General features: G+C 39.3%; 57 protein-coding genes, 2 riboswitches and 3 other annotated features (2 of these 62 only partly in view). Of the genes, 7 read left to right on the top strand and 50 right to left on the bottom strand.

The window, feature by feature from the left end; all coding sequences use genetic code 11:
• From AC0VYV_RS15675 to zapA, 14 genes are all read right to left on the bottom strand, one after another.
• A protein-coding gene (locus AC0VYV_RS15675; protein ID WP_475365578.1) for a lysylphosphatidylglycerol synthase transmembrane domain-containing protein crosses the window boundary here: on the bottom strand, nt 1–150 show its 5' end (the start). Its footprint begins 795 nt before the window's first position; only the first 150 of its 945 coding nucleotides appear in the window; it begins with the start codon at nt 148–150; its stop codon lies off the left edge, out of view.
• Complete coding sequence (locus tag AC0VYV_RS15680) at nt 123–1,070, bottom strand: NAD-dependent epimerase/dehydratase family protein (RefSeq protein ID WP_475373967.1); 948 nt, start codon at nt 1,068–1,070, stop codon at nt 123–125. Before AC0VYV_RS15680 ends, AC0VYV_RS15675 begins: the two co-directional genes overlap by 28 nt.
• A gap of 87 nt (nt 1,071–1,157) precedes the next feature.
• Nucleotides 1,158–2,354: a hypothetical protein gene (locus AC0VYV_RS15685; protein WP_475373968.1), complete on the bottom strand. Its 1,197-nt coding sequence runs from the start codon at nt 2,352–2,354 to the stop codon at nt 1,158–1,160.
• 146 nt (nt 2,355–2,500) lie between these two features.
• Nucleotides 2,501–2,812, bottom strand: a complete 312-nt coding sequence (trxA, locus tag AC0VYV_RS15690) for a thioredoxin (RefSeq protein ID WP_194219347.1) — start codon at nt 2,810–2,812, stop codon at nt 2,501–2,503.
• A 254-nt stretch (nt 2,813–3,066) separates the two neighbouring features.
• Nucleotides 3,067–4,044 carry an electron transfer flavoprotein subunit alpha/FixB family protein gene (locus tag AC0VYV_RS15695; RefSeq protein ID WP_194219346.1) on the bottom strand — a complete coding sequence of 326 codons (978 nt, stop codon included), beginning with the start codon at nt 4,042–4,044 and terminating at the stop codon, nt 3,067–3,069.
• Between the two features lie 12 nt (nt 4,045–4,056).
• Nucleotides 4,057–4,827: an electron transfer flavoprotein subunit beta/FixA family protein gene (locus AC0VYV_RS15700; RefSeq protein ID WP_194219345.1), complete on the bottom strand. Its 771-nt coding sequence runs from the start codon at nt 4,825–4,827 to the stop codon at nt 4,057–4,059.
• A 29-nt stretch (nt 4,828–4,856) separates the two neighbouring features.
• Nucleotides 4,857–5,630 (bottom strand): enoyl-CoA hydratase, encoded by a 774-nt coding sequence (locus tag AC0VYV_RS15705; protein WP_475373969.1) that lies wholly within the window; start codon nt 5,628–5,630, stop codon nt 4,857–4,859.
• Nucleotides 5,631–5,682: 52 nt separating this feature from the next.
• Nucleotides 5,683–6,276 (bottom strand): TetR/AcrR family transcriptional regulator, encoded by a 594-nt coding sequence (locus tag AC0VYV_RS15710; protein ID WP_430243946.1) that lies wholly within the window; start codon nt 6,274–6,276, stop codon nt 5,683–5,685.
• A 256-nt stretch (nt 6,277–6,532) separates the two neighbouring features.
• Complete coding sequence (locus AC0VYV_RS15715) at nt 6,533–8,227, bottom strand: AMP-binding protein (protein WP_430243944.1); 1,695 nt, start codon at nt 8,225–8,227, stop codon at nt 6,533–6,535.
• A 340-nt stretch (nt 8,228–8,567) separates the two neighbouring features.
• A complete protein-coding gene (locus AC0VYV_RS15720) occupies nt 8,568–8,975 on the bottom strand; it encodes a DUF350 domain-containing protein (protein WP_430243942.1) in 408 nt (135 codons plus the stop codon).
• A gap of 17 nt (nt 8,976–8,992) precedes the next feature.
• Entirely contained in the window at nt 8,993–11,338 is a 2,346-nt protein-coding gene (locus tag AC0VYV_RS15725; protein WP_475373970.1) for an endonuclease MutS2, read from the bottom strand.
• 31 nt (nt 11,339–11,369) lie between these two features.
• Nucleotides 11,370–13,085, bottom strand: coding sequence for a DNA polymerase/3'-5' exonuclease PolX (gene polX / locus AC0VYV_RS15730; protein WP_430243936.1), 1,716 nt, complete (start codon nt 13,083–13,085; stop codon nt 11,370–11,372).
• Nucleotides 13,086–13,260: 175 nt separating this feature from the next.
• On the bottom strand, nt 13,261–13,803 hold the full coding sequence (locus AC0VYV_RS15735) for a CvpA family protein (protein WP_226614603.1): 543 nt from the start codon (nt 13,801–13,803) through the stop codon (nt 13,261–13,263).
• 6 nt (nt 13,804–13,809) lie between these two features.
• A complete protein-coding gene (gene zapA / locus AC0VYV_RS15740; protein WP_194219337.1) occupies nt 13,810–14,070 on the bottom strand; it encodes a cell division protein ZapA in 261 nt (86 codons plus the stop codon).
• A gap of 152 nt (nt 14,071–14,222) precedes the next feature.
• Between zapA and rnhC the strand changes: the two genes are divergently transcribed.
• A complete protein-coding gene (gene rnhC / locus AC0VYV_RS15745) occupies nt 14,223–15,173 on the top strand; it encodes a ribonuclease HIII (RefSeq protein WP_475365585.1) in 951 nt (316 codons plus the stop codon).
• 57 nt (nt 15,174–15,230) lie between these two features.
• On the opposite strand, the gene AC0VYV_RS15750 is transcribed toward rnhC, so the two are convergent.
• Nucleotides 15,231–16,202 carry a nucleoside hydrolase gene (locus tag AC0VYV_RS15750; RefSeq protein ID WP_475367793.1) on the bottom strand — a complete coding sequence of 324 codons (972 nt, stop codon included), beginning with the start codon at nt 16,200–16,202 and terminating at the stop codon, nt 15,231–15,233.
• Nucleotides 16,203–16,299: 97 nt separating this feature from the next.
• Nucleotides 16,300–16,399, bottom strand: a riboswitch (purine riboswitch).
• Nucleotides 16,400–16,539: 140 nt separating this feature from the next.
• Nucleotides 16,540–16,642: riboswitch (purine riboswitch) on the top strand.
• A gap of 144 nt (nt 16,643–16,786) precedes the next feature.
• Here AC0VYV_RS15750 and AC0VYV_RS15755 point away from each other — a divergent pair.
• Nucleotides 16,787–17,977: a NupC/NupG family nucleoside CNT transporter gene (locus AC0VYV_RS15755; protein ID WP_194219334.1), complete on the top strand. Its 1,191-nt coding sequence runs from the start codon at nt 16,787–16,789 to the stop codon at nt 17,975–17,977.
• A gap of 53 nt (nt 17,978–18,030) precedes the next feature.
• Here the strand turns inward: AC0VYV_RS15755 and pheT are convergent, their stop codons facing one another.
• From pheT to AC0VYV_RS15770, 3 genes are all read right to left on the bottom strand, one after another.
• Nucleotides 18,031–20,439, bottom strand: coding sequence for a phenylalanine--tRNA ligase subunit beta (gene pheT / locus AC0VYV_RS15760; RefSeq protein WP_475365587.1), 2,409 nt, complete (start codon nt 20,437–20,439; stop codon nt 18,031–18,033).
• A gap of 27 nt (nt 20,440–20,466) precedes the next feature.
• Nucleotides 20,467–21,501: a phenylalanine--tRNA ligase subunit alpha gene (gene pheS, locus AC0VYV_RS15765; RefSeq protein WP_194219332.1), complete on the bottom strand. Its 1,035-nt coding sequence runs from the start codon at nt 21,499–21,501 to the stop codon at nt 20,467–20,469.
• Between the two features lie 65 nt (nt 21,502–21,566).
• Nucleotides 21,567–21,792: a binding site (T-box leader), on the bottom strand.
• Nucleotides 21,793–21,846: 54 nt separating this feature from the next.
• Nucleotides 21,847–22,599 carry a TrmH family RNA methyltransferase gene (locus AC0VYV_RS15770; protein ID WP_475367501.1) on the bottom strand — a complete coding sequence of 251 codons (753 nt, stop codon included), beginning with the start codon at nt 22,597–22,599 and terminating at the stop codon, nt 21,847–21,849.
• Between the two features lie 138 nt (nt 22,600–22,737).
• Between AC0VYV_RS15770 and sspI the strand changes: the two genes are divergently transcribed.
• On the top strand, nt 22,738–22,944 hold the full coding sequence (gene sspI, locus AC0VYV_RS15775; protein WP_194219331.1) for a small acid-soluble spore protein SspI: 207 nt from the start codon (nt 22,738–22,740) through the stop codon (nt 22,942–22,944).
• Nucleotides 22,945–22,984: 40 nt separating this feature from the next.
• On the opposite strand, the gene AC0VYV_RS15780 is transcribed toward sspI, so the two are convergent.
• Nucleotides 22,985–24,070 (bottom strand): M42 family metallopeptidase, encoded by a 1,086-nt coding sequence (locus AC0VYV_RS15780; RefSeq protein ID WP_283153904.1) that lies wholly within the window; start codon nt 24,068–24,070, stop codon nt 22,985–22,987.
• Between the two features lie 80 nt (nt 24,071–24,150).
• The gene (locus AC0VYV_RS15785; protein WP_475365588.1) at nt 24,151–24,639 is read right to left on the bottom strand and encodes a dUTP diphosphatase; all 489 of its coding nucleotides are present in this window, start codon (nt 24,637–24,639) and stop codon (nt 24,151–24,153) included.
• A gap of 97 nt (nt 24,640–24,736) precedes the next feature.
• Here AC0VYV_RS15785 and AC0VYV_RS15790 point away from each other — a divergent pair, with 97 nt between their 5' ends.
• Nucleotides 24,737–25,132, top strand: a complete 396-nt coding sequence (locus AC0VYV_RS15790; RefSeq protein ID WP_430243921.1) for a sigma-w pathway protein ysdB — start codon at nt 24,737–24,739, stop codon at nt 25,130–25,132.
• A gap of 62 nt (nt 25,133–25,194) precedes the next feature.
• On the opposite strand, the gene AC0VYV_RS15795 is transcribed toward AC0VYV_RS15790, so the two are convergent.
• Nucleotides 25,195–25,767 carry a TVP38/TMEM64 family protein gene (locus AC0VYV_RS15795; protein ID WP_194219327.1) on the bottom strand — a complete coding sequence of 191 codons (573 nt, stop codon included), beginning with the start codon at nt 25,765–25,767 and terminating at the stop codon, nt 25,195–25,197.
• Nucleotides 25,768–25,910: 143 nt separating this feature from the next.
• Between AC0VYV_RS15795 and AC0VYV_RS15800 the strand changes: the two genes are divergently transcribed.
• Together AC0VYV_RS15800 and AC0VYV_RS15805 are read left to right on the top strand one after the other, a co-directional pair.
• The gene (locus AC0VYV_RS15800) at nt 25,911–27,233 is read left to right on the top strand and encodes a cytochrome ubiquinol oxidase subunit I (RefSeq protein WP_475365589.1); all 1,323 of its coding nucleotides are present in this window, start codon (nt 25,911–25,913) and stop codon (nt 27,231–27,233) included.
• A gap of 33 nt (nt 27,234–27,266) precedes the next feature.
• The gene (locus tag AC0VYV_RS15805; protein ID WP_475365590.1) at nt 27,267–28,307 is read left to right on the top strand and encodes a cytochrome d ubiquinol oxidase subunit II; all 1,041 of its coding nucleotides are present in this window, start codon (nt 27,267–27,269) and stop codon (nt 28,305–28,307) included.
• Between the two features lie 75 nt (nt 28,308–28,382).
• On the opposite strand, the gene AC0VYV_RS15810 is transcribed toward AC0VYV_RS15805, so the two are convergent.
• From AC0VYV_RS15810 to AC0VYV_RS15920, 23 genes are all read right to left on the bottom strand, one after another.
• The gene (locus AC0VYV_RS15810) at nt 28,383–28,664 is read right to left on the bottom strand and encodes a DUF1294 domain-containing protein (protein ID WP_475365591.1); all 282 of its coding nucleotides are present in this window, start codon (nt 28,662–28,664) and stop codon (nt 28,383–28,385) included.
• A 163-nt stretch (nt 28,665–28,827) separates the two neighbouring features.
• Entirely contained in the window at nt 28,828–29,184 is a 357-nt protein-coding gene (rplT, locus tag AC0VYV_RS15815; protein WP_098444486.1) for a 50S ribosomal protein L20, read from the bottom strand.
• 45 nt (nt 29,185–29,229) lie between these two features.
• Nucleotides 29,230–29,430, bottom strand: coding sequence for a 50S ribosomal protein L35 (gene rpmI / locus AC0VYV_RS15820; RefSeq protein WP_048312400.1), 201 nt, complete (start codon nt 29,428–29,430; stop codon nt 29,230–29,232).
• Between the two features lie 22 nt (nt 29,431–29,452).
• Complete coding sequence (gene infC / locus AC0VYV_RS15825; RefSeq protein ID WP_194219324.1) at nt 29,453–29,956, bottom strand: translation initiation factor IF-3; 504 nt, start codon at nt 29,954–29,956, stop codon at nt 29,453–29,455.
• Nucleotides 29,957–30,045: 89 nt separating this feature from the next.
• Nucleotides 30,046–30,167, bottom strand: a sequence feature (ribosomal protein L20 leader region).
• A gap of 177 nt (nt 30,168–30,344) precedes the next feature.
• Nucleotides 30,345–32,282: a threonine--tRNA ligase gene (thrS, locus tag AC0VYV_RS15830; RefSeq protein ID WP_194219323.1), complete on the bottom strand. Its 1,938-nt coding sequence runs from the start codon at nt 32,280–32,282 to the stop codon at nt 30,345–30,347.
• A 42-nt stretch (nt 32,283–32,324) separates the two neighbouring features.
• Nucleotides 32,325–32,540, bottom strand: a binding site (T-box leader).
• Nucleotides 32,541–32,596: 56 nt separating this feature from the next.
• Complete coding sequence (locus AC0VYV_RS15835; protein ID WP_475373971.1) at nt 32,597–33,433, bottom strand: putative sporulation protein YtxC; 837 nt, start codon at nt 33,431–33,433, stop codon at nt 32,597–32,599.
• A 100-nt stretch (nt 33,434–33,533) separates the two neighbouring features.
• Nucleotides 33,534–34,466: a primosomal protein DnaI gene (gene dnaI, locus AC0VYV_RS15840; RefSeq protein WP_475365593.1), complete on the bottom strand. Its 933-nt coding sequence runs from the start codon at nt 34,464–34,466 to the stop codon at nt 33,534–33,536.
• Between the two features lie 15 nt (nt 34,467–34,481).
• A complete protein-coding gene (locus AC0VYV_RS15845; protein ID WP_283154270.1) occupies nt 34,482–35,828 on the bottom strand; it encodes a replication initiation and membrane attachment family protein in 1,347 nt (448 codons plus the stop codon).
• A gap of 73 nt (nt 35,829–35,901) precedes the next feature.
• Nucleotides 35,902–36,360 (bottom strand): transcriptional regulator NrdR, encoded by a 459-nt coding sequence (gene nrdR / locus AC0VYV_RS15850; protein ID WP_404681390.1) that lies wholly within the window; start codon nt 36,358–36,360, stop codon nt 35,902–35,904.
• Between the two features lie 73 nt (nt 36,361–36,433).
• A complete protein-coding gene (locus tag AC0VYV_RS15855; protein ID WP_475365594.1) occupies nt 36,434–36,823 on the bottom strand; it encodes a cytosolic protein in 390 nt (129 codons plus the stop codon).
• A 152-nt stretch (nt 36,824–36,975) separates the two neighbouring features.
• Nucleotides 36,976–37,365 carry an adenosylmethionine decarboxylase gene (gene speD / locus AC0VYV_RS15860; RefSeq protein WP_194219317.1) on the bottom strand — a complete coding sequence of 130 codons (390 nt, stop codon included), beginning with the start codon at nt 37,363–37,365 and terminating at the stop codon, nt 36,976–36,978.
• A gap of 506 nt (nt 37,366–37,871) precedes the next feature.
• Nucleotides 37,872–38,900: a glyceraldehyde-3-phosphate dehydrogenase gene (locus AC0VYV_RS15865; RefSeq protein WP_475365595.1), complete on the bottom strand. Its 1,029-nt coding sequence runs from the start codon at nt 38,898–38,900 to the stop codon at nt 37,872–37,874.
• Between the two features lie 171 nt (nt 38,901–39,071).
• A complete protein-coding gene (gene coaE / locus AC0VYV_RS15870) occupies nt 39,072–39,665 on the bottom strand; it encodes a dephospho-CoA kinase (protein ID WP_194219315.1) in 594 nt (197 codons plus the stop codon).
• Between the two features lie 16 nt (nt 39,666–39,681).
• Nucleotides 39,682–40,314 carry a sporulation membrane protein YtaF gene (gene ytaF, locus AC0VYV_RS15875; RefSeq protein WP_194219314.1) on the bottom strand — a complete coding sequence of 211 codons (633 nt, stop codon included), beginning with the start codon at nt 40,312–40,314 and terminating at the stop codon, nt 39,682–39,684.
• A 65-nt stretch (nt 40,315–40,379) separates the two neighbouring features.
• Nucleotides 40,380–41,210 carry a DNA-formamidopyrimidine glycosylase gene (gene mutM, locus AC0VYV_RS15880; protein ID WP_475365596.1) on the bottom strand — a complete coding sequence of 277 codons (831 nt, stop codon included), beginning with the start codon at nt 41,208–41,210 and terminating at the stop codon, nt 40,380–40,382.
• Nucleotides 41,211–41,230: 20 nt separating this feature from the next.
• Nucleotides 41,231–43,858, bottom strand: a complete 2,628-nt coding sequence (polA, locus tag AC0VYV_RS15885; protein WP_475372751.1) for a DNA polymerase I — start codon at nt 43,856–43,858, stop codon at nt 41,231–41,233.
• A gap of 326 nt (nt 43,859–44,184) precedes the next feature.
• Nucleotides 44,185–45,603: a two-component system histidine kinase PnpS gene (gene pnpS / locus AC0VYV_RS15890; protein WP_430241397.1), complete on the bottom strand. Its 1,419-nt coding sequence runs from the start codon at nt 45,601–45,603 to the stop codon at nt 44,185–44,187.
• Nucleotides 45,603–46,319 carry a response regulator transcription factor gene (locus AC0VYV_RS15895; protein WP_283153890.1) on the bottom strand — a complete coding sequence of 239 codons (717 nt, stop codon included), beginning with the start codon at nt 46,317–46,319 and terminating at the stop codon, nt 45,603–45,605. The genes pnpS and AC0VYV_RS15895 overlap by 1 nt, the downstream gene beginning before the upstream one ends.
• A 196-nt stretch (nt 46,320–46,515) precedes the next feature.
• Nucleotides 46,516–46,995, bottom strand: a complete 480-nt coding sequence (locus AC0VYV_RS15900) for a MaoC family dehydratase (RefSeq protein WP_475372752.1) — start codon at nt 46,993–46,995, stop codon at nt 46,516–46,518.
• Nucleotides 46,996–47,081: 86 nt separating this feature from the next.
• Nucleotides 47,082–48,020, bottom strand: a complete 939-nt coding sequence (mdh, locus tag AC0VYV_RS15905; RefSeq protein ID WP_475365599.1) for a malate dehydrogenase — start codon at nt 48,018–48,020, stop codon at nt 47,082–47,084.
• 47 nt (nt 48,021–48,067) lie between these two features.
• Nucleotides 48,068–49,339 (bottom strand): NADP-dependent isocitrate dehydrogenase, encoded by a 1,272-nt coding sequence (icd, locus tag AC0VYV_RS15910; RefSeq protein ID WP_430241403.1) that lies wholly within the window; start codon nt 49,337–49,339, stop codon nt 48,068–48,070.
• 73 nt (nt 49,340–49,412) lie between these two features.
• Complete coding sequence (gene citZ / locus AC0VYV_RS15915; RefSeq protein ID WP_194219306.1) at nt 49,413–50,528, bottom strand: citrate synthase; 1,116 nt, start codon at nt 50,526–50,528, stop codon at nt 49,413–49,415.
• 254 nt (nt 50,529–50,782) lie between these two features.
• Nucleotides 50,783–51,250, bottom strand: a complete 468-nt coding sequence (locus AC0VYV_RS15920; protein ID WP_306558417.1) for a DUF441 domain-containing protein — start codon at nt 51,248–51,250, stop codon at nt 50,783–50,785.
• A gap of 137 nt (nt 51,251–51,387) precedes the next feature.
• Here AC0VYV_RS15920 and ytvI point away from each other — a divergent pair, with 137 nt between their 5' ends.
• The gene (gene ytvI, locus AC0VYV_RS15925; RefSeq protein ID WP_475365600.1) at nt 51,388–52,497 is read left to right on the top strand and encodes a sporulation integral membrane protein YtvI; all 1,110 of its coding nucleotides are present in this window, start codon (nt 51,388–51,390) and stop codon (nt 52,495–52,497) included.
• A gap of 199 nt (nt 52,498–52,696) precedes the next feature.
• On the opposite strand, the gene AC0VYV_RS15930 is transcribed toward ytvI, so the two are convergent.
• From AC0VYV_RS15930 to pfkA, 6 genes are all read right to left on the bottom strand, one after another.
• Nucleotides 52,697–52,993 (bottom strand): putative quinol monooxygenase, encoded by a 297-nt coding sequence (locus tag AC0VYV_RS15930; RefSeq protein ID WP_430241409.1) that lies wholly within the window; start codon nt 52,991–52,993, stop codon nt 52,697–52,699.
• Nucleotides 52,994–53,024: 31 nt separating this feature from the next.
• The gene (locus AC0VYV_RS15935) at nt 53,025–53,660 is read right to left on the bottom strand and encodes a nitroreductase family protein (protein WP_475373972.1); all 636 of its coding nucleotides are present in this window, start codon (nt 53,658–53,660) and stop codon (nt 53,025–53,027) included.
• Between the two features lie 27 nt (nt 53,661–53,687).
• Nucleotides 53,688–54,122 (bottom strand): MarR family winged helix-turn-helix transcriptional regulator, encoded by a 435-nt coding sequence (locus AC0VYV_RS15940; protein WP_430241413.1) that lies wholly within the window; start codon nt 54,120–54,122, stop codon nt 53,688–53,690.
• Between the two features lie 249 nt (nt 54,123–54,371).
• Complete coding sequence (locus AC0VYV_RS15945) at nt 54,372–54,764, bottom strand: FxsA family protein (protein ID WP_194219301.1); 393 nt, start codon at nt 54,762–54,764, stop codon at nt 54,372–54,374.
• A gap of 180 nt (nt 54,765–54,944) precedes the next feature.
• A complete protein-coding gene (pyk, locus tag AC0VYV_RS15950; RefSeq protein ID WP_430241414.1) occupies nt 54,945–56,699 on the bottom strand; it encodes a pyruvate kinase in 1,755 nt (584 codons plus the stop codon).
• A 125-nt stretch (nt 56,700–56,824) separates the two neighbouring features.
• On the bottom strand, nt 56,825–57,671 hold the 3' portion of the coding sequence (pfkA, locus tag AC0VYV_RS15955) for a 6-phosphofructokinase (RefSeq protein WP_226614638.1). Its footprint extends 113 nt past the window's final position; the window shows 847 of its 960 coding nt (coding positions 114–960); the start codon falls outside the window, past its right edge — the gene reads right to left on this strand; its stop codon occupies nt 56,825–56,827.

The raw sequence follows: 57,671 nt of genomic DNA on the forward strand, positions 1-57,671 counted from the left end.
AGCGATTAACCACCATGGTTCACTTAGCAATTCAGAGGTAAGAGCTAAAAGACTCGACAGATTAAACTCTTGAAAAAGAAGAAATCCAAATGAAATGAATAGGCCAATTCCAAATGACCACTTTAATAAGCGTGATATTTTTTTGCCCATTCGATTGTCCTTCTTAATCCTTCCTCAAACTTCACCTTCGGAGTATATCCCAATTCTTCCCTAGCCTTACTAATACCGCTCCAAGTATGCCTTACATCCCCTGGACGAAATGTTCCATCAAGTATTTTCGCATCAGGAAAATAGACACCAAGCGAAGTAATAAGTTCATTAAGCTGAATCGGCGTACCCGAACCGAGATTATAAATCTCTGATATTCCTTTTTGTTCGAATGCTAATGTTATACCTGTAACAATGTCATCAATATACGTAAAGTCCCTAGACTGGTCACGATCATAAACAATGATTTCCTCCCCCTTTATTAACTTATTAATAAATAGAGGAATCGCCATATCGGGACGGCCCCATGGCCCATACACTGTAAAAAATCGTAAAACCGTTAACTTAAAGCCGTAAAGCGATTGATACGCATGGCAAAAAGATTCTGCTCCAGCTTTAGCAGCTGCATACGGAGACTTCACTTTGCCATTTGCCTCATCTTCTAACACCGGGCCATTCTCACGATTACCGTATACTGATGAAGAAGAACCAAATAAAACATGGGTGACTCCCGCATCACCCGCAGCTTTTAATACATTTACCACTACTTTGATATCTTGATCAATATAGTCATGTGGATGTGTTAATGAATATTGAACTCCTGGAAGTGCAGCAAGATGAACCACCTTATCGTAAGAATGCTCTTTGAAGTGAGCATCCGTTTTTTCATGATCTAATAAATCAAAAACGTGAACTTTAATTGACCCAGCTTTTTTCACTTCTTCTAGATGTTCTTCTTTTCGATTAATATCATAATAGGAAGAGAAATGGTCAATGATTGAGACATCGTGACCATCTGTTAAAAGCGACTTTGCAAGGCTACTTCCTATAAAACCTGCCCCGCCAGTAATGAGTATTTTCATCTCAGGCACTCCTATATTTTTCAGTGTTTCAAATTAATCCGTCCTACAAGAGAAATGGCCGCATTTAGCGGCCATTTCAATCTAAAGCTATTCTACTACACTTTCTAGTTCGGTCAAAATGCGATCACTTAGCTTTTGCACTTCATCTGCATTCTCACTAGCAACTGCATAAAACCAGTTTTGTGCGTCTTCATAGACTGCATCCGTTTCCTCTTCACCGATTGCCTCCATTAATGGCATTTCAATCGCTTTTAAGAATACATTGGCTTCCATTGCAGCTTCTTTACCTTCAGAAAGCTTGTCTTCTTTAGCTAGCTCAGCTACTTTCTCGTGATATCCTTTGATTTTTCCTGTAAACGCTTTTGCGAACAAATCGTTTACTTCATCAGCTTTGATTGCCTCTGGATCGTTACTTATATCGAATAATTCACTTAACTTCTCAGCCGCTTCTTCATCGCCGCCTGAGAGTGATCCTTTTATTGCTTGATAAAAACCGAGAGCTTCTGTTTGCATCACTTGTAACTCATCTGTTTCACCAGTCTTTACCGCTTCTTCAATCTTTTCTGCATAGGAATTAGAAGCTAAGTAGTAGCTCTTATAAATGGACTTATCCGTTACTTGCTTCGTCACAGCAAAATCTTCCATATTCCCTTCAGAAAGCGCCTGTTCCTGCGCTGATAGGCCATTGTTAATATTCTCAACAATACTTGAATCTCCATCAAGTTCATAGTAGGAGTCGCGTTTTTCGGCTGTAGGAACAAATACTTTTTCTGCTAGTAACTGTATTTCTTCAAAATGAAGCATAGCCTCATCTTCTTTGTTAGCATCTTTCGCATCAATCACTGCCTGTTGAAGGGATTTTTGCTTTTGATAAAAGTATGACTGTGTCCCTTTATCAATGATCTGACGAGCTACATTCTTATCAAGCTCTCCAGATTTTCCAGCTTGAATTCCAGTAGAGATAAATGTATCAAACTCATTATCAATTTCATTCACAGCGCTCTTTAAGTCACTAGTGTAGGTAGTTTCAACTAACTCCCAATCTACTTCTTGATCTTCCTTCATTTTGTTTAGTTCATTAGTAATCGTCTGATAAGCTTCTACTTGTTTCGTAGTAGCAGCGCTTTCAATTGACATCTCACTAGACTTATCATCAGAATTCGTTTGTTCTTGCTTAGAACTGTTATTTTCTGTGTTTGTAGCATTTTCAGAATCATTACCACAAGCAGCAAGAACCGTAGCTGCAAGCGTAATAGAAGTGAATAGCATAGCCGATTTCTTCAATTATGTAAAACTCCTTTTCGTCAGGTCTTATATCCATGATGATTATATCGAGAACGATTATCAGTGTCAATACCGTTTCATTTGAAGATAACAAAAAAAAAACACCCTGATCCTAAAACAGATCAGGGTGTTTGAAACTTAACTAATTATTGATGCTTAGAAAGCGTCTGTGCAAGTGCTTCTTTTGGTTGGAAGCCGACAACCTGGTCAACTACCTCACCATTTTTGAATACAAGTAGTGTTGGGATACTCATTACCCCAAATTTACTTGCTGTTTCCTGATTTTCGTCAACGTCAAGCTTTACAACTTTTACGTCGCTCATCTCAGAATCAAGCTCTTCTAGTACTGGAGCAATCATTTTACAAGGACCACACCATGGTGCCCAGAAGTCTGCAAGAACGAGACCTTCACTTGTTTCTTGTGCGAAACTTTGATCTGTTGCGTGTACGATAGCCATACTGTATCTTCCTCCTTAAACATTATCACTTGAGTTTACCAGGTTAAGGCCGGTTGCCTCAGTGTGCTCTGCCAATTTGATTTCATATCAATAGGCACAAAATGAGTATATCATTAATACTCTTTCTGATTCCATTCTTTTGACTTAATTTCATTGTTCCCTATCTCTTCATTAATAAAACGAGCCTGAAATAATGAAATAAGATCGTAATAATCTCTATACAAAAAGCGAGCTAGATAAGCTCGCTTTTTTTCTTAGCTTGTTTGCAATACTTTCTTAAACTCCTGTGTAAGTAATGGTACAACCTCAAAGAGATCACCAACAATACCATAATCTGCAACATTAAAAATGCTTGCTTCAGGGTCTTTATTAATTGCTACTATCACTTTCGAGTTAGACATTCCTGCTAAGTGTTGAATAGCACCAGAAATACCGCAAGCAATATAGAGGTCAGGTGTAACTACTTTCCCTGTTTGCCCAATCTGAAGGGAGTAATCACAATAGTCAGCGTCACAAGCACCGCGGGACGCGCCTACAGCAGCACCGAGAAGATCCGCAAGTTCTTGAAGTGGTTCAAATCCTTCTTCACTTTTAACGCCTCGGCCGCCGGCTACAATCACTTTTGCTTCTGAAAGGTCAACACCTGATGTAGATTTACGGACCACTTCTTTCACGATCGTACGAAGGTCCTTTATTTCTACGGTTTCTTCAAAGACTTCACCAGAGCGTGATTCATCGATTTCAAGAGCAGAAATATTATTTGGACGAATCGTTGCAAGAACAACGCCTTCTTTTACTTTTTTCTTCTCAAAAGCTTTACCAGAGTAAATTGGACGTGTAAATACGACATCTTCACCATCAAGTTCAATACCCGTAGCATCGGAGACAAGTCCAGCGTCAAGCTTACTTGCAAGACGTGGTGCTAGATCTTTGCCCATTGACGTATGGGGCATTAAAATAGCATCCGGATCGACGCTCTGAACGATTTGCAAAAATGCCTGACCATATCCATCACTTGTATAGTTTTTAAGCTTTTCATCTTCTACTTTAATCACACGGTCTGCTCCGTAGTGAAATAGTTGGTCTGTTAAAGAACTAATACTTTCACCAGCAATTGCTGCAATCACTTCACCACCGGCTGCGATTTCTTTCCCAGCACCAATTGCTTCAAATGATACATTTCGTAATTCATTGTCACGAGCTTCTGCGAATACAAGTACTTTTTTGGCCATGTTGATTCCCTCCTATATAACTTTCGCTTCCTGGCGAAGTAATTTCACTAATTCTTCCACTTGATCTCCAATTTCACCTTCAAGTACTTTGCCAGCTTCTTTCTTTGGTGGCAAATAAACTTCAATTGTTTCCGTTTTAGCTTCGATCTCGTCTTCATCTATATCAAGATCGTCGTAGTCTATTTCTTCAAGTGGCTTTTTCTTAGCCTTCATAATCCCTGGAAGTGATGGATAACGAGGTTCGTTAAGTCCCTGCTGTGCTGTTACAAGTAACGGAAGCTGTGCTTCAACAACTTCCATATCACCTTCAACATCACGTTCCATTGTCGCTGTTGTTCCATCAATATCAAGCTTCGTAATCGTTGTTACGTAAGCGATTCCAAGTTTTTCAGCAAGACGCGGTCCAATCTGACCAGTGCTGTTATCATTAGAAACATTCCCGCCAAGGATAATGTCATATTCCTTATCTTCAAAATAAGCAGCAAGAAGGGCAGTCGTCGTATACTGATCACTCTCATCAATGTCTTCATTGTTAATGAGAACTGCCTTGTCTGCGCCCATCGCTAGAGCTGTTCTTAACTCTTTTTCAACTTCTTCGTCACCAATGCTTACAACCGTTACTTCTCCGCCATGATCGTCGCGAAGTTGGATCGCTTCTTCAATGGCATACTCATCGTATGGATTAATAATAAATTCAACGCCTTCTTCACTAATTCTCCCATTTTCAATTACGATTTTTTCTTCAGTATCAAACGTTCTTTTCATAATGACATAAATGTTCATATCTTTATCCCTCCCTGAAATAGTTCACCTTATTTATCTTGAAAGTTTGGCTGACGCTTCTCGATGAAGGCTCGAATGCCTTCTTGACCATCTTCTGAAGCAAATGCCTTTCCAAAATACTCTTTTTCTTTTTGAACGCCTTCATCAAACTTTTCTGATTTAGAATAAGTAAGAAGTTTAAGTGCATAACCAACTGCCACAGAGCTCTTCATAGCAATCTTCTCAGCAAGCTCTTTCGCTTTCGGAAGAAGCTCTTCTTCGCTATACATCTGATTCGCTAAACCAGTTGCAACAGCTTCACGTCCTGAGATTGGCTCGCTCGTCAGCAGCATCTCTGTTGCTTTTGCTTTTCCCACTAATGCTGGCAACCTTTGAGTACCTGCAAATCCCGGTACTAAACCCAGCTGTAGTTCGGGAAGACCTAGCTTTGCATCTTCAGTTACAAGACGAATATGACATGCCATTGCAAGTTCTAGTCCACCACCAAGCGCAGCACCATGAATAGCAGCGATGATCGGTTTTGGGAACGCTTCCATTTTGTCGAATAATTGTTGACCGTAGCTCCCCAAATCAGCAAATCCCTCTTCAGTGCTAACCGTTGTAAACTCTTTAATATCAGCTCCTGCTGAGAAAAACCTTCCTTCTCCAGAGAGCAATATAACCTTTGTTGCTGGATCGTTTTCAATTTGAGTGAATGCTTCTGACAATTCTCGCAATACGTCCGATGCCACTGCATTAGCTGGTGGACGGTTCAGCGTAATTTGTGCCACTTTGTTTTCAGTTGAAATGTTAATGAATTCCACTTCTCCACTCCTCTCAAAACTTTGTGACCCCAGTCAAAGCCGGGGTCTCTATTTATTTGCTTAAGCCATTGATCAAAAGATTATGAAGTGGCTTAGCAAGTGGTTCTAATTCAAATTTGTGGTCTTTCATAACCCAATTCGTTACGGTTTCATCGAGTGTCCCAAAGATCATTTGTCTTGCGAGACGAATATCTAGTTCCTCAATAAACAATCCTGATTTAATTCCCTCATGCAATATGTGATCAACGAGCGTAAGGTATTTCTTAAGTACTTCGCCAATTTGTGCTCGAAGGGCTTTATTTGTTTGTCTTAGTTCCAATTGCGTGACGATAGCAAGCTCATGATCAGAACCTAGATGTTTAAAGTGCATATCAATAAGCGTGAACAATTTATCCATTGCATTATCTTTCTTTACAATTTGTTCCTCTGTCTTATCGATAAAACTTCCCATTTTTTTCTGAAACAACGAAATTAACAAATCCTCTTTATTCTTAAAATAAAGGTAGATCGTACCGTCTGCCACGCCTGCTTCACGCGCAATTTTGGATACTTGCGCTTGATGATAACCATTTTGAGCAATGACAACAACAGCCGCATCAATGATTTTGTCGTATTTCGGACCCCTTTTTTTCCCCTTTTCAACCATATGAAGCTCTCCCTTATACTTTATCCGGCACTCATTCAAAATGAATGAGCATTCATTCATAATCTTATTGTAGCGATACGACTATGCTATTGTCAACATAAGATTTCTGAACGAGCGCTCGGTTGGAATCGAGAGTTATTTTGCAAATTCATCATATCATAATAAGCAGAAATGTGCGAATCTTTACGGAATTTTAATTGGAATTTTTTATTTAATACGTATTGATTTAACTGAAACCAAAAAACAAAACCAATCGCTACATCGATTGGTTTTGTTTAACTTTCTCTTCGTCGACTAGAACACGACGTAGAATTTTACCAACGGTTGTTTTAGGAAGTTCCTCCCGAAATTCATATAATCGAGGTACCTTATAAGCAGCAAGGTAACGTCGACAATGTTGATCTAAATCATCTTCTGTTATTTCAACGTTACTTTTTAGCACAACGAATGCTTTCACTGTTTCTCCTCTATAAGCATCAGGTACACCAATAATAACGGCTTCTTGAACTGCTGGGTGTTCATATAAAACTTCTTCAACTTCGCGTGGATAAATGTTATATCCGCCTGCTATAATCATATCCTTTTTCCGATCAACGACATAAAAGTAGCCCTTCTCATCTCGGTAAGCCATGTCACCAGTATAAAGCCAGTCATCCTTCAATACGGCAGCGGTTTCATCTGGTAGATTCCAATACCCCTTCATCACCTGAGGACCTTTTACAATTAATTCGCCGATTTCCTTCACTTCAGCTTCTTCATTTGCAGCGTTCACAATTTTTGCATCTGTGTCTGGCCAAGGTAAACCGATACTACCAACGACAGTACCATCTGATAAAGGATTGGAATGGGTTACAGGAGATGACTCAGTTAAACCATAACCTTCCACTAAACGACCGCTAATCTTCTCTTGAAATTTTTGTTGGATTTCAATTGGAAGTGGAGCTGAACCGCTAATACAAGCCTTAATAGACGAGAGATCATAGCGATCGATATTCGGATCATTCAATAAAGAGATATAAATAGTTGGTGCACCTGGAAATAAGGTTGGCTTTTGTTTTTGAATCGTTTTCAATGTATCTTTAGGTTCAAACTTTGGAAGTATGATCATTTTGGCAGCATACATAATCGATAAGTTCATCACACAAGTCATTCCGTAAACATGGAAAAAAGGGAGAATTCCCATCACACTCTCTTCGCCATATTTAGCATCACGAATCCAGTTCTTACATTGCATCGTATTAACAACGAGGTTATAGTGTGTCAGCATAACTCCTTTTGCGAGACCTGTAGTTCCCCCAGTGTATTGAAGAAGAGCCAAATCTTCTTTGGAATCCACATTAACATGTATATCATCGTTACTACCGTTTGCCACCCATTGCAAAAAGCTATGAATTTGGTCTGTTGAAGGCATTTCAACAAGTAATCCCTGCTTCTTTTGCTTTTGCACGAGTGGATACAGAACATTTTTAGGAAAAGGTAAATACTCCTGAATCTTCGTTACAACAATGTGCTTTAGTACTGTTTTATCTTTTACTTTTAATACTTTCGGTAAAACAAGATCAAGACAGATCATCATATCCGCCTTAGAATCTCTTAATTGATGTTCTAGTTCCCTCTCCATGTATAGTGGATTCGTCTGAACGACCACTCCCCCAGCCATCAATACAGCGTAATAACTAATCACAGCTTGAGGGCAATTAGGAAGCATGATTGATACTCTTCCGCCCTTGCTCAGACCGTGATCCCGCAATGAATTCGCAAGTCGTCTTGAGCGATGAAATAATTCCTGAAATGTAAGTTCTTTTCCCAGAAAGTGAACTGCCTTTTTGTTAGGATGTTTTGTAGCTGCATCAACAAGATACGCATGAAGGGGCTTTTCCTCATACTCTATTGAAGTCGGTACTCCTTCTTGATAATAATCAAACCATTCTTTTGCGCCATTGTTTGTCAATTTTCATCAACCTCCCTTTCACGACTCCTTCCAAACCAAAACTCTCTCTATATGATAATTATAATGAAAACGCTTCAAATATCCTATCTTTTTTTAATTTTTTTGAATACATTGGCATTTTAGGTCGTAAAAAACAGACGAGCATACGACATTATTCTATCCATATTTAGGTTAAGTTGTGATAAGAGCGCACAGAATTTTGAAGAAAAAAAAGAACAGGTAAAGTACCTGCTCTTCTTGAACCATCATACAAAATAAAATAAATAAACAATGCCCGCAATAAAGAATATCCCTGATACAACCATAAGAACTTTCCATAAAGTCTCCATATGTGCTCCCCTTACGAAATTCCTGCCCCTATAACAAAGGACAAACCAATCGAAATAACCATAGAAATGAATCCTACCGCTCGATTGTCTGCTGTAATTTCTTTATCAATCCTAAATTTAGGTGTTAAAAACTCAAAGGTGAAGTAACCAATTAATAGAAGGACAAATCCAAAGACTCCCCACCCCATCATGGTCACTAGTGAATCATTATGCTCAATTGAAAAACGAAAGATATTCGCAATACCAAATATTTTACCTCCAGTAGCCATCGCTACTGCAAGATTACCTTTTTGGATTTCTTCCCAGTTACGATAGGACGTTACAAATTCAAATGCTGAAAGAAACACAATCATACAAACAATCACTACGCTATAATTCGCTGCAGTTTGAAATGCGATACTCTCCCATAATTGATCCATTGTGTAAATTCCTTTCTCTACTTCAATTCAACGACAGTTACACCACCGCCGCCTTCATTCATTCCACCCATGCGAAGATTTTTCACTCGGGAATGACGTTTCAACCATTCATGGACACCTTTTCTAAGTGCACCCGTTCCTTTACCATGAATGATTGAGACCTGGTTATACCCTGCAAGTAAGGCATCGTCGATATAGCGTTCAACTTCCATTTGAGCATCTTCATACCTCTTACCTCGTAAATCAAGTTCAGTTTTCACTCGACTATCACTTCCACGAACTGTCACAAACGGCTTTCGCTCAACGACCGGTTTTGATTTAATCGCTTCAAGATCGTTTGCCTTCACATTCATTTTCATTATCCCAAGTTGAACCTGGTATTCGTTCTTCCCGACTTGCTCAACAATGTGCCCCTTTTGGTTAAAGCTAATCACTTTCACTTCATCACCTGGTTGATATGATTTAGTTTGGGCTTTTTTAGGTTTTGGTTTTGAAGATTTTAATTCGGGTTTGGCATCTTCAAGCTGCTTTTGAGCATCAATCAATTGGTGTTCTTTAACAGATCCGTTTTGGAATGTACGCAGTTCCTGAATGATTTTTTTGGCTTGTTCTTGTGCTTTTTCTACTTCTTCAGCAGCTTTCTGTTCCGCTTCCTCAAAAAGTCGCTCTCGCTGTTTTTCAAATTTCTCAAGCTGCTTTTCCAGGTCATTCTTAAGTGACTCTGCTTCTTTTCTAAGTTCAGACGCTCCTTCTCGATCTAATTCGGCTTGCTTCTGGCTATCTTCAAGCGATGAAATCATCCGATCAACTTTGTTACTTTCGCTTGATATTTGAGATCGTGCATCCTCAATAATATCATCCATCAGCCCGAGGCGTCTTGAAATCTCAAATGCATTACTGCGGCCTGGCACTCCAATTAATAGGCGATACGTTGGGCGTAGTGTCTCAACATCAAATTCTACACTAGCATTCATCACGCCTTCTCGATTATACGCATAGGCTTTTAATTCACTGTAATGTGTCGTCGCAATAACTCTTGATCCACGTTTATATACATAATCAAGTATGGATATGGCAAGTGCAGCACCTTCCTGAGGGTCGGTCCCAGCGCCAAGCTCATCAAAAAGCACAAGACTATTGTGGTCAATGTTCTTGAGAATATGAACGATATTCGTCATATGCGATGAAAAAGTACTTAAGCTTTGCTCGATAGACTGCTCGTCCCCGATGTCTGCAAAGATATTTTGAAAGACCGCCATAGTAGATCCTTCATCAGCTGGTATATGAAGTCCAGATTGAGCCATTAGAGTAAGAAGTCCTGCCGTTTTTAATGTAACTGTTTTCCCGCCTGTGTTTGGTCCAGTAATAACAAGTGACGAATAGTCTTTCCCGAGAAATAGGAAAGAAGGGACGACCTCATCTTGAGGTAGAAGGGGATGTCTCCCCTGTCTTATTTCTAATTCCCCCTCATCATTCATGGAAGGATTCGTTGCTTTTAATTCGTTAGCATATAGGGCACGAGCAAAAATAAAATCAATATCCGCAAGTACATCAACATTATGTCTAAGCGTTTCAGAAGCTTCCGCAACATGTCCAGTCAATTCTGTTAGGATCCGCTCAATCTCAAGTTTTTCCTTAACTTTTACTTCTTTTAGCTGGTTGTTAATTGATACGACCGATTGTGGTTCAATAAACAACGTCGCACCAGAAGAGGATTGGTCGTGGACCATTCCACCAAATGAACCTCTATATTCCTGCTTAACGGGGATAACGTACCGTTCATTCCGAATGGTAATGAGCGCATCTGAAAGCATTTTCCTTGTGCTTGAAGATCGAATGAGACTTTCTAATTTCTCACGAACGCGAGATTCAAAGCTACGAAGCTGGGTTCTAAGTCGACGAAGTGCATCACTTGCAGAATCAAGCAAATCCCCGTCCTCATCTATGCAGGCGTTAATCTCATTCTCCAGCTCATTTTCAGGCATAATTTGACTAACTAAATCTCCGAGAAGAGGAAGCTCTACACCATCTTCAATCATATTATCAAGAAATGTTTTAAATCGACGACCGCCATAAATTGTACTCGAGATGTCGAGTAATTCAGATGGGTTTAGCATCCCTCCAATCTCTGCTCGCTTCACGCTTTGTCTAATATCTCGAATGCCACCAAGCGGAGCTTGACCACGAAGACGGATCACTTTTCTTCCTTCTTCTGTTCCTGCTAACTGTTGGTTAACATCTACTAAAGAATACAAAGGGGTTAACTGTTCTACTTTTTGTTTTCCTAATGAGGATGAAACGTGTTTTCCTAATCGTTCTTTCACTTTATTATATTCGAGTAGCCGTAACACTCTTTTTTGCAATGGTCGTTCCTCCTAATAAAACGGGATTTGTTTATGAGTGACGGTTAAAGAATGCTTCAAGATCTTTAGCCGTAAATGTGTTTAAGACAGTCTCTTTTCGCAGCCAGCCTCTTCTCCCAGCTGCTACGCCGATTTCCATATGCTCAAGCATGTCCATATGGTGAGCATCTGTATTAATCATTATTTTAACATGATTTTCTTGTGCTTTTTGAAGCCATTCCGCTGCAAGATCTAATCGGTTTGGATTTGCATTTAATTCAAGAGCCGTATCCGTTTCTTTCGCAAGCTTTATTAACTTATCATGGCTTAAAGCATACCCTTTCCTTTTTCCAAGTAACCTTCCTGATGGATGAGCAATGAGGTCAACATGGTGACTCCGAAGTGCTGTTTCAAGACGTGCCATTATCGTATCCTCATCTTGGGAAAAGGATGAATGAATTGAAGCAATAACAAAATCCATTTCCGACAGCATCTTATCGTCATAATCAAGTGTTCCATCAGGTAAAATATCCATTTCTACCCCTGCAAATATTCTAAAATCATTCCATTTTTGATTGAGACGATCAATCTCTTCTCTTTGATCTCGTAGCCTTTCTGGTGTCAAGCCATTCGCCACTTTAAGGTACTGAGAGTGATCTGTTATCGCGATATACGAATATCCTTTTGCTCTTGCTCGTTCGGCCATTTCTTCAATCGTATAAGCACCATCACTCCAGGTGGAGTGCATATGTAGATCTCCTTTTATATCGTTCAACTGGACTAATTCAATCTCATCTTTCTCAGCTTCTTCAATTTCACCTTTATCTTCGCGAATTTCAGGCGGAATATAGGCTAAACCAAAATGCTGGTAGAAATCCTTTTCATCTTCAAATGTAAGAACTTCCCCCGTTTCTAAAGACTCTACACCGTACTCACTAATTTTTTCGCCTTTCTTTTTTGCGATTTGCCTCATTTTCACATTATGAGCCTGTGAACCAGTAAAATGATGGAGTGTAGAAGCAAATTCTTCAGGCATTACAATTCTAAAATCTACTGAAACGCCATATTCATCGTCAAGTTCAAGTGTAATCTTCGTCTCTCCCTTTACGACTACTTTAGAAACACCTTCTAATTCAAGTAAGCTCGCTGACACATCAGCAGCAGAAGTTGTCGCTATAATAAAGTCAAGGTCTTTAATCGTTTCCCTTACCCTTCGCAAGCTCCCCGCTCTTGCAAATTTGTCAATGCTCTGGATTTCTTTTAATTGGCTTTCAATGTTTTCAGCAAGTGGTAGCATGTAGGCAATGGATAAGCGTTCAGGTCTTTTACCTGCTTCCTCAATCGCTTCAAGAATTTTATCCTCACTCTTCTTCCCAAAACCAGGGAGTTCTTGAATCTGATGATCTTCACAAGCTGTTTGTAATGTCGCCATATCAATAACATCAAGTTCCTTGTATAGCTTAGCAAGCTTTTTACCACCAAGTCCCGGTAATTTAAGTAACGGCACAAGCCCAGATGGGACTTCCTTCTTTAATGATTCAAGCGTTTCTGATTCTCCTTTTTCGAGGATTTCATTTATTACCGCTGCCGTCCCTTTTCCGATGCCATTTAGCTCAGCAGGATCTTCAATTTGCTCCATACTCCGATCATCTGTTTCGAGTGCTCGGGCAGCTTTACGAAAAGCGGATATTTTAAAAGGGTTTTCCCCTTTCAACTCCATATAAACTGCTATCTCTTCAAGGAAATGAATAACCTGTTTTTTATTCATCTTTTTCTCACCCTTCTTCATAAGATCATTACTACTATCCTATCCATATTCAAACCCAAATCCAATTAATTTATCTTAAAAAAAGCGGGAGCGCTCGATTAGGTCCGACAAGCGCTACCAATTTAACCAATCGTACTTATGCTAATACAAATAAATAACCCTTCTAATTGAAGGGTTATGCTACGTGTGTACTCCAGAGGTCTTTAATTTGTTCTGTCAACACAGGGGTATGCTTGACGATGCTTTCCGCAAGAAACGAATTTGATATGGCTGTTTGAACGGTTTCATTTGGAAGAAGCGCTGCAATAAATAGAAATAAAAACACGATAATGTATACTTCTACAAATCCAAGCACTCCGCCAAGCCATCCATTTACAGTTCTCAATATAGGTAAATCTGCAAGAAAGTCGAGCATAGAACCAACTATTTGCATGATAATTTTGGTACCAAAGAACAATAGCGCAAACGCAATTCCACTATAGTATGTGGCCTCTAAGTTTATAGCGTCAAACACCATTGCCGTTGAAGATGCCTCGTTGCCGAAGGACGGGTATGGAATCCATAGCTTCAAATGTGGAGCGAGATCCTTAAAATACATGTACGCAACAACAAATGAAACGATAAATCCTGCTAAATGAACAACTTGAAGGATCAAGCCTCTTCGAAGTCCAATTAGGAACCCTCCAACTAATATAATAAAAAGAATTAGATCAACCATCTTACGTTATTCCTCTTCTCTCAGTTTTTTCTTTAACTCTTCAAGTTCTTTCTTAATCATCACATAATCATTTACAATATTAACTGCTGTTAGAACAGCAAGTCGCTTCGTATCTAAATAGGTATTCATTCCTTTAATCTCATTCATCTTCTCGTCCACTAAAGTTGAGACTTCACGAATATGTTGATGACTTTTATCACCGATTATTGTATATTGTTCACCATAGATTTCCACGGTTGTACGTATTTTTCCATGACTGTCTGTCACCCCATAAGCCTCCTATCAAGAGAGAGAATCCTATTTTACATCATAGCATGAAAATTGGTATTTTTGAAACACAGCACTCCTGAACCATTCTTGTTCATCTTCAGATTCTGCTATAATAGGATGCAAGCCTAGTTCACAAAAGGAGTTTTGTTATGTCACAGGTTGTTTTAACTGTATCACCTTCCATTATGAATGAAATTAAAAAGAAATACAACAGCCACTTAAGCGATAAACAGCCACCGGGGAGCGTTTTTGTAGCGAAAACTTCTACCTGTACTATTACAGGCTATAAATCTGGAAAAATAATGTTCCAGGGCCCAGGGGCAGAAGGAGAAGCAAGACCATGGCAATCTAGCGGAACAGCGAGTTCTAAAAAGGCAACGAAATCTAAAAAGAAAACAGTGGGCGATCATCAATACTCTCCACCTGGTAATATCTCAACTCTTTCCGCCATCGGAAGTGATGAAGTTGGGACAGGAGATTTCTTTGGTCCAATGACAGTTGTTGCTGCATATGTCGACCAGAAGCAAATTCCACTCTTAAAGGAACTCGGTGTAAGAGATTCTAAAGGAATGAAGGATCCAGAAATTATTGAAATAGCTAGAAATTTGATTAAAACCATTCCTTATAGCCTGCTTATCCTACCAAATGAAAAATACAATACTATGCAGAAAAAGGGAACGAATCAGGGGAAAATGAAGGCTCTACTACATAATCAGGCCATCCAGAATGTGATGCGCAAAGTCCAGGGATATGATGCCATACTCATTGATCAATTCGCTAAACCTGAAGTTTATTTCAACTACCTAAAAGGTCAATCAACAATCGTAAAAGAAAATGTATATTTCGCAACTAAAGCCGAAGAAATTCACCTTGCTGTAGCAGCAGCATCCATTATTGCGAGGTACTCTTTTGTAATGGAAATGGATCGACTTGGAAAAGAATATAATGTAAAGCTTCCAAAAGGGGCTGGACCAGCTGTAGATATAGCAGCTGCAAAGCTTATTCAAAAACATGGAGATCAGATTCTTGGGAATTTAGCTAAGCTACATTTTGCTAATAGCTTAAAAGCTCAAAAAATAGCTGATCAATCACGTCGTTAAAGAAACTCTACGAAAAAAGCTGACTCGAGTGAGTCAGCTTTTTTGATGTTCATTTTATTAATAAAGGTGAGAAGCTTCTAATTGATCTTCTGCTTTCAGCATGACGGAAGTGAAATAGTTAAAGAACATGTCACGATCCACGTCATCTACTACAATCACTTCACGACCTGTTTCATCAAGAACGGTTCTCCCTTGACTTACTCCATCTACTTCAACACGACATTTTACTTTTCTTGAATGGATAAAGGATTTTGGTGTCACAGAAACTGTAGTCAGAACATCCCATAAATAGTAAGTCGAATTGGTCTCAACGTGTACAAGTGGAGGACACATGGCGTAGCATTGTCCAATAAAGTCTACACCAATTTCCTTTCGTTTAGCTGCCCACATGTTTCTTACATCATTGGTTAACGGGACTTGATTCGTGCTTTCAAGTGCGACCATTTCGATCTTAATAGAAGTTTTGAAAACAGTAGATACTGCTTCGGGGTCCCAAAAAGCATTCCATTCTGCTGTACCATCATGTTCTGGTTCTTCCACATTTCCTACTTCTAGGAAAGTGCCACCCATCCATACTAATTTTTCAATACTCTGTTCAATATGTGGAGCTGTTTCTAACGCTCTAGCAAGATCTGTTAATGGTCCAGTAAAAAGAAGAGTTAGCGGTTCAGAGCTTCGTTCAAGAGTATCAATCAGATGCAAATGAGCAGGTAGTTCTGACATAGGTGTATTCACTTTATTTGATTCATTTAGAATAGGTAAAGCATCGACATAAAAAGCATGCATGCGCCAGTCTTTAGGGAATGGATTAATCCCTCTTGAATTAGAAGCTGCAACATTTAATCCAGTGGCTTTTCCAAATCGATCTATTATTTTTCTGCTTGCAGAAACAGCTGGTTCTAGATAACAATCTGCCGGAATAACCGATACGCCAGCAAGCTCGATCTCTTCCATGTTTAATAATAGAAACAGTGATGCTAAATCATCAACGCCACCATCATGATTGAAATATACCTTCTTTTTTTCCATCCTATATCCCCCTGGTGGATAACTCGCATGTCGCTAACCATCGTTTCCTGAAAGTGAACCTTTTCTATTTATAGCGTTGAGGTACGTTTAAGGTCTTCTCAACTTTTTATTCACTCATAGTCCTGTCATTTCAGGTAACAGGGTAGAAACGTTCAGGCCAATTCCCGACATATATGAGCTTCCATTATTCTAATCACTTTGTACTCTATCAGAGCGTGAATAAGGAAGCAATAAGCAAAAAAATGTCGTACGTTTACATTTTTCATTCGAATATTCCAAACATTCCTACTTTCTTAATAGGTCTTGCTACCTATTCTATCTTCTGCTAGATTGATGAATACAACTTCACATTTATCTCTATATAATTTTGGAAATAGGGTCCAAAGAGTTTCTACCCGGCAACCGAGAATTGCTGGACTATAGGGAAGGCATGGCATCGTCACTTAGACAGGCATATTCTGTTTATTTGTGTGCCACTTTTCTTCCTGTAAACTCGGACTTTTTTCTACAAAGTACGGGTTTTTTTGTATTCATCCGATTTAGATTTGTGAAGAAACAACTAGTTTTCAGGGGGAATTGACATCATGAATATTTTCACAGGACTACTCTCGATTATTGGCGTACTTGCTATCGCCTGGTTAATGAGCAACAAGAAAAAATCAGTCAAATGGAGAACGATCGGGGTTGGCGTTTTAATTGAAGGGCTATTTGTTTTATTTGTTCTAAAAGTAAATGCAGGAAAGGTTATGCTCGAAAAAGCTTCTGCAGCTGTACAAAACGTTATTAACTATAGTAACGAAGGCATTCAATTCGTATTTGGCGGCCTCTATGAAGAAACAGGCTTAACATTTGTATTTGCTATAAATGTTTTAGCTGTCATCATCTTCATTTCTGCTCTTGTCTCAGCACTTTATTACATGCGCATTATCCCACTTATCGTTCAAGTGATTGGCATTACGATTGGTAAGCTAATGGGAACGACGAAAGTTGAAACATTTAACGCTGTCGGAAACTCCTTTTTAGGTCTAGCCGAAGCGCCTTTACTCGTAAAACCATATTTGAAATTGCTCACCAGATCTGAGATATTTGCCATCATGGTAGGAGGTACTGCTTCTGCTAGTGGAGCCATCCTCGTCGGTTATTCACTTATGGGTATTGAACTTAAATATTTATTGATATCTGTCTTTAGCGTTCCTTTCGTTTCACTTGTTATTGCAAAAGTGATGGAACCAGAAACTGAAGTTTCACAAACTAATGATAAAGTAAAAATGAAAAAAACGGATCATGCCAATATTTTTGAGGCAATCGCCGACGGAACAGTCAGCGGTGTGATGCTTGCGTTAAATATTGGAGGTCTTTTGATAGCATTCATCAGTATTCTAGCAGTTGTAAACGGCATGTTAGGTTTCGTCGGAACTGACCTGAGCTCAATTCTAGGATATATCTTCTATCCATTTGCCCTATTAGTAGGTATTCCAACGGATGAAGCATTTCGAGCAGCATCCATCATTGGTACGAAAATGTCAATTAATGAATTTGTGGCTTTCCAAAACTTAACCGCCATTCAAGCACAGCTTTCTGACAAAACCGTTGCCATTCTTTCTGTCGCACTATGTAACTTTGCTAACTTCTCATCCATCGGGCAGCTTATTATTGGACTAGGGTCACTCGAGCCCACTAAACGTTCTCAAGTTTCTAAATTAGGATTAAAGGCCATTATCGGTGGTACACTAGCCTCCTTTATTACGGCTATATTTGTAGGAATGTTTATGTAAAAAATAGTATAAATAAAAATCCTCCCTATACACGTAGGGAGGATTTTCTGTAGTTATCGACGAAGGGCAGCTCCAAATTGTTCTTCTACTGCTGTAAGAACACGGTCATGTGCCTTCTTCACTTCTTCTTCTGTTAAAGTTTGTTCTGGATTGTAATATCTAAGAGAAAAGGCTAGTGATTTTTGACCTTCATCAAGATGTTCACCCTGGTAAACATCAAATAGTTGAATGTCCACAAGCTTAGATCCACCAGCTTCTTTAATGACTTTCTTCACTTCTCCAGCTTCAAGCGACTCACTGACAACAAGAGCCACATCTCTAGTAACAGACGGGAATCGTGGAAGCTTTTTGTATTGAAGGTGAGCAACATCTGCATTCAGTAACTTCTCTAGATTGATTTCAAAAACGTATGTTTCACTCAAATCAAGATCTTTCTCAACTTCTGGATGAAGTTGACCGATATATCCGATGAGCTCATCATCGAGATAAACCGATGCTGTACGACCTGGGTGAAGCTTTGGCTCTTCTGCACGAGCGAACGAAAGACGATCCTCTAAACCAAATTCAACCGCTATTTCTTCGAGGATTCCTTTTACAACAAAGAAATCAGCGACTTTCTTTTCTTTTTGCCATAGGTGCTCTTGCCATAATCCTGACACTACGCCAGCAAGGTGTTCCTGTTCTACCGGAAGCTCATCACCTGGTAAGAACACAGAAGCCGTTTCATAGAAAGCAACATTATCTAGCTGACGGTTGCGGTTATACTGCGCTACCTCTAGAAGATGCGGAATCAGGCTCGTTCTAAGTTCACTTCTTTCTTCACTCATTGGCATCGCAAGACGAACAGCTTCGGCTGATTCATCAGAGAAGAAAAGACGTTTAGAAGGCGACGTAAGAGAATACGTTACTGTTTGGAAAAGACCTGCGCCTTCAAGCGTACGGCGAACATGGCGACGCTTCACTTGATATTCTGACAGCTGTCCTGGTGTACTTTCTGTAAGAGGTAGCGTTGCAGGAACATTATCATATCCGTAGAGGCGTCCTACTTCTTCAATTAAATCTTCAGAAATCGTTATATCCGGGCGGCGCGGCGGTACCTGAACGGTAAATGTGCCACCAAAGTTCTGATAAGAGAATTGCAGACGCTCAAAAATAGCAGCAACTTCTGTTTCAGAAATTTCTGTTCCAAGAACTTGATTAATTCGATTCACTTCAATACTAACGTCAAGAGCTTCGATGGTTCGAGCTCCCTGTTCAGCAATACCTTTTAACACTGTTCCACCGGCAATTTCTTGAATGAGCTGAGCAGCGCGTTCGCTTGCACCAACAACGCGGTTTCGATCAATTCCTTTTTCAAAACGCGCACTTGAGTCACTACGTAACCCTAGATCTTTCGATGCTTTCCGAACAAGCTTGCTGTTAAAGTAAGCTGCTTCAAGCAAAATCGTTGTTGTGTCTTCTTGTACTTCAGAATCAGCACCACCCATAACACCAGCCACGGCAACGGGTTTTGAACCATTCGTGATGACAAGATGCTCATTCGAAAGCGTGCGTTCAGCATCATCGAGAGTGACAATTTTTTCTCCTTCAGTTGCGCGACGTATCACGACTTCCTTCGATCCAAATCGATTATAATCAAAAGCATGAAGCGGCTGTCCGTATTCCAAAAGAACATAGTTCGTAATATCGACTACGTTGTTAATTGGACGAATACCAGCAGAAACGAGGCGATTTACAAGCCACTGCGGTGATGATTTGATCGTTACGTCTTTAATAATGGAAGCTCCATAATAAGGATTATCTTCTTCATTCTCTACACGAACTGACACATACTCTTCAACGTCTTCATCCGAGCGAACAAGCTCTGGAGACGGAAGCTCAATTGAGCGATTCAATACTGCCCCAACTTCATAAGCGACGCCGATCATGTTCATCGCATCAGCTCTGTTTGGAGTAAGACCTAGCTCAAGAACTTCATCATTTAGATTCAAGTATTCAAGCGCATCTTCACCAGGTGTCACGTCTTCACTAAATACAAAGATTCCGTCTGCATACTCTTTCGATACAAGTTTACTTTCAATTCCAAGCTCCTGAAGTGAGCAGATCATACCATGAGAAGCTTCACCGCGAAGTTTTGCTTTCTTAATCTTAAAATTGCCTGGAAGTACAGCCCCAACTTTTGCTACAGCTACGTACTGTCCTTGAGCAATATTTGGTGCTCCACAAATAATTTGGACCGGCTCTTCTTCACCAACATTCACCTGACAAATATTCAACTTATCAGCATCAGGGTGTTGCTGACATTCAAGAACGTGACCAATAACCACGCCGGTAATTCCTTTATTAAGCTTTTCGACTGTTTCAACCTCAATACCACCCTTAGTAATCAGGTCTGCTAGTTCATCAGCTGAGTAACTATCTAAATCTACATACTGCTGTAGCCAATTCATTGATACGAGCATGTTTTCTCCTCCTAACTTCCAATCATATTATAGTGAATTAAATTGTTTAATAAATCTGCTGTCATTCGTGTAGAAATGACGTATGTCATCAATACCATATTTCAGCATAGCGATCCGTTCTGGTCCCATACCAAATGCAAACCCAGTGACTTTCTCAGGATCGAAGCCGGACATGCGAAGTACATTCGGATGTACCATACCGCCTCCAAGAATTTCTATCCATCCGGTTCCTTTACATACAGAGCAGCCATTCCCGCCACAATTAAAGCAAGAAATATCCATCTCCACAGAAGGCTCAGTAAATGGGAAGAAGCTTGGGCGAAGACGGATTTCACGTTCTTCTCCAAACATTTTCTTCGCAAATGATTGGAGCACACCTTTTAGATCACTCATGCGAACATTCTCACCAACCATTAGTCCTTCAATTTGCATAAACTGATGGGAGTGTGTTGCATCATCTGTATCACGGCGATAAACTTTACCGGGCACGATGATTTTAACAGGACCTTCTCCATTTAACTTCTCCATCGTTCTAGCTTGCATTGGAGAGGTATGCGTTCTTAATAGCGTTTCTTCAGTTATATAGAATGAATCCTGCATATCTCGAGCCGGATGATCCTTAGGAAGATTTAACGCTTCGAAATTATAATAATCGGTTTCAACTTCTGGTCCTTCCGCAATCGAGAATCCCATACCAAGAAATAGGTCTTCAATTTCTTCGATTACCCTCGTTAGTGGGTGATGATTTCCTCTCTTAATTGGCCGACCCGGCAGAGAAATATCGATCGTTTCTTTCTTTAATCGTTCTTCTACGGCTGCTTTTTCTAAGCGAGTCACTTTCTCCTCTAATTGATCCGAAATCGCTGAGCGAATTTCATTAACGAGCTGCCCCATTTTCGGACGTTCTTCTTTAGACAATTTCCCCATACCTTTAGAAATTTCTGTAATTGGACCTTTTTTTCCAAGGTATTTCACTTTGATATCCTGCACTTCTTTCATTGAAGAAGCTTGCTGAATTTCTGATAGTGCTTCTTCTTTCAACGTTTGTAAACGCTCTTGCATCTTTTCAACCTCCACTTCATTTTCGTGTTTGCTTCTTTTTGCAATAAAAAAATCCTCGCTCCCCAGAAAGGGGCGAAGATTTGATTTCGCGGTACCACCCTAATTCACCGATAGAGTACACCTATCAGCCTTAAGCAAAGAATAACGGCTTGTAAACCGATCCGCTTTCGAACGAACAAAGCGGCAACTCCAGAGCGAATTCGGCAGCGTCCCAATAGAAATGCTTTCAGTCTCGGCATTTCCTCCCTGCAAAGGCAGCGGCAGCTTACTACTCTCCATCATTGTTTTTAACATATATAAGTTGCTTTTAATTATAGAAAAAAATCGCTATATCCGCAAGCCTTATTATGAAGGTAACAATCCATACATCAGAATTCCTGCTGCAACGGCGACATTTAACGACTCTGCTTTACCATATATCGGAATATACACGTTCTCGTCTGCTAAACGTTGAAGCTCGTCTGATACACCGTTTGCTTCGTTTCCAAGAATGACAGCAAACTGAGAAGATGAATCAAGCTCTTGATATGGCGTTCCTCCACTCACTTCTGTTGCGTATATAAGCATGCCAGCTTCTTTTAATTTCTGAACTTCTGTCACCAAGTCCCCTTTTATTACAGGAAGATGAAAAATAGATCCCTGGGTGGATCGAAGCACCTTACTGTTATAAGCATCAACGGTTCCATGTCCAAGTAGAAGGCCGTCGTATCCAGCACTATCTGCAGTTCGAATAATCGTTCCCAAATTACCGGGATCCTGAATAGCGTCCAGTAATAATAGTTTGCCATGACGAGGTAGTTCAGGCTCAACCATTTTACAAACGGCCATAATCCCCTGTGGTGTTTCTGTATCCGTTAGTTCTTGCATCACTTTCTCCGTAACAGTATAGACAACAGGAAGCTCTTTAAACGGATAAGCAGATAAGTCAGTGCCTTCTGTCACAATCAATTCTGTGATTGAAGCTTCAGCCTTTGCAGCTTCTTCTACAATATGTGGACCTTCAATGATATAAGAGAAAGCTTTCTCTCTACCCTTTCGCGTCTGAAGTTTTTTCCAATCTTTCACTTTTTGATTTTTAGCGGATTCGATAATCATTATGCTCTCCTTCAGTTTTCAATGTTTCCATTATAAAGGGTTGAAAGGGAAGATTCCAATAAAACTCATGAAATTTCTTCAATTCGCTCATACTAATGAGGCTTGAACCAACAAGCGAATGAGAAAGGTGAGGTGGAAAGTATGGACCTTAACTTACGCAAAGCGATTCTCGCTAATATTAATGGCAACAACGAGGAGCAACTCGAAGCGACAATCCTCGACGCCATGCAAAGCGGAGAAGAGAAAATGCTCCCTGGGCTTGGTGTTCTTTTCGAAATTCTTTGGAAAGAAGCACCAGAAAATGAGCGAGAGCAAATGCTCTCTTATATGGCACAGGGTGTAAATTAACAAGCAAAATCCGGTGGCAAGAGCCACCGGATTTTGTGTTCTAGTTAAAGATAATTTCTTTCACAGTATCAGCATCAAGCTTTTTAATCACTTCAACAATCAAATTAACTGCATTCTCAAAATCGTCACGATGAAGAATCGCTGCGTGAGTATGAATATAGCGTGTGGCAATTGTGATGGAAAGTGCAGGTACTCCATTTGCTGTTAAATGAATTTTACCTGAATCTGTCCCACCGCCTGCAATAGAGTCAAACTGATAAGGAATATTGTTCTCATCAGCTGTATCTGTTACAAAGTCACGAAGACCTTTGTGACCGACCATTGAAGCATCATACATAATAATTTGAGGACCTTTCCCCATTTTGGATTGAGCGTCCTTATCACTTACTCCAGGAGTATCACCAGCGATACCAACGTCAACCGCAAAGCCGATATCAGGCTTAATCATGTTTGTAGCCGTAGTCGCTCCGCGAAGACCTACTTCCTCTTGTACCGTACCAACGCCGTAGACAGTATTAGGATGCTCTTCTCCTTTTAGCTTACGAAGTACTTCGATCGCAATAGCACAGCCAATACGGTTATCCCATGCTTTCGCCATAAGCATTTTTTCGTTATTCATAACAGTAAATTCACAAACTGGAACAACAGAATCTCCCGGCTTAACGCCCCATTCCATAGCCTCTTCTCGGCTTGAAGCACCAATATCAATGAACATATCCTTCTTGTCGACCGATTTCTTACGCTGTTCAGGAGGAAGAATATGTGGTGGTTTAGAACCGATGACGCCCATAATGTTACCATTACGAGTCATGACGTTAACACGCTGTGCAAGCATAACCTGCTCCCACCAGCCGCCAACTGTTTGGAAATAAAGAAAGCCTTTATCATCAATACGCGTTACCATAAAGCCAATCTCATCGAGGTGACCTGCAACCATAATTTTTGGGCCTTCTGCTTTACCTTTTTTAACCGCAATTAAGCTGCCTAGATTATCATACATGATTTCATCTGAAAGAGATTCAATGTGCTTCTTCATCACTTCACGAGGTTCACGTTCGTTACCTGGTACGCCATTCGCATCAGTGAGTTCTTTCAGCATCTGCAACGTTTCGTCTAGCTTAGCCATATGTATTGCCTCCTTGATATGTATTCTCTGTTCATTATAACGGTTTCCGAAATATTTCACAATTCAGAGGACTCTTGAATCTAATATCCCTGATCCTGTCGAGTATGATTCACTTTATTTTTTTTCAAATACGCTTCATTCATTTCTTCAAACCGTAGCCCGATAAGTTGTCCAAGTAAAAGATAACTTTCCATTAAATCGTTAAATGCTTCCTCATTTTTTTCACTTGCCACTTGATCAATCGCTTTGTAGACACGATGGAAAGCATGTACTTCAGAGCCAGCGGGGTCGCCTTTTGACACTGCTTCATACGTTGTAATGCCCAATTCAATCCCTAATGAGAGAATAAAATGAATACCATCCACATACTCCTCTAGAATCGTTTCTTTAGGGGAAGGAGCTTTTTTACTCCAATATTTAAAACAACGTGTTTCATTCGCTAGTTCTCCAATCTCGACTTTAAGAGCAAGTAGTTTATTCTCGAATAAATCTTCATGCTCCAGATTGTGTTCCTTTACAATCCGAGTATCAAGTTGTCTTTGTAATGTAAATAATTGTTCGAATTTCAATGAACTCTTCCTTTCTTAAATCTTTTCTTTTTATGAAACCTTTCTTTATCATATACGTATAGAGAATAGAAGCATAGTGAAAATGAGGTGCTGACTAATGATTATTATTCTTTTTCGTCTTGTCATTCTCGTAGCCATGGTATTGATCGCTTATTCTGTCATCCGCTTTTTTATGGATCCAAAACGAAAGCTGGAAAAAGCTCACGATCATAAAGAATACTATTTTTTCGATGACTCGTCCAATGTAAGAAAGAATTTTCTCGTCACCTACAAAGGTGCCTTATTCGAAGGTGAAAAGTACCTTGGCACTACTGAAAATTCGTTCGATATTATTACCCTTTCAGTAGGGGTGAAAAATGCATCAGAACTATATTTACTTGAGAAAGAAGATTTCTATTTTCTTGAAAAGGAAATGGACATCCGCTATCCTAGTGCAAAAATTGAATGGAAGAGCCCAGTCAAAGAATTTTTACGCCATCGCGAAAATACTTAACAAACAAAACCCCTCCGATCTGGAGGGGTTTTGTTTGTTTACGATCAAATTAAAAAGCTTTTTTATCTCACAGGCTGAAAGAAATCCTCCCACTTCATAATCCACTCTCTTCTTCTTAGTAAATAGAAAAGGATGACAAGTCCACACAACATGAGTACGATGACGACCGGATCGAACCTACTAATTGCCGTTCCAAAGAAAGAATACAACAAAGCGAGAGGTACATTTGAAATGAGGGATGACCGCAAATAATCTCTAAAGTCTTTAGACACCTCAATTAAACAAAGGGAAATGAAATGAAAATGAACGAAAGGTACTAATCGAAGGATGGCAATTTGCCCAACTGACATTGGCATATGTTTACGTGTCCATCGTTCTTTCATTCGAATAATCTTCTTAAACAAACCCGGCGTCCGCTTAACAACTAAATAAAAAACCGTACTTACAACAGTAATCCCAATCAATGAGTAAATCGTGCCATATATTGCGCCAAACATCACTCCACCAGCAACACAAACAACACTAACTGGAACAAATACAAACTGACGAATAAAATGAAAAATAATGAAATAGAACGGGGCGTAAATTCCGCTATTAGATACAACCTCCACAAGCGGTAGGACGAGCTCATTCATGATGTTCCCCCCTTCCTTTAACCTTTATGACAAGAGACGAGCTGTTATGTCAAAAAGCGAAGGATCTCGATTAGAATATTATTTGGAAATACGTGGACAATAAGGGGAGATTTAATCAGTTCGGTAATTGGAGGGGATAAATTATGGATGAACTCGTTATTGCTCGTTCATTATTTGGAATGACAATGGGCGTACATATTATTTATGCAACACTCGGTGTAGGCTTACCTTTAATGGTTCTTGTAGCTGAGCTCATGTATCAAAAAACAAAAGATAGAGATTATGCGATAATGGCCAATCGATGGACGAAAGGGTTTGCTGTTTTACTAGGGGTGGCGATTCCTACCGGAACCATTGCAGGTGTACAGCTTTCTCTCTTATGGCCAGGATTTATGGAAGTCGTTGGACGAGTGATTGCATTGCCCTTTCAAATTGAAATATATGCTTTCTTCCTAGAAGCTCTCTTTATGTCAATCTATGTTTATGCTGCAGATCGCCTTTCTCCAATCATGCGAATTGTGAGCGTAACGCTTGTTGCATTCGGTGCGAGCGCATCAGCTATCTTAATTACAAATGTCCACGCTTTTGAAGGTACACCAGCTGGATTTGAGATAGTAGACGGAAAGTTCGTTAACGTTGATCCATGGGAGGCATTCTTCAATCCTTCCTTCCTAGTTACAGCTGGACACGTAACTGTTTCTGCTTTAATGACAGGGGCATTTGTTATCGCATCGATTGCGGCATATAAAATGATTCGTCAACGAGGTAATACGAGAGAATATAAATTTCATCATAAAGCATTAATGATGGGGCTCGTTATCGGAGGGGTTTTTTCAATCTTGACCGCCTTAAATGGACATGAATCTGCTCAACAACTGTATCAATATCAACCTGAGAAACTCGCGGCGGCGGAAGGTTTGTTTGAAACACAAACTTATGCACCACTTGCTATTGGCGGCTACACCGATAAAGAAGAACGTGAGGTAAAGTGGGCAATTGAAGTTCCGTGGGCACTTAGTTTTCTATCCGACGACGCATTTGATACGGAAGTACTCGGTCTTGAAGAATGGCCTGAAGAAGAGTGGCCACCACTATTTGTCCATACCTTGTTCAATTCAATGGTCGGGATTGGTTCCCTACTCATGCTATTGTCTATTGTTGGGTTTACTTGGTACAAAATCCTTAAACGAAAAGAATTTCCACGCTGGCTTATGTGGGCATTTATTGCTGCAGGTCCGCTCGCCATTACAGCAATTGAATTCGGATGGATATTCGCCTGTACCGGCAGACAGCCCTGGATTATCTATCACGTTATGAAAACAGAAGAAGCAGTCACAACTTCAGGAAATATCGGCCTGCTCTTTGTTCTCTTTCTCATTGTGTATATCATTTTAATGATCTCAACAGTCCTCGTCCTTCGCTACTATTTCAATCGTAACCCGATTAGCGAGGAACTCGATCAGTAGGCACCTGCCTATACCGTTAAAAAAGAATAAGAGGTGAACCACATGTCAGAAGCATTTTACGCTATCACATTAATATGGGGTCTTGTTTTTATTTATGCGGTTATGGCCACAATCGATTTCGGTGCTGGGTTTTGGTCCATGATCTATTTAAATAAAAACAACACGAAAGCGACAAATATTGCGAATCGCTATTTATCTCCATCTTGGGAAGTAACAAATGTATTTATCGTTGCCATTGTCGTAGCTCTTTTCAGCTTTTTCCCTGGAGCAACGTTTACCCTTGGTACTGTCCTTCTCATTCCAGGGAGTTTGATTATACTATTACTTGCCCTTAGGAGTGCGTTTCTTGTATTTTCTCATTCCGCTTCTTCAAATTACAAACGCCTCTTAACCTTGATATCAGGAATAACTGGTTTTCTTATTCCAGCTCTCTTGATTTGCGTGTTGCCTATTACGCATGGCGGATTTATACAAACATCAAACGGGATAGAACGTCTTTTATTGGGTGAATTATTTACAAGTCCAAGTGTTTATGCTTTCATGGCCTTCGCCATCTCAAGCACGCTCTTTCTATCATCTCTGCTGCTTTCTGATTACTCTAACGTATCAGGAGATGAAGATGCTTATCAAACTTATAGAAGGGATGCTATTCTTGTCGGTCCAATCTCACTAGCGATGGCGGGTTTACTCGTTCTCACTATTCGAACGGAAGCTCCATGGCTTTATGACAATTTAATGGACTATGTACCGTGGTTAATTGGTTCTATCACAACCTTTGCAATCGGATATCTCGCTCTCTTTATTCCTAGAAAAACAGGTGTCGGTATTCCGAGGCTTGCTATGGTTAGTATCGTTACACAATATTTACTTGCTAGTTATGCTTATGGTTCAGCTCATTTACCTTATATCGTATATCCAAATGTAACGATTGAAACTGGATTCACAGACCCCGCTACATTTAGAGCATTAATCGTCACCTACATTGTAGCCTTCTTTATTTTAACCCCAGGATTCATCTACTTCTGGCGCCTATTTCTGAAAGACAAAAGGTACCTTAAGCAAAATGAATCCTAATTGAAAACAAGTTCGTCTTATGAAAAAAAAAAGAACAATACACTAAATAAAAAAAACGCCCATTCGGCGTTTTTTCTACATATAGATGTATGCATAGATAACAAAGAGCACGAGATGAAGAGCTAATAGAGCGGGGATGCCATACACAAATTGCTTGTGTTTTGTTTTATGCCTAAAATTCTTCATTCCAGTTAAACCACCGAAGCTTCCTCCAAAGATAAATAAAAACCATAGCGTCTTTTCGGGAATTCTTCGCTTTCCATTTTGCGCTCTACGCTTATCGATCCCCATAGCTATGAAACTCCAACTATTGATGATCGCCAAATATATTCCTAATACAATTAAACCATCCAACACTTACTCTCTCCTCTATTATAACTTTTTTCAAAAAGGCTATGTTAATGAACGCTGTTGATTTTGACTCATTTACGCTCTGTGAGACAAAATTGAGAATCAACGATATAAGTAACATAGCTTACAAAAAAACCACCCTCAACATGTGAGGATGGTTTTAAAGAACTTATTTCAAGTTTTCTTTTGCTTTTGAAGCTAGTTCAGCAAATGCTTTTTCGTCATTTACTGCTAGTTCTGCAAGCATTTTACGGTTGATGTCGATACCAGCTGTTTTAAGACCAAACATCAAACGGCTGTAAGAAAGTCCGTTCAAACGAGCTGCCGCGTTGATACGAGTGATCCAAAGCTTACGGAAGTCGCGTTTTTTCTGACGACGGTCACGGTAAGCGTACATGTTTGATTTCATAACTTGCTGATTAGCAACTTTGAAAAGCAAAGACTTAGATCCGTAATATCCTTTTGCGAGTTTTAACGTTCTTTTACGTCTACGACGTGTTACGTAGCCACCTTTTACTCTTGGCATACTAAACCCCTCCTAATTTCTGTGTCTCAATAATATAATAACCGATTACTTCTTGTTGTAGATTAAAGTCTTAATGCGCTTGAAGTCACCTGCGGAAACAAGAGAAGCTTTACGAAGCTTACGCTTCTGCTTTTGAGACTTGTTACCGAACATATGGCTAGTGTAAGCACGGCTGCGCTTAAGTTTACCTGATCCAGTTTTCTTAAACCGTTTTGAAGCTCCACGGTGAGATTTCATTTTTGGCATGAGTGAGTTCCTCCTTCAAGAATTACTTTTCTGCGATAGGTGCCAAGATTAGGAACATGCTGCGTCCTTCCATTTTTGGTTTGGACTCAACAGTTGCAATATCTTTGCAATCTTCTGCTAGGTGCTCAAGCACCTTTTTACCGATATCAGAGTGTGTAATCATACGTCCGCGGAAACGGATCGATGCTTTCACTTTGTCGCCTTTTTCAAGAAACTTACGTGCATTACGAAGCTTCGTATTGAAGTCGTGTTCTTCAATGTTCGGGCTCAAGCGAACTTCTTTAACGGTAATGATCTTTTGTTTCTTACGCGCTTCTTTCTCTTTCTTCTGCTGCTCATAGCGGAACTTTCCGTAGTCCATAATGCGACAAACAGGAGGTTTCGCGTTTGGAGCAACCATTACAAGATCAAGATTTGCATTACGAGCCATATCTAATGCCTCAGTTTTGGATTTCACACCAATTTGGTTTCCGTCTGCACCAACTAGACGTACTTCCCGAGCACGAATGCCCTCATTGACGTTCATATCTCTACTAATAATCAGCCACCTCCATGGTTATTGTTCGATGATGATCATCTAACATGATGTCATTAAATGGTTTATATCCGGTTCAAAGCATAAAAAAAGCGTCGGCGCATACGGCACCCACACATTACACAATTATAAGAACAGTGTACCTGCAAACTACCAGTTACGGCGTCAATCAGGTGAGAAGCGGGCGCTTCTGCTTGCTTTGTTTCCGATATTTAATTACCTAAGACAGTATACCATGCTGACCAAATGTATGTCAAGGTGATAAGATTCGTTCGAAGTGCACTTGATTATCATAACGAATCTTTCCCTTTGTGACAAGTGTTTTTTGTAAATTTCTTTTCTATATTAATAAAAGACCGGCAATTATGCCGGTCTTACATTACTTCTTCTGTTTAATTTCTTCTTCAATTCTAGCTGTGAAATCATTCAATGAAACAGTCTCAGAATCCTGCTGGCTATAGCGGCGTACGTTAACCGCTTCACCTTCAACCTCTTTATCACCTACTACGAGCATGTAAGGAATTTTCTGCATTTGAGCTTCACGAATTTTGTAACCAATCTTTTCATTGCGTTCGTCAACCTCGACACGAATTCCTGCACGCTGAAGTTTTTTCTGAACGTTCTTCGCATATTCTAAGTGAACTTCTGATACCGGAATAATCTCCGCCTGGATAGGTGAAAGCCAAGTTGGAAATGCTCCTTTGTATTCTTCAATTAAGAATGCTACGAAGCGTTCCATTGTAGAAACAACGCCGCGATGAATAACAACTGGACGATGGTGGTTGCCATCTTCACCAATATAAGATAGATCAAATCGCTCTGGAAGTAGGAAGTCAAGTTGAACAGTCGAAAGAGTTTCCTCTTTACCTAGAGCTGTTTTCACCTGAACATCCAATTTCGGACCATAAAACGCCGCTTCGCCTTCAGCTTCCACATATTCGACGTTTAGGTCATCCATTGCTTCTTTAAGCATTCTTTGTGCTTTTTCCCACATTTCATCATTGTCGATATATTTTTTCTTATCTGCTGGATCGCGATAAGAAAGACGGAATGAGTAGTCACTGATGTTAAAGTCTTTATAAACTTCCTGGATAAGCTCGACAACTTCAATAAATTCTTGCTTGATTTGATCAGGACGACAGAAGATGTGAGCGTCATTTAGCGTCATCGAACGTACGCGCTGAAGACCTGCTAGCGCTCCAGACATTTCATATCGATGCATTGTTCCAAGCTCCGCAACGCGGTATGGAAGACTACGATAGCTTTTCAGATCGTTTTTATAAATCATCATATGATGCGGGCAATTCATTGGACGAAGAACAAGTTCTTCTGTTTCATCCATTTTCATCGGAGGGTACATATCATCCTGATAGTGATCCCAGTGACCACTTGTTTTATATAGATCAACATTTGCAAGGTGAGGTGTATATACATGGTTATACCCAAGACGTTCCTCAAGATCTACAATATATCGTTCAATCGTCCGACGAATAGTCGCCCCTCTTGGCAACCAAATCGGAAGTCCCTGTCCTACCTCTTGGGAAATAGTAAATAGCTTAAGTTCTTTACCGAGTTTGCGGTGATCACGTTCTTTAGCTTCTTCTAAAAGATGAAGGTATTCTTCAACTTGAGATTGCTTTGGAAAAGCTGTTCCATAAATGCGTTGAAGCATCTGGTTTTCGCTATCTCCACGCCAATAAGCGCCTGCAATCGAAAGTAATTTAAAGGCTTTAATCTTACTAGTAGATGGAACGTGTGGTCCACGACAAAGGTCAAAGAATTCACCCTGTTCATAAATTGTCACTTGTTCGTCAGCAGGAATAGCTTCTAATAGCTCTAATTTGAGCTCATCGCCAATCTCTTTAAACATTTTCTCTGCTTCACTGCGACTTACAACGATACGCTTCACTTCAAGATTTTCATTAATGATTTTCTTCATTTCTTTCTCAATCTTAGGCAGGTCCTCAGGCGTAATAGATACAGGGCAGTCAATATCATAGTAGAAACCACTATCAATAACCGGCCCTACTCCTAGTTTTACATCACTGTAGAGGCGTTTAATTGCCTGTGCCATAAGGTGCGCTGTACTATGACGAAGCACTTCAAGACCGTCTTCACTTTCAGGTGTTACAATTTCAATAGAAGCATCTTCTTCAATTTCGCGTCTCAAATCAAAAAGAACACCATTCACTTTTCCTGCAAGAGCCTTTTTCTTTAGGCCCGGGCTGATTGAGCTTGCAATCTCTTCCGTTGTTGTCCCTTTATTAAATTCCTTTACAGAACCGTCAGGAAACGTTATTTTTACCATTTCAGCCATGCTTCTTCACTCCTTTTTTTGCATATAAAAAACACCCATCCCAAAAGGGACGAGTGTTGATCTCGTGGTTCCACCCTGCTTCCCGCATAAGATAATAACCTATACGGCTCAGACTGCTGTAACGTAGCAGAAACGCCACCCCATTTCCAGGGCAGAGTTCAAAGGTGGTAAGTATGCTCGTCTCGCTAGGAAGTTCGCACCAATCCTTCCCTCTCTGAAAGCTAACAACACATCCCATGTCCTTATCGTAACAATTACGTATATGCGTGTATGTAGGTATTATAAGTAGTGTACATATGAAAATCAAGCTTATTTTAAGGATTGCCTGAAAAAAATAGTTTAGACATACGATACGGAAAAAAACTTAACCTTTCTTCAAACACATTTCGGATTGTTTGAATGAGCCCCTCATCGGAATCATCCGTGTAAATACAAACTTCTTCTGGAGCAAGCAGCAGAAGGGGAAATAGAATTTCAGAATCTATCTCATCTATGGTTAGCCCAACAGGAAGATCTTCCAACTTCCCTTCTATACCAGTTAATAGTGACCCATTCATATCAAATAATTGATATGTTTTATCATAAACAAGAACTACTTTTTTCTGAAGAGATTGCCTGGATCGCAATAGAATTCTTAAACCTTCAACGAAGTTTTGATATTCTTGTTCAAGTTTATATTCGTCAATCGCTTCTCCAATCAATTCATTTAGCAAAGCACGATAAGGACCCGTTCGAAATCTTAAAAAAGAATCAAACAAAATGGTTCCACCCTGTTCAATACACGATAATGTTGACTGAAGCAGTACGTCCCTTCGATTAGCATAGCGATGAGCACCTGGATAGTCTTCTTTATCCCCATCTCCAATACTTCGAGCAATGGATGTAATTTCACCAATTTCATCTTTATCTTGATAATAATACGTTGAAGTTAATAGCTGTTCCATCCAACGCTTCTCATAGAAGGTACTCACACAGTTAGCAATGCATTGAGAAATCTGATAACACAGTTTTGTATCATATGGGCCTATCGCAACAGAAAGACTTAACTCTTCTTCATTTACAATGACTGAGTCACCGATTTTAATGAACTTGTTCAATTGATCGAATACAAATTGGAAGTCATCTATATCAGTAAATGTTATCGAAACCAACGCATTCCCTCCTGTCCACTACCTTCTCATTAGAATCTATATGGCAGAATATGCGAAATGATGTATAGAACCAAAAAAAAGCCTTCCGTAATGGAAGACTTTAAACTCGTCTATTTTTACCCTCTAAAAATACAGGCGTGGTAAAGTGCTTAATTCGCTCCATAATCCGCTTAGCTTTCGTTTCTTCAATTCCACTTTTATGGGAATAAGCTAAATGATCTTCAAGCAAAGCATAGTCCAGGTTAGATGAATACAGAGTTGGTAACCCCTCAGTCATACGATATTGTAATAAAGTTCCAAGAATATCATCTCGTACCCAACTTGAGATATTTTCCGCTCCAATATCATCAAGTATCAAGAGCGGTGTTTCTTTTAAATAATCAAGCTTTTCATCAATAGATTGATCTTGAATGGCGCTTTTCATTTGACGGAAGAAATCCGGAGTATAAATAAACTGAGAACGAACCCCTTTTTCTTTCGCCAGCTGGTTTGCAATAGCCCCGAGAATAAACGTTTTCCCTACCCCAAAACCTCCATGAATATAAAGCCCTTTAGTGGTTTCACCAGGAACGAAATCTTCTACATATTGAATCGCCGTCCCAATCGCTTCAATTCTAACAGGATCTTCATCATCCAAATCCGCGAAGGTAGCCTGAAGAATTTCTTTCGGAATATAGTAGCTTTGAATCATCTGATTACGCTTTTTGTTCTTATCATCTTCAATTCTTGTTGGACAACGGTTGTAGCGAATATCAATCACCGAACGATTAATAAATAGCTCAGGCTCGTACCCCTCCATCATATTAATGCAGTTCGAGAGACCAGGGCATCCTTCACATCGCTTTGCTTGTGTTGTATATTCATATAGTCTTGCAAGACTTCTATCAATTATTTTGTCATCGACCTCGTCATGCTCTTCAATAAATGCACGAATATCTTCATCGGCCATAATAGCCTTCTTCATCTCTTGGTACTGTTCCTGGAATTTCTTATTGCCTGGCATCTTGTTAAATGATTCCTGGATTGATTCCATTCTTGTTCACCCCGCTTATTTCTTATATTTACTTAGCATCTTTTTAAGCTGATCCTGTTTCTCAGATCGCTCCTCATGAGACATATCCGGTTCTTTTTGATCTGAAATCCATTCAGGCACTTTGTCTTTTCTAGCGGCAGGTTTCCCACGATTGGAAGAGCCTGTTTTTTTCTTGGCCGGTTGCTGAAGCTCTTTAATGGCAAGGTTCATTGCTTCTCTTACTGTCTTTACCCTTGCCCTTGCCCAGTGACTCGCAAACTTTTCTACATAATTCTTCGATAACTTCTTATCCTGCGTTTCTAGAATGAAATCAAGTAAGACATTCATAACACCAGGAGTCAGCTTTTGTTCATCCATTATTCGCTCCACAAGCTTCATATCTGCTTCAGAAGGTTTTCCCCCTTCAGCTGCCCGCTGAAGAATATCATATGGCGTCATCTGTTCATATCTCTGCGCCGCTTTCTCTTCTTCTGTCTCAGGTTCTTTCTTATGAAACTCTTGTAAAGAAACAGGTTGACTTCTATATTGGAGAGCAGGCACTTTGCCACGATTTTCAAGCGCGAACCAACTGCTTACTTCCTTTCGCAATAGATCATCAGAAAGTTCGTCATGGTGAATTGCAGCTTGTTCCACAATCCGGCCCATTTCATATGGTTCAATTTTATACACAAAAGCAAGTCGCTCAATCGTTTTCTTAACAGACTCTGTAAACATTTTCTCAGTGACAATCATATCAGAAATGTGCTGCTTCATCATATCGAAGTCGAATTGCGAAGAAGTAAAAACAAGGCCTTTATTTTCATCACGTTTCTCTATCGTTACTTCCTCTTCTACTTCGCTCATACCAGTCATTTCAGACGGGTGAAGAGAATCGTATACTTCATTAAATGATGCAGTCACGTCACTATACTCAGCTAGATCTGCCTTTTCCACTGTGAAGTGCTTTTTTAGATCATTGTATCGATTACGTCCTAATCGATTGAATAAATAAATATTCAGTACGCCATCATTGAAGAAGCGTTCCGGTGTGAGAGGAGCTTGCAATTCATAAGTAAAATGTCTAGGATCTCCACTGTCTTTTACATATGTTTTCAACAGGCCAATTCCTTCTAATTTACGTCTCTCTTCAAGTACTCTCTTCAAATCCCATCTCATCATAAGTAGCAAATTATGATGAGTCATTGTTGTAACAAAATGATTCTGCTGCTCATGAGCACTCCAGAGAGTCATATAAAGACTGTAGGCCGGAGCCCCGATTAAAGGTTGATATAACAATGTTAGTACTCTTCGATCATACTCGTGCAAAAGTCCGGATGCTTCAATCTGAAGCGTATCAACAGGAAGAAGTTCTTTCCAATGCATATGCTTCACCTTTGTATTCCTCATAATTTTTGAAACCGTACAAAAAAAGAGCTTACGCGAAGCTCCCCCTTTGTTATTCTGCTCTGTTAATTAATTCTTTTAATTCGCGGATAAAGACATTAATATCTTTAAATTGACGATAGACAGAAGCAAATCGAACATAAGCAACTTCATCAACCTTTGCCAGCTGATCCATAACAAGCTCTCCCACAACATCACTACTGATCTCGGAAGCTCCCTGATTACGAAGATCACGTTCGATTTCATTAACAATTGTTTCTAGAGTTTCAAGTGGAACAGGCCTTTTTTCACAGGCTTTAATTAAACCTCTAAGAATTTTATCCCTGCTAAACTCTTCTCTAGTTCCTTCTTTTTTCACTACTATAAGCGGTATTTCTTCAACTGTTTCAAATGTCGTAAATCGATACGTACACGATTCACACTCACGGCGCCTACGAATCGAACGGCCCTCGTGAACCGGCCGAGAATCAAGCACCCTTGTACCATTGTGATTGCAGTTGGGACAACGCATAAGATCATCTCCACTAAACGAACAAGATTTCTACTACTATTTTAGCATAAAATGTGTCAAGACACACCTACCCTTAAAACTGCTCAGAAATCCCTGTTCCGATTAACGTAAGTTTCTTTTTTAAATCATTATAAATGGTTGCAATGACTTTCTTACTGTATCCGAAATCAACTGGAAGTGGCGTCTCTGTTGAAACAGAGAAATCAACGGCAGTTCTATAAGCACGAACCGTGACAACTGTTACAACAATAAGGGCCTTTTTAGGACCTTTCACTTGAAAAACAAATTCTCCACGCTCCGGAGAATTCGTAACGATTTCACCTTTATAGTGTTGTTGAAGGACGGCTTTCGCTTCTGTAAAAGCCTGTTCCTTTGTCGCTTTAAAATAATGGGTTTTAAGAGCATCATTCGGATGTCTTTCCCCAGTTTCAGAACGGTTGCTAAAAAATTCTTTTATTCCCACCCCAGGTCCTCCTCTATTTTTTTTAAGAATAGCAATAAATGACTGATAAATCAATCACATTGAAAGGAATAGGACCGATAGGAAAAGCGAGATGTCTTCTTAGTGAATATAAAAAAAGAGTGCACTGAGCACCCTTTTCAATCATTGTATTATTATGAAGTAAACGCTGACTGTTCTTCTCTAACTTTAGGTTTGACCGGACCCATGCCTCGAGGAAGTTCAATGTTTTCTCGTGAATCTGCACCGAGAGCATCAGCAATATAGTTAGCCGCAACGTTCGGATCAAGATCTCCACAAGTATATACATCAATACTTGCATAACCATGTTCAGGAAAACTGTGAATCGTTAAGTGTGATTCAGAAATAATAACAACACCACTAACGCCTTGTGGAGCGAATTTATGAAATGCAACTTCACGAACCTCAGCACCGGACTTAAGAGCAGCTTCAACAAACGTTTCTTCAATAAATTTCATGTTGTTTAATTTTTCAATGTCACAGCCCCATAGTTCAGCAATGACGTGACGACCCATTGTATCCATAGCAAAATTCCCCCTTTAAATTTACTCATGCATTGATTAGCATGCGGTATCGAAAATCCACCACGGGGGAAAGTTAGTCCGATGAGGTCCTAACCCTTTAAGTAGTTTTCAATGCCAAATTGCTATAAAAGAAGTTCACGAAAAATAGTATAAGGCTTTTAAAATAGATTTGCAAGAATAAATTAAAGAACCTTTTTGTTAGTTCGTCGTTATTGAGCATTAAAGCTCATTATATTCTTATATGACTAATTTTATCCTATTAACTGTAGTATGATTCAATCATTCAAATATATTTGGTTTATCGTTAACTGCTCCTTTAACTAAGATGTGAATTTCGCGAGTACTATCATTACGTTATTTTACATACCGACTATATTAACGAGCCTTGTTGATTTTTGTAGTATTTACGCGCTGTGTCAACCCATTGATTCGAACAAAAATCGAGCTATCAATAACACAAGCTTATAAAAAAAGAAGCGGTGATATACCGCCTCTTCTCCCACTTTCTATACGATTGCTTTCAATCTCTCGGGTATTCTTTCTCCCACATACTTCGCCATATCAACAACTCGGCATGAGTAACCCCACTCATTATCGTACCAGGCAAGGACCTTTACTTTCTTATTCTCAACGACCATTGTAGAAAGTCCATCGACAATCGATGAATGATCATTTCCGTTGTAATCAATGGAAACGAGAGGTTCATCAGAGTAGCCAAGAATTCCTCGAAGCGGTCCCTCGGAAGCAGCCTTTAAAGCATCATTAACCTGATCAATTGTCACATCCTTCTCAAGATCTACTACAAGATCTACAAGTGAGACATTTGGTGTAGGTACACGAAGTGACATGCCGTTAAGTTTCCCCTCAAGGTGTGGTAAAACTTTAGAAATTGCTTTTGCCGCTCCTGTCGAAGTCGGTATGATTGACTGACCACAAGCGCGAGCTCTTCTCAAATCTTTATGGGGGTTGTCGATATTTTTTTGGTCATTCGTATACGCATGCACAGTTGTCATCATTCCCGAGACAACACCAAAGGATTTATCAAGCACCTGTACTACAGGAGCAAGACAGTTGGTTGTACAAGAAGCGTTTGAAAGAACGTGATGTTTTTCATTTTTGTATTCGCTTTCATTTATGCCCATCACAATTGTAAGATCTTCATTTTTACCAGGAGCTGTTATGATTACCTTGGTAGCACCCGCATCAATATGATAGGCTGCTTCTTCTCTTGTACGGAATTTACCAGTGGCTTCAATCACAATATCGATCCCCATATCCTTCCAAGGAAGACTTTTCGGATCACGGTTGTTTAAAACAACAACTTTTTTACCATTAATTTTTATCCCGTTTTCAACAGGGACTACTTCTCCATCAAATGTACCGTGAATGCTATCATATTTAATTAAATGGCTGAGCGTTTCCGGCGGATAGCTAGCGTTAATTGCCACAACTTCTAAACTATCTTCCATAATTGCCTTTCTAAATACCATACGCCCAATTCTTCCAAAGCCATTAATCGCTACTCTTGATTTCATCCAGCGTTCCTCCCGCCATATATGTGTTATACTTATTTCCCCTATCACAAAATTAGTATAACATATAATATGCAATTGAAAAGATTAATTTACACTATTTTTGTAAATCGTCATATATCTGAGCAATCGTCTAAATAAATACAAAAAAACACGCCAGAAAGGCGTATTTTTTTAAATGATTTTCCATTTAGTTAGAATGTTCCTAAGCTGCTTATCTGTTTCTTCACGTGTTCCCATATTATCAATCACTTCATCAGCAAGCTTTTTCTTCTGTTCGATAGGCAATTGAGAATGTATGCGATCAGTTGCCTCTTCTTCTGTACTACCGTCTCGCTCCACTAATCGTTTCAACTGGACGTCAGCATTAACATAGACAAGAAGTGTTTGATCTACCATATGAGTCAGTTTACTTTCAAATAACAGCGGAATATCGAATACCACGTGAGCGTTTCCTTGTTCTTTATAAGCTGCAGCTTCGTCAAGCATTCCTTTTCGAATAGCGGGATGAAGAACACGATTTAATTGCTTACGCTTGTCATCGTCCTTAAAGATAACAGAGCCAAGCTTCTTCCGATCAAGCCCACCATTATCATCCTTCATTTCCTCTCCAAACAAACGAAAAATCTCTTCTAGAGCTGGCTCACCAGGTTCAACCACTTTTCTTGCCATCACATCTGCATCAATTATTGGTATGTTATATCGGCGAATCATTTCTGCCACAGTACTTTTTCCACTAGCAATTCCACCGGTAAGTCCTATATCCATCGTATCTTCTCCTTTCCTACATTCTCATAAAGCCCAGAATGATGAGTAAACACCCTGGTAAAAAAGAAAGTTTATCCATCCATTTAATATTTGAAGTGAAGTTACCAAACTTAAGACCTAAAAGCAGGAATAACGAACTCATACATGCGATTAAAAGAGAAGTTTCAATTGGTGGAAACCCAACCATTGACGCACCAATCCCTGCTCCAAAGGCATCTAGCGACAATGCTGCACCGAGCATGATAGCTTCAATACCTGTAATCGTACCGGAGTCATCAAAATCGGCTGTTGTCGGCTTTCTTAATATACTGATGACCACTCCAAGCGAGCGAATTTCATAATGAAGAAGGATTCGCTCTGAAACAGTTTTTTCTGCTTCTTTATTGTTACGAAACATTTGATACAGCACCCAGCCACCAAGCGCAATAAGGATGCCGCCTCCAATACGCTGGGCTAATATATCTGATATCCATAATTGTAAAAGGGACCCAAACCCCATAGCGACCAACATGGAGACCGCCGAAAAGATTGAAATAATGAGAATTGACTTAAAAGGAATCCTCATTCTTCGCAAGCCATAAGTTAAGCCGACCCCAAATCCATCTACACTTACTGCAAGTGCTAAGAAACAAAGAGAAACCCAGTACATAGGCGAGCTCCTTCCATACTAAAATCTTAAATAGTATATGAAAGCAGCCCATCCAACGCTACGAATCACTCATTTATCTGACAGTCAGGACAAAATGTCGTACCGCGCCCACCGACTACGATTTTGGAAAGTTCTCCATTGCACCTCTTACACTCTTGACCTGCTCTACCATAGACAAATAAACTGTCCTGATAAGTTCCAACTTTTCCCTGACTATTTACATAGGAACGTATTGTACTTCCACCTTTGTTTACAGCATCTTTTAACGTATTCACAATCTCAGCATGAAGCTCTTCAATTTCGTTTTCTTTTAACGTTGAAGCCACTCGCTCAGGATGAATACCAGCTTTAAACAATGCCTCATCCACATAAATATTTCCTAATCCCACAACGATTGTTTGATCTAATAATACCGTTTTTACTTTCCTAGAAGTCTTTTTAAACCCCTGTTGTAAAACTTCTGGGGTAAACTGATCAGAAAATGGTTCATAACCTAGCTGAGCAAGCGGCAACTCATTTTCTTCTACTCCAATCGGAAACAAGTGCATCGTGCCAAATTTACGTACATCATGGTATCGAAGTTCTGTCCCATCATCAAAAGTGAAGAATACGTGAGTATGATGATCAAACTCTTCTTCTATAGATGTTAACTTATATTTCCCTTCCATTCGAAGATGCGAAACGATCACATCATCCTCGAGTATAAGCTTTAGAAACTTCCCTCTTCTTCTTACACCCTTAAATGTCTGTCCAATCACCTTCATTTTAAATGCTTCGACATCATCAGGTTTCTTGATGATTTTTGGCCATTTTACTAATACATTTGTAATTCGTTTCCCTACGATTAATTCTTCGAGCGTGCGTTTAACTGTTTCTACTTCTGGTAATTCAGGCATTATTCCCTCTCCTTTGATGCCTACTTCGCATCATACCAGGTGGAGCCATATTCATAATCAACTTTCAGCGGTACATCCAGTTTGATTGCAGATTCCATCACTTCAGGTACGATCCGTTTTAACGTTTCAATTTCTTCTTCTGGTGCCTCAAAAATTAATTCATCGTGTACTTGAAGTAGCATACGCGTTTTTAGATTTTCTTCTTTTAATCGCGTATCCATTTGAACCATCGCAAGCTTAATAATATCAGCAGCCGTTCCTTGAATCGGTGTGTTCATTGCCGTTCTTTCAGCAAACCCTCTTTGATTAAAGTTCCTTGAGTTAATTTCGGGCAGATATCTTCTTCGCTGGAGCATTGTTGATACATACCCCTCTTCTTTCGCCTTAACAACTACATCTTCCATGTAATTTTTCACCCCTGGGAAACTCTCTAAGTACCGATCGATGAATTCGCCAGCTTCCTTTCTCGAAACGTCAATACTTTGAGAAAGACCATAATCACTAATACCATAAACAATTCCGAAATTAACAGCTTTCGCGTGTCTTCTCATATTCGACGTAACGTCATCCTTGTTAACGTTGAACACATTCATCGCTGTTTTCGTATGAATATCCTCATCCTGTTGGAAAGCTTCGATTAAATTTTGATCCTGAGCGATGTGTGCAAGGACTCTTAGTTCAATTTGCGAATAGTCTGCCGCAAACATAACCCAGTTTTCATTAGATGGAATGAAAGCTTTTCTAATCTTACGGCCTTCTTCTAAACGAATCGGAATGTTCTGTAAGTTAGGGTCTGTAGAGCTAAGTCGACCTGTTTGCGTGAGAGCCTGGTTAAACCTTGTATGAATTTTCCCAGTATCAGAATAGATCACTTTTAGTAAACCTTCTACATATGTTGAATTCAACTTCCCTAATTGACGGTAAAGAAGAATTTCTGGAATAACATCGTGTTTACTTTCAAGCTTTTCGAGTACATCAGCTGAAGTTGAATATCCAGTTTTTGTTTTCTTAATCACCGGAAGCTCTAGCTTATCAAATAGAACCTCACCGAGTTGCTTAGGCGAATTGATGTTAAACTCTGTACCTGCAAGTTCAAAAATCCTTGCTTCGATTTTGCTTAATTTCTCATTTAACTCTGCACCCATTTTCTCAAGGAATTTCGTATCAACGGATACACCTTTTGTTTCCATTTCACCAAGAACAAGGGTTAACGGCATTTCAAGATCGTGAAATAGCTCATATTGTTCATTCTTTTTTAACTGTTCTTCAAGTGTCTCTTTTAATTGGAAAACAGCGAAAGCTTTTCGAACAAGGTGGTCTGCAAGCTCGTCTTGTTCTGGAAGTTTGCGTTTTGCCCCTTTACCATAAACCGATTCATCAGAGGAAACGATTGAAAAGCCTTCTCGACGAGAAATAGCAGATATATCATGCGTTGACTCAGAGGGATTCAGTAAATAAGAAGCAATTACTAAATCAAACGTAATGCCTTCTAGCGCAACCCCTTTCCACCCTAGAGCAACAACTGCTCGCTTCGCATCAAACACCCACTTCTTCTGAGATCGATCTTCAAGGAAGTTTTTTAATAGCTTAGAAGACATTGCGACTTCGGTTGGTATGAAATAATTCCCATTTTCATTCACAATAGAAATACCTTGTATTTCCGCATTGTGATAATTTTCTTCCATTACCTCAACGATCATGGCAGAAGGACTGATTAAATGATGCTCTTCAATTTCTTTAACCAAATCAAAAGACAATTCATCTATTTCTTGTTCTTCATTTTGCTCTCCACCAATTCGATTAAGAAGGTTTTTAAAGCCGAGCTCATTAAATAATGAAACTACAGCATCATGTTCATATCCGCTGTATGACAGATCATTTATTCCAAGCTCAAGAGGCGTCTCCTTAAATATTGTTACGAGTTCCTTACTCATCATGGCCTGATCACGGTTCTCTTCAAGTTTTTCCTTAAGCTTTTTGCCCGACACTTTATCAAGCGACTCATAAACCGCATCAACTGTGCCAAATTGCTTCAATAATTTAAGAGCCGTTTTTTCTCCAACCCCTGGTACCCCAGGGATATTATCCGAGTTATCACCCATTAGCGCCTTCATATCGATAATTTGATCTGGAGAAAGTCCATATTTTTCATTAAGAAATGCAGGGTCATATGTATCAATATCTGTAATCCCTTTACGAGTTAAAGCAACATGAACGTTATCTGAAACTAGCTGAAGAAGATCCTTATCACCGGAGTATATTTTAACTTCCCAATCTTCCTTACTCGCAATGGTTGATACCGTTCCAATAATGTCATCTGCTTCATAGTTCTTAATTTCATATCTCTTAATATTAAAGGCATCTAGCACCTCACGAATGACAGGAAACTGTTCACTCAATTCAGAAGGAGTCTTTTGTCTACCACCTTTGTATTCTGTATATGTCTTATGACGGAACGTGGTTTTTCCTGCATCAAACGCTACGAGCATATGAGTTGGTGATTCATTTTCAATAATCTTCAGCAACATCGTTGTAAAACCTAACACCGCATTCGTATATACACCCTTATCATTGTTTAGCAATGGCAATGCGAAAAATGCACGATAAGCAATACTATTTCCATCAATTAATACTAATTTGTTTTTCAATCGAAATCCTCCCGTTTCATTCATATAGACGTTTTATTATCGCTAAAATTATAAAAAGCGACGCCTGCTCCTTTCATTTTACCACGATGGCAAAAAGAAAGAAAAACAAGCGCCAATAAACAAATAAAGCATAATAAAATCACGACTTAACATTTTCAATAAAGTTTTGATTTTGTATAGAAGGCATTCCATAATATGATCTAAAAAAAAGGAGACGAGTTATACTCGTCTCAAAAATATGCTCTCGTCATGATGAAGGGGTCAATTGTTACTTTACAGAAATAGTTTAAAGGACATATAAATAGAGTGTAAAGAAATCGTAAAGTTTAGAAATGTCTCTCTTTGTTAAGTGTAATCACGAATGTTGTCCCATCTCCAAGTTCGCTCTTCACATCAATACGACCATGATGTGCTTCAACAAGGTGTTTCACTATAGCAAGCCCAAGACCCGTTCCGCCTGAATTTCTACTTCTAGCCCGGTCCACTCGATAGAAACGTTCAAATATCCTAGGAAGTTCTTCTTTACGAATGCCAATTCCGTTATCCGAAATGATGAACTGAACAATGTCACTTGACTCTTGAACAGAAATCGTAATTTTGCCTTCTTCCGGTGTATACGTAATGCTATTGGCAATTAAATTCAGAAACACTTGTTTTAAACGATTTGTATCTCCTTTAATATGAAGATTCCCCTCATATTGGACATTCACTTCAATGCCCTTTTTTTCTGCTTTGCTTTGAGTCATTAACAAACAATCATCAATAACCTCTTTTAAGTCCACAACTTGCCAGTTTAATGAGAAATGCTTTTGTTCCATTTTAGATAAATCGAGAAGATCCTGAATTAAACTTTGAAGTCGATCACTCTCATTTAGAATAATGGTAAGAAAACGAGTTCTAAAAGCTTTATTTTCCATAGCGCCATCTAATAATGTTTCAGCAAACCCTTTGAGCGAAGTCACCGGCGTTTTCAATTCATGAGAAACGTTCGCTACGAAGTCTTTGCGCATTTGTTCGAGCTTCTTCAATTCTGTAATATCGTGAAAAACAAGGACAACACCTTTCAGCTTATTGTCCTGATCAAGAATTGGTGCACCAGACACATCAAAATGCCTTATTTCAATTCCCACTTCTAACTCAACCTGCTTACGCACTGTTTGTTCTACAAGAAGTGTCTCCTCAACAATACGAATAATATCTCGATAAGGAATAGCCTCATAATAAAGCAGGTCCATATAATCATTTACTTGGATTTGAAAAGTGTCTTTATAAAAGCGGTTTACTAAATTAATATGACCTTTTGAATCAATAAGAATTAAGCCGCTATCCATGTTTTCAATGAGTGTCATTAAGCGATTTTGCTGAATTTCATAAGATGTGGTCATGGTTTGCAAATTTCTAGCAAGTATATTTAAAGCATGACTAAGTTGTCCCGTCTCGTCTAGTTTATACTCATATGTTCTTGCCTTGAAATTTCCAGAAGCTAGTTCATTCGCAACCTTTAATGCTCCCTCCAAGGGCTTCGTTAACTGATTGGAGATACGAAGACTAATATATATAATGATAAAAAAAGCAGCTGCAAAAGAAAAAATCAATATCAGCCACATATTCGATAGAGCTTCCTGACTAGCACTCTCGAATAGAATTCCTTCAAATAAATTGCCAAGGAAAACGATCATCATAGAAAATACGATAAAGAGGATAACAAATTGAGCATTAAGAAAGCGTGAACGAAATCTTTTCATTAAATTGAGGGCTCCTCTAACTTATACCCAAGACCCCTGATTGTTTTAATGTATTCAGGTTTGCGCGTATTCTGTTCGATCTTTTCACGTAAGTGACTAACATGCACATCAACAATTCTCGTATCTCCTACAAAATCATAATTCCATACAGCGCTTAACAGCTGCTCTCTTGTAAGTACACGTCCTTTATGACGTAAAAGATAAACGAGTAACTCAAATTCTTTCGGGGTTACCTCCATAATTTCTTCTTGGAAGAATGCTTCATAATTATTAGGGTATACTTCCAATTCTCCAACTTGGATTTTTTCGGATTCTTCCATTTGGCTAGCAGCCTTTGATTCCTCAAGTTGTTTCACTCGTCTGAGAATAGCTTTGATTCTGGCCACTACTTCCCTTGGACTAAATGGCTTCGTCATATAATCATCAGCACCTAGTTCAAGACCAAGCACTTTATCAAATTCATCATCCTTTGCAGTTAACATCAGCACCGGTGTGTGAATATGACGTTGTCTCAATTCTTTACATACTTCTAATCCATCCATTTCAGGTAGCATGAGATCAAGGATAATGCAATTCGGCTTTTCCTCAATCACGACTTCTAAAGCTTCAGCACCGTTTTCAGCAGTGACGACTTCGTATCCTGCCTGTTCAAGATTAAATTGAAGCAATGTTAAAATTGATATTTCATCATCAACAACTAGTATTTTTTGAGCCATTGTCAAATCCCCCTAACGAATTTCCCCATTCATCAATACCGATTCTTATACCAGGCGGTTTTCTTTATTTTAGCCTGAATACTTTCATCATACTATTTTTTTCACAAAGGCAAAAGAAAAACTTAAGCTATCCACGATATTAACCGTTTTCCATACGTATGAAATTTCGTTACAAAAAAAGAGCCCAAAATGGGCTCTAAAAATTATCAAATGAAGTTGACTTTGTTAGTGGTTTAGCAGGATATGGAGGGCTGACAGTGAAAGTTCCGTCTAAAATGCAATCCTCCGATTCGTTTACACCCTTAACAGCTATGACGACTTCATGTGCTTCTTTAGACACGTTTATGACTTCAAACTTGAAGTGAAGCGTCTCATAATGATGAACCGGGTTTTCATATTTCACTTCATGTTTCTTAAGACTACTTCCGGGTCCTGGCAAATATTTAGAAATAGCACCTGTTACGATAGCAAGGAGCATAATTTGCGGAACAATCGGCTTTTTAAAAGGCGTCATAGAGGCATAATCATGCTGAATGAATAGGGGATTGTTATCGTTGGAAATTCCAAGGTAGAGAAGAAGATCTCGATCCTCTATTTTTTCTGATACTTCAAGCTTTTCACCAACAGAAATCTCTTCAATCATTCGTCCAATTTTTCGTTTTTTCCCTAAAAGCACAGCTACTCCCCCTTATATAAGAAAGCGCTTTCTTATAATATTGTAAAAGAGATCCGGTTAACACCGGATCTACTTTAATGGCATTATTAACCTAATACCGTCATAACTTTGCGAACAGACTCGGCTGATTTATCCAGCTCTTTCTTTTCTTCGTCAGTTAAATCTAATTCGATGATGTCTTCAATCCCGTCGCCACCAAGTATTGTTGGCACACCAAGGTATAGACCATCATAGCCATATTCACCCTCAAGATAAGCAATTGTAGGAAGCACACGACGTTGATCTTTTAAAATGGCTTCAACCATCTCAACAAGAGATGCAGCAGGAGCATAATAAGCACTACCATTTCCAAGCAGACTTACAATTTCCCCGCCACCTTTACGTGTACGTTCTACAATTTCATTAAGCCGGTCTTCAGAAATAAGGCTTTGAAGAGGAATGCCTCCAGCAAATGAATAGCGAACAAGTGGTACCATATCATCACCATGACCACCAAGTACGAAACCGGTAATATCTTTCACAGAAAGATTTAATTCTTCAGCAATAAATGAACGGAATCGTGCAGAATCAAGAATGCCTGATTGCCCGATGACACGGTTTTTAGGGAGACCTGACTCCTTAAATACCGTATACGTCATGGCATCTACAGGATTTGTTAGAACAACTATTGTCGTTTCAGGAGAATATTTTACGATTTCTTGAGTAACGCTCTTCATGATTTTGGCATTAGTATTCACAAGATCATCGCGACTCATCCCTGGTTTCCTTGCAATTCCAGCAGTAATAACAACAATATCTGAATCAGCTGTATCTTCATAGCTTGAAGTCCCTGTGATTTTAGAGTCAAATCCTTGAACTGGGCTTGCTTCAAACATATCAAGAGCTTTTCCTTTTGTCGGACCTTCTTGATTTGGGATATCTACAAGTACTACATCAGCAAGTTCTTTTTGAGCTAGTAGAAAAGCCGTCGTTGCCCCTGTAAATCCTGCACCAATTACGGAAACTTTCTTACGTTTCATTGTCATTTAATAGCCACTCCTTTAATCCAGTTCAAAATTGGTGGTCTGTTGAATTAGTCCATATTGTTGATTAGTTCATCACCAAATTCAGATGTTTTCACTTCTGTTGCGCCGTCCATTAGTCGCGCAAAATCATATGTTACAACTTTATTCGCAATTGATTTTTCCATGGCATCAAGAACTAGCTTAGCTGCTTCATTCCATCCAATGTGCTCAAGCATAAGAACGCCTGACAAAATAACAGATGATGGATTTACTTTATCAAGACCAGCATATTTTGGAGCTGTACCATGCGTTGCTTCAAAAATAGCATGACCAGTTTCATAGTTGATATTTGCTCCTGGAGCAATACCAATTCCACCAACTTGCGCTGCAAGAGCATCCGATACATAATCACCATTAAGGTTCATTGTAGCGACAACGTCGAACTCAGCTGGACGAGTAAGAATTTGTTGCAAGAAAATGTCCGCAATCGCATCTTTCACGATGAGTTTGCCTTCACCTTCTGCTTTAGATTGAGCTTCGTTCGCAGCATCTTTACCTTTTTCTTCAACGATACGATCGTATTCAGCCCAAGTAAAGACTTTATCTCCAAATTCTTGTTCAGCCACTTCATAGCCCCAGTTTTTAAATGCGCCTTCTGTGAACTTCATGATGTTCCCTTTATGAACAAGGGTTACATTTCTACGACCTTCGTCAAGAGCGTATTGAATCGCTGCGCGAACAAGACGCTTCGTTCCTTCTTCAGAAACTGGCTTAATACCAATGCCTGAAGTTTCAGGGAAACGAATGTTTTTTGCACCCATTTCATCTTGAAGGAATGAAATCACTTTTTTCACTTCATCTGATCCTTTTTGGAACTCGATTCCAGCATAGATATCTTCTGTATTTTCTCGGAAAATAACCATATCTGTATCTTCAGGGCGTTTTACTGGAGAAGGAACTCCTTTAAAATAACGAACTGGACGAAGGCAAGTAAATAAATCAAGCTCTTGACGAAGTGCAACGTTAAGAGAACGAATGCCTCCTCCTACAGGTGTTGTAAGTGGCCCTTTAATTGCAATTATGTATTCACGAATTGCATCAAGAGTAGCTGCTGGTAGCCATTCACCTGTTTTATCGTAGGCTTTTTGACCTGCATATACTTCTTTCCATACAATTTTCTTCTTTCCTCCGTAAGCTTTGTCTACGGCACCTTCGATAACTTTAGAGGCAGCTGCCCAAATATCGGGACCAGTCCCATCTCCTTCAATATACGGAATAATTGCGTGATCTGGAACATTTAGTACACCATTATTTACGGTAATCTTCTCTCCATTTGCCATTCTGTATTCCTCCTATTGAAATAACTTTTATGTTAGCTAAGCAGGGAAGAAATGATCCTCCCTGAGTTTTCTTCTATCTGTCTTCTACTTTTACATATGTCTGATTCGTTGAACCAATATATTCTGCACGTGGACGAATGAGGCGATTGTTACTATATTGCTCTAGAATATGAGCAATCCAACCAGAAACTCTACTCACTGCAAAAAGTGGCGTGAACAGGTCATGGTCAATGCCAAGACTATGGTAAACAGAAGCTGAATAGAAATCTACGTTAGGTGGAAGACCTTTCTCACTTGTAACGATTTCTTCCATCTTCGTTGACATCTCATACCATTTTGTTTCACCTGTAAGGTCAGTTAACTGACGTGACATCTCTCGTAAATGCTTCGCACGCGGGTCACCTGTCTTGTAAACGCGATGTCCAAAGCCCATGATCTTTTCTTTGTTATCAAATGCATTTTGCAAATAAGGTTCGACATTATCAACGCTGCCGATTTCACTTAACATAGCCATCACGCGTTCATTTGCCCCACCGTGAAGAGGTCCCTTAAGAGCACCAATCGCTGCTGTGACACCTGAATACATATCAGATAAAGTAGCTACACATACGCGAGCGGTAAAAGTGGAAGCGTTCAGTTCATGGTCTGCATGAAGGACTAGGGCTTTATTGATAGCTGTCACAGCCACATCTTCCGGAAGCTCACCAGTTAATGTGTATAAAAAGTTAGCTGCAAAGCTTAGATCTTTCTTAGGTTCTACTGGATCCTTTCCTTCACGAACCCGGGAAAAAGCGGTTACAACAGTAGGTATTTTAGCTTGAAGACGAATCGCCTTACGATAATTCGCTTCTTCACTCATATCATCTGCTTCTTCGTCATATAAAGCAAGTGTAGAAACAGCAGTACGAAGAGCTGCCATCGGATGTACTTTATCACTTGGATAAGACTTCATTTGAGCAACGATTTCTTCAGGAATAGCTGCATTTTTGGCAAAATCAGCTGTAAATTCCTCAAGTTCTGTCTTATTTGGAAGTTTATCATTCCATAAAAGATAAATTACTTCTTCAAAACTAGCATTCTCAGCGAGGTCATCGATGTTATATCCTCTGTATGTTAAGACATCATTAACGATAGAACTAATCGATGATGTTGTTGCAACTACGCCTTCTAATCCGCGTGTAGTCGTCATACGTCTCCCTCTCCTTTTCCATATTATTGGCTCTGATATTTTCTAAAAATTCTGCTTTGATAACGCTTTTAAAACGCTCCAAAAAAAATAAGAACCTATGTACAAGTTGGTGCGTCAGTTCTCATTATAAACAATTCTCTGATATTTGTGAATGAATATGCATAATTTCATCAATTCCTTTTTTTCTCACATGCCGAAAATCTGAATTGATAATCAAAGAAATACTGCACAACCGCCCCTTCCTGAACAGTCGTTCAGTTAAAAAGTTCGACAATCTTCATAGCCATGTAGGCAATTCCAGCTCCTATTAATGGACCTACAGCAATCCCTTGAAAAACAGCAACTGCAAGAATAGTACCAAATACAAGTGCTGTCGTAATATGCGGATCATTCTGAAGTAAGACGATGCCTTTTGAAGCTATGATGGCTACAAACACTCCTGCCCCCATCGCAATCCAGGCATAGGAAGATTTGACAGCTTCTCCAAGTTGCTTAAATCCTATTTCACCACTAGCAATTGGAACGAGTACGGCAATGGTTATAATCGTAACGCCCCATGAAATGCCTTTGGATTGGAATATCGGAAACACTTTATCACCTAATCCCACTGCTTTGATTAGTAACAAAACGACTACCGCAATGATCAGTGAGCTATTCTTCGCTACAAGTGCGATCCCAAGTAAGATTAGCAAAAAGATGGTAGGCTGTGAAATAATTGTCATATAACTCCCTCTTTCACACTAACAGAACTCTTATAGTATAACAAATTTTATGAATTTAAGCACGGATCACCTCAATCCCAATTGATTGTCACGAAGCAACCGGTGTAAAATATAGGAAAGACATAAGGGGGATTCAAATGAATTGGAAGTACATACATAGAATCTTACGCTTTCTACTTGTCATTCTTCTTATTATTGTTTCTCTGATCTCCTTTTATTATATCTGGCATCTTGCTTATCCATTTGTCATCGCTCTTTTGCTCGCTTTTCTAATTAACCCTCTCGTAGACTTATTAGAAAACCGAGCGAAAATACCGAGGCCGCTCGCTGTAGCCCTATCAATTCTATTCCTTATCGGAGTCCTTGCTGCCTTTATTGCTCTGCTAGTAAATGAAGTTGTACAAGGCGTTGTATACCTCGCAAATGTATTACCAGGAAATTTCCAAGAAATTGTCTTATTCATAGAAGATCTTTTCGTGTCTCACGTCATGCCACTTTATTATCAGCTTGAAGAATTATTTAAGGATTTGAACAAAGATCAACAAACCACAGTACTCGATAATATCCAGTCCATTGGAACAACCATTACAACTACCCTTACGAATATACTTCAATCTCTTGTTGAAGGAATCCGCTCGTTTATTGTCAGCTTACCTACGATCCTAACAGTTCTGATCTTTTCTATGCTTGCCACTTTTTTTATTAGTAAAGACTGGTATAAGTTCATAAATTGGATGAAACTAAAAGTAAAAACTGATATCCAAGAAAGTATTAGCACCGTTTATATTGACTTAAGACGCGCTCTTTTTGGTTTTTTGAAAGCACAGCTTACCCTTATTTCAATGACAGCAATTATCGTTTTAATTGGTCTTTTTATTTTACGAGTAGATTATGCGATTACCATAGCGATTATCATTGGGCTTGTCGATTTACTACCATACCTTGGTACAGGCGCAGTTTTCGTGCCATGGATGATTTATTCCTTTTTAATCGGAAACTACGGATTGACCATAGGACTTTCTATTCTTTATGGAATTGTCGTGATTCAGCGGCAAGTCATGGAGCCTAAAGTGCTATCATCGAATATTGGACTTGATCCTCTCGCAACATTGATTGCTCTCTTTGTAGGCTTCCAACTATTTGGATTCATTGGTCTAATCATCGGCCCAGTTCTTCTCGTGGTACTAAAAACTCTTTATCACGCAAATGTTTTTAAGGACATTTGGGTTTTTATCAAAGGAGTATAAGTTTAATTACACTGTTAACTTTAGTGGTTCTTACATCCTTTGCTCGCAACCAATTAGATGAATCTCTAATAGAAAAATCGGCCTGGGTGACTCTATCAAATCTCCTTTAATAATAAAAGCAAAAAAAGCATGGCAGCAACGTCTCATTTAGACGATACTGCCATGCTAGAGCCGAAAGGTTCTCGCTATCTACTAATTATTATTTTTGTATCTCAGTAGCGTCATAAACTTTAACATCTAAAGGTGCAACTAGATATTCTGGTGCTTTACCTACAAAAGCTTGAAAATGAGCACTTTGGTTATGCGCATCGACTGCAGCCATATCTTCATAAGCTTCAATCATTTTATAAGTGTTCTCTTTTTCAACTTCTTTTGAAAGTGTATAAGAAATGTTACCTTCTTCATTTCTAGCCGCTTCAATCAAAGTTGTCACTTCTTTAAGAAATTCTTCTTCTTTAGCCGGGTTAATTTGTAATCCTGCATGAATAATAATCATTGTTCATTTCCTCTTTTCAATTTTTAATTTTTTATTTCCACTCTGCAATCGATTCAATAGGTAAGCGTACAGATTTGTAGCCTTCATTTGCTGCTTTACCAATTGAAAGCAACATAACTGGGTAGTAACGCTCTTTATCCATACCGTAAGCTTCAGCGATTTGAGCTTTCTCATATCCTCCAATTGGATTGGTGTCATAACCGTGTGCACGTGCAGCAAGCATTAACTGCATGGATACCAAACCACCATCAATGATGTTCATTTCTCTAAACTGCTCTGTTGACATTCCTTCTAACAACCCTTTAATCGCTGGAAGCTGCTGATCTCTAACTTCTGCAGGCATATACCCTTTTTGTACAGCAGTGTCATAAATTTCATCAGCATAGTCCAGGCTGTTCATATCAACAAAAACGGCAATCATTGCTGAAGAAGTTTCAACTTGAGACTGGTTGAATTTAGCAAGTGGTGCTAATGTCGCCTTTCCTTCTTTGCTATCAATAACGACAAAACGCCATGGTTGAAGGTTCACTGAAGAGGGTGCGAGTGTTGCTTCAGTTAGTATTTCAGTCATCTCTTCTTTACTTATTTTCACGGATGGATCATAATGGCGGATTGAGCGGCGCCCTGTAATAATTTCGTTAAAGTCATTTATTTTCGTTGCATTCATCGTTAATTCTCCTTAGTACTTTTCTAGTTAGTATTGAATATCTTTAATGTTATTTTGAATACGGTTAAGCATATTCGATAATTCTGATTGTTCCTGCTCAGTAAAATCTTTTAGTACCTTTTGAATGAATTGCTCTTTCTCTTTCCGAAAAGATGCAATTCGATCTCTGCCTTCTTCTGTTAACCTCACGAAGGTAAACCGGTTATCATCTGGATTTTTACGACGAGCAACCATTTTTTTCACTTCCAACTGCTTTAAATGTCTCGTTACAGCAGCGCTATCAATATTCACTTCTTTCTGCAATGCTGTTTGGCTAATTTCATCAACCTCAAACAATTTATGCAGGAGCTCTAAGCGAGACTGACTGATGCCGGTGCATCGTTCGAATTTAGGGCTCATTTGCTTGTAAATATCATTTAACTGATATAAAATTTCGCCTTCATTTGAACAAGAATTCTTCAACGCATCCTCCTCCTTCAATCAGTTGATGGGTCAATCGTTGACTCATCAACTAATATACTAGATGAGTTCCTTGATGTCAACAATAAAACCTTAATTAATTGATAGGTCAACCATTGACCTATCAATTAATATAATTTACTTGTTTATACAATGTCAAATCACACTTTATTTCTTCCAATAGAAAAGGAGCTTGAATATGTATTCAAGCTCCTTAAGGACATTTCATTATACGTTTCTAAGGCAGAATTTTTACCTTCTAATAAACATAAACTGACCATTATTCATTCGACGTTCAAGGAATTTCTTAATCCATCTCTTAAAAGGTTTTCTCGTTGCCGGGATGAGAAGTAAAAATCCTGTTGCATCTGTGATGAAGCCTGGTGTGAGTAGAACGACACCACCTACGAGTATGCATAGACCATCTAGAATAGCATCTCCAGGCATCTGGCCTGATTGCATTTGTCTGTTAACCTTTTGGATCGTTTCTGCCCCTTCTTTACGCGCAAGCCACGCCCCTAGAATCCCTGTACCAATAATCAATAATACTGTCGGAATAAGTCCCAGTGTTCTTCCTGACAGAAGTAACAAAGCGATCTCTAGAGCTGGAACGATAATAATAAAAAGCAACAAAATACGAAACATGACATAGCTCCCTCAATCATAATCGGGAAATTGTCCCGTTAACACTATTATACGTGATTTAAAATAATTTTCGAACTCAATTGCACCATTAACCTAATCCCCAGTGAAGAATACCCAAAATAAGTTAAATAATAAAGGCTGTCGATTTTCTCGACAGCCTTTTAAAAGTTTCAATCTTGCTTATAGAATGCTTGCTTTCCCGTTGTAAATAATTCCAGTCGTTGCATCAAGTGTTACTTGTTGACCTTCTTCGAATAGTTGTGTCGCATTTTCAAGACCAACTACGACAGGTAGTCCAAGACTAAGACCTACAACTGCAGCATGGCAAGTAAGTCCGCCTTCTTCTGTAATAAGTCCTGCTGCCTTCTCTAGAGCAGGAACCATATCTTTATCAGAGCCAATCGTAACTAGAATTGTGTTTCCATCTGCTTTATCAATCGCCTCTTGAGCATTTTTTGCGATAGCGATTCTTCCTGAAATAGATGTTTTCCCAATTCCTTGAGCTTTTGCAAGAATATCACCGATAACGTGAACTTTCATCAAGTTCGTTGTACCAGATTCTCCAACTGGAACACCAGCAGTAATAACAACTGTATCTCCGTGATTTACAATTCCAGACTGGATTGAAGCGTCAACTGCAACTTCTAGCATTTCGTCTGTTGTTGATACTTTGTGTCCTTCTTGTGCATGAACGCCCCATACAAGAGCAAGCTTGCGGCATACGCTAGCCGTATTTGTTACAGCTACAATCGGTGCCTTCGGACGGTATTTAGCAATCATACGCGCTGTATGTCCGCTCTCAGTAGCTGTAATAATTGCTGGGACGTTTAAGTTATAAGCTGTGTGAGCTACTGATTCACTAATCGCATTTGTTGTATTTGTTTCTGTTTCTTTACTTCTTACAGAAAGAAGCTCACGGAAGTTTAATGATTTTTCAGTATAAGAAGCAATGTTATGCATAGTTTGAACAGCTTCTACCGGATAAGATCCTGCAGCTGTTTCACCTGAAAGCATGATTGCATCTGTGCCATCAAGAATAGCATTGGCAACGTCACTCGCTTCCGCACGAGTTGGACGAGGATTACGCTGCATAGAATCAAGCATTTGTGTTGCAGTAATAACAGGCTTTCCAAGTGCATTACACTTTTTAATAAGCTGCTTTTGTACAAGAGGTACTTCTTCAGCAGGAATTTCAACACCTAGGTCACCACGAGCAACCATTAAACCATCTGAAATCTCAAGGATGGAATCGATGTTATCAACACCTTCACGGTTTTCAATCTTAGGGATAATTTGAATGTCAGTTGCTTTATGCTTCTCAAGAAGTTTACGGATATCAAGAACATCGGATACTCGACGAACGAATGACGCAGCAATAAAGTCTACACCCTGTTCAATGCCGAATTCAATATCTGCAGCATCCTTATCTGTAATACCAGGAAGGTTAACGCTCACGTTTGGTACGTTAACACCCTTTTTGTTTTTCAATGTTCCATTATTTAGAACCTCAGTATAAAGTTCATTCTTCTCAATTTGCTTTACTTCAAGTTCAATCAATCCATCATCAAGTAAAATCTTAGATCCAACATGAACATCATTAACAAGGTCAGGATATGTGACAGAGATTTTCTCTGTTGTACCAAGTACTTCTTCCATAGAAACGATAAGCTGTTGACCAGCCTCAAGATCGATCCCACCGTTCTCCATATTGTTCGTGCGGATTTCCGGGCCTTTTGTATCTAAAAGGATCGCAACGTTTTTTCCGAGCTTTTCAGCAACTGCACGGATTGATTTAATACGATTACCGTGTTCTTCAAAATCACCATGTGAGAAATTCAAACGAGCAACGTTCATCCCTGCATTAATCAATTTTTCTAGAGTTTGTTCATTTTCACTTGCTGGTCCAATCGTACAGACAATCTTAGTTTTGCGCATGGGTCTGTCTCCTCCTAAAAAGCTATGCTTCAATTAGTTTTCTTCATAACAACTATGTTATGTAACATTTTCAGACATTACGATACACCCCTTATGTTTAAAGGGGTGAACCACTTAAGGTCTTTTTAAATAGATAATTCCTTTGCAAGCTGACACATTTTTTGATTGACTTCATGTGGTAGAGCGAGTGCTTCGTTAATATCCATATCAACAATTTGGTTGTTCTGAATACCAACTGTTCGCCCTTCTGCTCCTTCAAGTAGAAGTTCAACAGCACGTGCTCCAAGACGGCTTGCTAGAACTCGGTCCGAAGCAGTTGGTGAACCACCACGTTGAACGTGACCAAGAACGGTTACACGTGTTTCCATGTTCATCTCTTCTTGGATTTGTTTCCCAATTTCAACACCACTTCCAACACCTTCAGCAACAACAATAATACTGTGACGTTTTCCGCGATCATGGCCGCGCTTCAGACGACTCAAGATATCGGACAACTCGAACTTCTCCTCAGGAATGAGGATTGATTCAGCACCGTCAGCCAGACCTGACCAAAGAGCGATATCTCCTGCGTCACGTCCCATTACCTCGATCACATATGTACGCTCATGAGATGTCGCCGTGTCACGAATTTTATCAATAGCTTGAATAACTGTATTTAGTGCTGTATCAAAACCAATCGTAAAGTCTGTTCCAGGGATGTCATTATCAATCGTTCCTGGAATTCCAATCGTCGGGAAGCCATGACCAGTTAATTTCTGAGCTCCACGGTAGGATCCATCTCCTCCGATTACGACTAGACCCTCAATACCAAATTTCTTTAAGTTCTCTACACCCTTCAGTTGACCTTCAAGTGTCTTAAATTCAGGGCAGCGAGCAGAATATAACATTGTACCGCCACGATGGATAATATCAGCTACAGAACCGATTTCCATTTTCTCTATATTTCCATTAATCAACCCGGTATATCCGTGG

Source organism: Anaerobacillus sp. QJM3NY_17, from assembly GCF_056173665.1.

Coding starts and splice junctions, on each gene's coding strand:
- AC0VYV_RS15865 (WP_475365595.1), bottom strand. CDS start 38,900: ATGAAATCAAGAGTAGCGATTAATGGCTTTGGAAGAATTGGGCGTATG.
- AC0VYV_RS15930 (WP_430241409.1), bottom strand. CDS start 52,993: ATGATTATTATTCATGCAGGATTACAAATTAACCCGGCTAAAGAAGAA.
- pnpS (WP_430241397.1), bottom strand. CDS start 45,603: ATGAAAAGATTTCGTTCACGCTTTCTTAATGCTCAATTTGTTATCCTC.
- speD (WP_194219317.1), bottom strand. CDS start 37,365: ATGGATACAATGGGTCGTCACGTCATTGCTGAACTATGGGGCTGTGAC.
- AC0VYV_RS15780 (WP_283153904.1), bottom strand. CDS start 24,070: ATGGCTAAGCTAGACGAAACGTTGCAGATGCTGAAAGAACTCACTGAT.
- citZ (WP_194219306.1), bottom strand. CDS start 50,528: ATGACGACTACACGCGGATTAGAAGGCGTAGTTGCAACAACATCATCG.
- AC0VYV_RS15735 (WP_226614603.1), bottom strand. CDS start 13,803: ATGGTTGATCTAATTCTTTTTATTATATTAGTTGGAGGGTTCCTAATT.
- rnhC (WP_475365585.1), top strand. CDS start 14,223: ATGTCACAGGTTGTTTTAACTGTATCACCTTCCATTATGAATGAAATT.
- AC0VYV_RS15935 (WP_475373972.1), bottom strand. CDS start 53,660: ATGAATGCAACGAAAATAAATGACTTTAACGAAATTATTACAGGGCGC.
- AC0VYV_RS15695 (WP_194219346.1), bottom strand. CDS start 4,044: ATGGCCAAAAAAGTACTTGTATTCGCAGAAGCTCGTGACAATGAATTA.
- ytaF (WP_194219314.1), bottom strand. CDS start 40,314: ATGTACTGGGTTTCTCTTTGTTTCTTAGCACTTGCAGTAAGTGTAGAT.
- pyk (WP_430241414.1), bottom strand. CDS start 56,699: ATGCGCAAAACTAAGATTGTCTGTACGATTGGACCAGCAAGTGAAAAT.
- rpmI (WP_048312400.1), bottom strand. CDS start 29,430: ATGCCAAAAATGAAATCTCACCGTGGAGCTTCAAAACGGTTTAAGAAA.
- AC0VYV_RS15710 (WP_430243946.1), bottom strand. CDS start 6,276: ATGGTTGAAAAGGGGAAAAAAAGGGGTCCGAAATACGACAAAATCATT.
- AC0VYV_RS15755 (WP_194219334.1), top strand. CDS start 16,787: ATGAATATTTTCACAGGACTACTCTCGATTATTGGCGTACTTGCTATC.
- mutM (WP_475365596.1), bottom strand. CDS start 41,210: ATGCCTGAATTACCAGAAGTAGAAACAGTTAAACGCACGCTCGAAGAA.
- AC0VYV_RS15895 (WP_283153890.1), bottom strand. CDS start 46,319: ATGGCTCAAAAAATACTAGTTGTTGATGATGAAATATCAATTTTAACA.
- AC0VYV_RS15750 (WP_475367793.1), bottom strand. CDS start 16,202: ATGGAAAAAAAGAAGGTATATTTCAATCATGATGGTGGCGTTGATGAT.
- sspI (WP_194219331.1), top strand. CDS start 22,738: ATGGACCTTAACTTACGCAAAGCGATTCTCGCTAATATTAATGGCAAC.
- thrS (WP_194219323.1), bottom strand. CDS start 32,282: ATGGCTGAAATGGTAAAAATAACGTTTCCTGACGGTTCTGTAAAGGAA.
- AC0VYV_RS15800 (WP_475365589.1), top strand. CDS start 25,911: ATGGATGAACTCGTTATTGCTCGTTCATTATTTGGAATGACAATGGGC.
- polX (WP_430243936.1), bottom strand. CDS start 13,085: ATGAATAAAAAACAGGTTATTCATTTCCTTGAAGAGATAGCAGTTTAT.
- AC0VYV_RS15795 (WP_194219327.1), bottom strand. CDS start 25,767: ATGAATGAGCTCGTCCTACCGCTTGTGGAGGTTGTATCTAATAGCGGA.
- icd (WP_430241403.1), bottom strand. CDS start 49,339: ATGGCAAATGGAGAGAAGATTACCGTAAATAATGGTGTACTAAATGTT.
- AC0VYV_RS15845 (WP_283154270.1), bottom strand. CDS start 35,828: ATGCATTGGAAAGAACTTCTTCCTGTTGATACGCTTCAGATTGAAGCA.
- coaE (WP_194219315.1), bottom strand. CDS start 39,665: ATGGATATAGGACTTACCGGTGGAATTGCTAGTGGAAAAAGTACTGTG.
- pheS (WP_194219332.1), bottom strand. CDS start 21,501: ATGCAAGAGCGTTTACAAACGTTGAAAGAAGAAGCACTATCAGAAATT.
- AC0VYV_RS15790 (WP_430243921.1), top strand. CDS start 24,737: ATGATTATTATTCTTTTTCGTCTTGTCATTCTCGTAGCCATGGTATTG.
- AC0VYV_RS15920 (WP_306558417.1), bottom strand. CDS start 51,250: ATGACAATTATTTCACAGCCTACCATCTTTTTGCTAATCTTACTTGGG.
- trxA (WP_194219347.1), bottom strand. CDS start 2,812: ATGGCTATCGTACACGCAACAGATCAAAGTTTCGCACAAGAAACAAGT.
- nrdR (WP_404681390.1), bottom strand. CDS start 36,360: ATGCGTTGTCCCAACTGCAATCACAATGGTACAAGGGTGCTTGATTCT.
- dnaI (WP_475365593.1), bottom strand. CDS start 34,466: ATGGAATCAATCCAGGAATCATTTAACAAGATGCCAGGCAATAAGAAA.
- ytvI (WP_475365600.1), top strand. CDS start 51,388: ATGAATTGGAAGTACATACATAGAATCTTACGCTTTCTACTTGTCATT.
- AC0VYV_RS15945 (WP_194219301.1), bottom strand. CDS start 54,764: ATGTTTCGTATTTTGTTGCTTTTTATTATTATCGTTCCAGCTCTAGAG.
- AC0VYV_RS15700 (WP_194219345.1), bottom strand. CDS start 4,827: ATGAACATTTATGTCATTATGAAAAGAACGTTTGATACTGAAGAAAAA.
- mdh (WP_475365599.1), bottom strand. CDS start 48,020: ATGACAATGAAACGTAAGAAAGTTTCCGTAATTGGTGCAGGATTTACA.
- AC0VYV_RS15720 (WP_430243942.1), bottom strand. CDS start 8,975: ATGGATCAATTATGGGAGAGTATCGCATTTCAAACTGCAGCGAATTAT.
- infC (WP_194219324.1), bottom strand. CDS start 29,956: ATGAACGTCAATGAGGGCATTCGTGCTCGGGAAGTACGTCTAGTTGGT.
- rplT (WP_098444486.1), bottom strand. CDS start 29,184: ATGCCAAGAGTAAAAGGTGGCTACGTAACACGTCGTAGACGTAAAAGA.
- pheT (WP_475365587.1), bottom strand. CDS start 20,439: ATGCTCGTATCAATGAATTGGCTACAGCAGTATGTAGATTTAGATAGT.
- AC0VYV_RS15680 (WP_475373967.1), bottom strand. CDS start 1,070: ATGAAAATACTCATTACTGGCGGGGCAGGTTTTATAGGAAGTAGCCTT.